45 protein-coding genes and 2 pseudogenes are annotated in these 57,671 nt (G+C 70.9%); 27 read left to right on the top strand and 20 right to left on the bottom strand.

Features of this window, described 5'->3' with window-relative positions; all coding sequences use genetic code 11:
* Positions 1-3,203 precede the first annotated feature (3,203 nt).
* The 4 genes and pseudogenes from LPA41_RS43365 to LPA41_RS32635 form a co-directional block, all read left to right on the top strand.
* A pseudogene (locus LPA41_RS43365) lies at positions 3,204-3,818 on the top strand (biotin/lipoyl-containing protein); the annotation flags it as partial.
* An 86-nt stretch (positions 3,819-3,904) separates the two neighbouring features.
* Complete coding sequence (locus LPA41_RS32645; protein ID WP_229074968.1) at positions 3,905-5,101, top strand: DUF808 domain-containing protein; 1,197 nt, start codon at positions 3,905-3,907, stop codon at positions 5,099-5,101.
* A gap of 201 nt (positions 5,102-5,302) precedes the next feature.
* The gene (locus LPA41_RS32640) at positions 5,303-6,811 is read left to right on the top strand and encodes an AMP-binding protein (RefSeq protein ID WP_229074967.1); all 1,509 of its coding nucleotides are present in this window, start codon (positions 5,303-5,305) and stop codon (positions 6,809-6,811) included.
* Positions 6,796-7,500, top strand: a complete 705-nt coding sequence (locus tag LPA41_RS32635) for a methyltransferase (protein WP_229074966.1) — start codon at positions 6,796-6,798, stop codon at positions 7,498-7,500. Before LPA41_RS32640 ends, LPA41_RS32635 begins: the two co-directional genes overlap by 16 nt.
* Here the strand turns inward: LPA41_RS32635 and LPA41_RS32630 are convergent.
* From LPA41_RS32630 to LPA41_RS32580, 11 genes are read right to left on the bottom strand one after another with little or no spacing between them, the layout of a single operon-like run.
* Positions 7,479-8,795, bottom strand: a complete 1,317-nt coding sequence (locus LPA41_RS32630; protein WP_229074965.1) for a condensation domain-containing protein — start codon at positions 8,793-8,795, stop codon at positions 7,479-7,481. The genes LPA41_RS32635 and LPA41_RS32630 overlap by 22 nt on opposite strands.
* On the bottom strand, positions 8,785-10,533 hold the full coding sequence (locus LPA41_RS32625) for a non-ribosomal peptide synthetase (protein WP_229074964.1): 1,749 nt from the start codon (positions 10,531-10,533) through the stop codon (positions 8,785-8,787). Before LPA41_RS32625 ends, LPA41_RS32630 begins: the two co-directional genes overlap by 11 nt.
* On the bottom strand, positions 10,530-10,796 hold the full coding sequence (locus LPA41_RS32620; RefSeq protein ID WP_229074963.1) for an acyl carrier protein: 267 nt from the start codon (positions 10,794-10,796) through the stop codon (positions 10,530-10,532). Before LPA41_RS32620 ends, LPA41_RS32625 begins: the two co-directional genes overlap by 4 nt.
* A 2-nt stretch (positions 10,797-10,798) precedes the next feature.
* Positions 10,799-12,196, bottom strand: coding sequence for a condensation domain-containing protein (locus LPA41_RS32615; RefSeq protein ID WP_229074962.1), 1,398 nt, complete (start codon positions 12,194-12,196; stop codon positions 10,799-10,801).
* A complete protein-coding gene (locus tag LPA41_RS32610; RefSeq protein ID WP_229074961.1) occupies positions 12,175-13,512 on the bottom strand; it encodes an acyltransferase domain-containing protein in 1,338 nt (445 codons plus the stop codon). Before LPA41_RS32610 ends, LPA41_RS32615 begins: the two co-directional genes overlap by 22 nt.
* Positions 13,509-14,705, bottom strand: a complete 1,197-nt coding sequence (locus LPA41_RS32605) for a hypothetical protein (RefSeq protein WP_229074960.1) — start codon at positions 14,703-14,705, stop codon at positions 13,509-13,511. The genes LPA41_RS32610 and LPA41_RS32605 overlap by 4 nt, the downstream gene beginning before the upstream one ends.
* A complete protein-coding gene (locus tag LPA41_RS32600; protein ID WP_229074959.1) occupies positions 14,702-15,880 on the bottom strand; it encodes an acyl-CoA dehydrogenase family protein in 1,179 nt (392 codons plus the stop codon). The genes LPA41_RS32605 and LPA41_RS32600 overlap by 4 nt, the downstream gene beginning before the upstream one ends.
* A complete protein-coding gene (locus LPA41_RS32595) occupies positions 15,870-16,133 on the bottom strand; it encodes a phosphopantetheine-binding protein (protein WP_229074958.1) in 264 nt (87 codons plus the stop codon). Before LPA41_RS32595 ends, LPA41_RS32600 begins: the two co-directional genes overlap by 11 nt.
* Entirely contained in the window at positions 16,126-16,995 is an 870-nt protein-coding gene (locus tag LPA41_RS32590; protein ID WP_229074957.1) for a 3-hydroxyacyl-CoA dehydrogenase family protein, read from the bottom strand. Before LPA41_RS32590 ends, LPA41_RS32595 begins: the two co-directional genes overlap by 8 nt.
* Positions 16,995-17,735: a thioesterase II family protein gene (locus LPA41_RS32585; RefSeq protein WP_229074956.1), complete on the bottom strand. Its 741-nt coding sequence runs from the start codon at positions 17,733-17,735 to the stop codon at positions 16,995-16,997. Before LPA41_RS32585 ends, LPA41_RS32590 begins: the two co-directional genes overlap by 1 nt.
* Positions 17,732-20,221 carry a beta-ketoacyl synthase N-terminal-like domain-containing protein gene (locus LPA41_RS32580; RefSeq protein WP_229074955.1) on the bottom strand — a complete coding sequence of 830 codons (2,490 nt, stop codon included), beginning with the start codon at positions 20,219-20,221 and terminating at the stop codon, positions 17,732-17,734. The genes LPA41_RS32585 and LPA41_RS32580 overlap by 4 nt, the downstream gene beginning before the upstream one ends.
* Before the next feature lie 613 nt (positions 20,222-20,834).
* Here LPA41_RS32580 and LPA41_RS32575 point away from each other — a divergent pair.
* Together LPA41_RS32575 and LPA41_RS32570 are read left to right on the top strand one after the other, a co-directional pair.
* Positions 20,835-21,545, top strand: a complete 711-nt coding sequence (locus LPA41_RS32575; RefSeq protein ID WP_229074954.1) for a response regulator transcription factor — start codon at positions 20,835-20,837, stop codon at positions 21,543-21,545.
* Positions 21,546-21,624: 79 nt separating this feature from the next.
* On the top strand, positions 21,625-22,899 hold the full coding sequence (locus LPA41_RS32570) for an MFS transporter (RefSeq protein ID WP_229074953.1): 1,275 nt from the start codon (positions 21,625-21,627) through the stop codon (positions 22,897-22,899).
* Positions 22,900-23,033: 134 nt separating this feature from the next.
* On the opposite strand, the gene LPA41_RS32565 is transcribed toward LPA41_RS32570, so the two are convergent.
* Complete coding sequence (locus tag LPA41_RS32565) at positions 23,034-23,465, bottom strand: hypothetical protein (RefSeq protein ID WP_229074952.1); 432 nt, start codon at positions 23,463-23,465, stop codon at positions 23,034-23,036.
* Between the two features lie 48 nt (positions 23,466-23,513).
* Between LPA41_RS32565 and LPA41_RS42800 the strand changes: the two genes are divergently transcribed.
* Both LPA41_RS42800 and LPA41_RS32555 read left to right on the top strand, forming a co-directional pair.
* On the top strand, positions 23,514-26,750 hold the full coding sequence (locus LPA41_RS42800; RefSeq protein ID WP_229074951.1) for a CHAT domain-containing protein: 3,237 nt from the start codon (positions 23,514-23,516) through the stop codon (positions 26,748-26,750).
* A gap of 132 nt (positions 26,751-26,882) precedes the next feature.
* On the top strand, positions 26,883-27,269 hold the full coding sequence (locus LPA41_RS32555; protein WP_229074950.1) for a VOC family protein: 387 nt from the start codon (positions 26,883-26,885) through the stop codon (positions 27,267-27,269).
* Between the two features lie 70 nt (positions 27,270-27,339).
* Here LPA41_RS32555 and LPA41_RS32550 read toward each other — a convergent pair whose 3' ends face one another.
* A complete protein-coding gene (locus LPA41_RS32550) occupies positions 27,340-27,828 on the bottom strand; it encodes a YfbM family protein (RefSeq protein ID WP_229074949.1) in 489 nt (162 codons plus the stop codon).
* Between the two features lie 59 nt (positions 27,829-27,887).
* Between LPA41_RS32550 and LPA41_RS43360 the strand changes: the two genes are divergently transcribed.
* From LPA41_RS43360 to LPA41_RS32515, 7 genes and pseudogenes are all read left to right on the top strand, one after another.
* A complete protein-coding gene (locus tag LPA41_RS43360; protein ID WP_374238233.1) occupies positions 27,888-28,286 on the top strand; it encodes a universal stress protein in 399 nt (132 codons plus the stop codon).
* A gap of 129 nt (positions 28,287-28,415) precedes the next feature.
* Positions 28,416-28,466: pseudogene (locus LPA41_RS32540) on the top strand (hypothetical protein); the annotation flags it as partial.
* Positions 28,467-28,542: 76 nt separating this feature from the next.
* Entirely contained in the window at positions 28,543-28,698 is a 156-nt protein-coding gene (locus LPA41_RS32535) for a helix-turn-helix domain-containing protein (protein ID WP_229074948.1), read from the top strand.
* A 428-nt stretch (positions 28,699-29,126) separates the two neighbouring features.
* Positions 29,127-32,414, top strand: a complete 3,288-nt coding sequence (locus tag LPA41_RS32530; protein WP_229074947.1) for an RHS repeat-associated core domain-containing protein — start codon at positions 29,127-29,129, stop codon at positions 32,412-32,414.
* Between the two features lie 40 nt (positions 32,415-32,454).
* Positions 32,455-32,658 (top strand): hypothetical protein, encoded by a 204-nt coding sequence (locus LPA41_RS32525; protein WP_229074946.1) that lies wholly within the window; start codon positions 32,455-32,457, stop codon positions 32,656-32,658.
* Positions 32,659-32,875: 217 nt separating this feature from the next.
* A complete protein-coding gene (locus tag LPA41_RS32520) occupies positions 32,876-33,505 on the top strand; it encodes a YdcF family protein (RefSeq protein WP_229074945.1) in 630 nt (209 codons plus the stop codon).
* Positions 33,506-33,535: 30 nt separating this feature from the next.
* Positions 33,536-34,255: a glycosyltransferase family 2 protein gene (locus LPA41_RS32515; protein ID WP_229074944.1), complete on the top strand. Its 720-nt coding sequence runs from the start codon at positions 33,536-33,538 to the stop codon at positions 34,253-34,255.
* 148 nt (positions 34,256-34,403) lie between these two features.
* Here the strand turns inward: LPA41_RS32515 and LPA41_RS32510 are convergent, their stop codons facing one another.
* Positions 34,404-35,327 (bottom strand): acetyltransferase, encoded by a 924-nt coding sequence (locus tag LPA41_RS32510; protein WP_229074943.1) that lies wholly within the window; start codon positions 35,325-35,327, stop codon positions 34,404-34,406.
* 276 nt (positions 35,328-35,603) lie between these two features.
* Positions 35,604-36,269 carry an AbfB domain-containing protein gene (locus LPA41_RS32505; protein ID WP_229074942.1) on the bottom strand — a complete coding sequence of 222 codons (666 nt, stop codon included), beginning with the start codon at positions 36,267-36,269 and terminating at the stop codon, positions 35,604-35,606.
* Positions 36,270-36,679: 410 nt separating this feature from the next.
* Between LPA41_RS32505 and LPA41_RS32500 the strand changes: the two genes are divergently transcribed.
* The 5 genes from LPA41_RS32500 (at position 36,680) to LPA41_RS32480 (ending at position 45,311) form a co-directional block, all read left to right on the top strand.
* Positions 36,680-37,732 carry a multicopper oxidase domain-containing protein gene (locus tag LPA41_RS32500; RefSeq protein ID WP_229074941.1) on the top strand — a complete coding sequence of 351 codons (1,053 nt, stop codon included), beginning with the start codon at positions 36,680-36,682 and terminating at the stop codon, positions 37,730-37,732.
* Complete coding sequence (locus tag LPA41_RS32495; protein ID WP_229074940.1) at positions 37,729-41,607, top strand: ThuA domain-containing protein; 3,879 nt, start codon at positions 37,729-37,731, stop codon at positions 41,605-41,607. Before LPA41_RS32500 ends, LPA41_RS32495 begins: the two co-directional genes overlap by 4 nt.
* Entirely contained in the window at positions 41,604-43,058 is a 1,455-nt protein-coding gene (locus LPA41_RS32490) for an OmpL47-type beta-barrel domain-containing protein (protein WP_229074939.1), read from the top strand. The genes LPA41_RS32495 and LPA41_RS32490 overlap by 4 nt, the downstream gene beginning before the upstream one ends.
* 10 nt (positions 43,059-43,068) lie before the next feature.
* Complete coding sequence (locus LPA41_RS32485; RefSeq protein ID WP_229074938.1) at positions 43,069-44,031, top strand: hypothetical protein; 963 nt, start codon at positions 43,069-43,071, stop codon at positions 44,029-44,031.
* An 83-nt stretch (positions 44,032-44,114) separates the two neighbouring features.
* Positions 44,115-45,311, top strand: coding sequence for a cysteine desulfurase-like protein (locus tag LPA41_RS32480; RefSeq protein ID WP_229074937.1), 1,197 nt, complete (start codon positions 44,115-44,117; stop codon positions 45,309-45,311).
* A gap of 73 nt (positions 45,312-45,384) precedes the next feature.
* Here the strand turns inward: LPA41_RS32480 and LPA41_RS32475 are convergent, their stop codons facing one another.
* Positions 45,385-47,022: a methyl-accepting chemotaxis protein gene (locus tag LPA41_RS32475; RefSeq protein ID WP_229074936.1), complete on the bottom strand. Its 1,638-nt coding sequence runs from the start codon at positions 47,020-47,022 to the stop codon at positions 45,385-45,387.
* A gap of 235 nt (positions 47,023-47,257) precedes the next feature.
* On the opposite strand from LPA41_RS32475, the gene LPA41_RS32470 reads away from it, so the two are divergent.
* A complete protein-coding gene (locus LPA41_RS32470; RefSeq protein ID WP_229074935.1) occupies positions 47,258-47,731 on the top strand; it encodes a hypothetical protein in 474 nt (157 codons plus the stop codon).
* A 53-nt stretch (positions 47,732-47,784) separates the two neighbouring features.
* Here LPA41_RS32470 and LPA41_RS32465 read toward each other — a convergent pair whose 3' ends face one another.
* Complete coding sequence (locus tag LPA41_RS32465; RefSeq protein ID WP_229074934.1) at positions 47,785-48,927, bottom strand: endonuclease; 1,143 nt, start codon at positions 48,925-48,927, stop codon at positions 47,785-47,787.
* Between the two features lie 245 nt (positions 48,928-49,172).
* Between LPA41_RS32465 and LPA41_RS32460 the strand changes: the two genes are divergently transcribed.
* The 5 genes from LPA41_RS32460 to LPA41_RS32440 all read left to right on the top strand — a co-directional run bounded on the left by LPA41_RS32460 (position 49,173) and on the right by LPA41_RS32440 (position 53,727).
* Positions 49,173-49,520, top strand: coding sequence for a DUF6188 family protein (locus LPA41_RS32460; RefSeq protein ID WP_229074933.1), 348 nt, complete (start codon positions 49,173-49,175; stop codon positions 49,518-49,520).
* Positions 49,521-49,589: 69 nt separating this feature from the next.
* Positions 49,590-49,814, top strand: coding sequence for a hypothetical protein (locus tag LPA41_RS32455; protein WP_229074932.1), 225 nt, complete (start codon positions 49,590-49,592; stop codon positions 49,812-49,814).
* A gap of 84 nt (positions 49,815-49,898) precedes the next feature.
* Complete coding sequence (locus tag LPA41_RS32450) at positions 49,899-51,674, top strand: FAD-dependent monooxygenase (RefSeq protein ID WP_229074931.1); 1,776 nt, start codon at positions 49,899-49,901, stop codon at positions 51,672-51,674.
* On the top strand, positions 51,671-52,756 hold the full coding sequence (locus tag LPA41_RS32445) for a maleylacetate reductase (RefSeq protein ID WP_229074930.1): 1,086 nt from the start codon (positions 51,671-51,673) through the stop codon (positions 52,754-52,756). The genes LPA41_RS32450 and LPA41_RS32445 overlap by 4 nt, the downstream gene beginning before the upstream one ends.
* Complete coding sequence (locus LPA41_RS32440; RefSeq protein WP_229074929.1) at positions 52,753-53,727, top strand: intradiol ring-cleavage dioxygenase; 975 nt, start codon at positions 52,753-52,755, stop codon at positions 53,725-53,727. Before LPA41_RS32445 ends, LPA41_RS32440 begins: the two co-directional genes overlap by 4 nt.
* Positions 53,728-53,738: 11 nt before the next feature.
* Here the strand turns inward: LPA41_RS32440 and LPA41_RS32435 are convergent, their stop codons facing one another.
* Together LPA41_RS32435 and LPA41_RS32430 are read right to left on the bottom strand one after the other, a co-directional pair.
* Positions 53,739-54,506 carry a calcium-binding protein gene (locus LPA41_RS32435; protein ID WP_229074928.1) on the bottom strand — a complete coding sequence of 256 codons (768 nt, stop codon included), beginning with the start codon at positions 54,504-54,506 and terminating at the stop codon, positions 53,739-53,741.
* Between the two features lie 856 nt (positions 54,507-55,362).
* Positions 55,363-55,830, bottom strand: a complete 468-nt coding sequence (locus tag LPA41_RS32430; RefSeq protein WP_229074927.1) for a hypothetical protein — start codon at positions 55,828-55,830, stop codon at positions 55,363-55,365.
* Positions 55,831-56,459: 629 nt separating this feature from the next.
* On the opposite strand from LPA41_RS32430, the gene LPA41_RS32425 reads away from it, so the two are divergent.
* Positions 56,460-56,711, top strand: coding sequence for a hypothetical protein (locus tag LPA41_RS32425; RefSeq protein ID WP_229074926.1), 252 nt, complete (start codon positions 56,460-56,462; stop codon positions 56,709-56,711).
* 419 nt (positions 56,712-57,130) lie between these two features.
* Here the strand turns inward: LPA41_RS32425 and LPA41_RS32420 are convergent, their stop codons facing one another.
* Positions 57,131-57,478 (bottom strand): hypothetical protein, encoded by a 348-nt coding sequence (locus LPA41_RS32420; RefSeq protein ID WP_229074925.1) that lies wholly within the window; start codon positions 57,476-57,478, stop codon positions 57,131-57,133.
* Positions 57,479-57,671: the final 193 nt, after the last annotated feature.

Genomic DNA, 57,671 nt, shown 5'->3' with positions numbered 1-57,671 from the left:
GCGACGCGCCGGCGCAGGCACGTGCGGTGGCCGCGTCGTTCGGGCGGCTGGGATATGAGTGCACGCTGCTCGATCCGGCCCCGCCGGCGGCCGCGCTCGGGGCGGCGGTGCGGCAGGCCATCGCGGAGTGCGGGCCGTCGGACGTGCTGGTCGTGCACGTGCTCAGCCACGGCACCCTGGTCCGGGACCGGTTCCTGCAGGTGGTGGGCGCGGACGGCGCGCACGACGAGTCCACCGAGGTGGAACGGTGGATCCGCTGGGTGACCGACGCCGGTGACCGGGCGCCGACGACCCTGTTCCTGCTCGACCTGTGCTTCGCTGGTGGCGCGGCCCGGCTGAACTGGCTGCAGGAACTCGGCGACGAGCAGCCACGGGTCTGGGTGATCTCGGCGTGCGCGCCGGCGCAGCGGGCGTTCGGCGGCCGGTTCAGCGAGGCCGTCACCCGGGTCAACACGGCGCTGGCCGGCGGCGAGCTGGACATCGACTCGTCGTACCGGCACGCGCCGATCACCACGGTGGCGCAGCGGATCCGGCGCACGGTGGCCTGGGCCGCGGCCGCCGGAGGCAGGCTCGGCCAGCAGGTCACGGCGACCCGCATCGACATCAGCGCGGTCCCCGACGACCTGCCGTTCTTTCCGAACACCGCATACACCGGCAGCGTACGGCGCCGGACCGGCACCCGGATCGACACGGCGCTGCGGCCGTTCCTCGACGACCTGGACGAGGCGCTGGACGCGGTGCACTTCCTCAGCCGGGCCTCCGGGCACAGCTCCCTCGACGACGGGGCCACCACCGGCTGCTTCACCGGTCGCGCCCGCGAGCTGCAGATCCTGTCGCCGTGGGTGAACCTGCAGGACGAGGTGGGGTTGCGGGTGGTGACCGGCAGCCCCGGTGCCGGCAAGTCGGCGCTGATCGGGGTGCTGGTCTGCGCCGCGCACCCGAAGCTGCGGGCGGCGACGAGCGCCATCTGGGAGAAGATCAGCCAGTGGCCGTACCAGAACGAGGTCTTCGCGGCCGTGCACGCCCGCCGCCGCGGCCTGGAGCAGGTGGTCGCCTCGATCGCGCACCAGCTCACCGGTGACCCGGCGGCGGCGATGAGCGCGCCCGAACTGGTACGCCTGATCGCCGCCTACCCGAACCCGCCGGTGATCGTCGTCGACGCCCTGGACGAGGCGATCGACGGCGAACGGATCATGACGGAGTTGCTGCTGCCCCTGCACGGCACCCGATGCAAGGGCCGGCCGGTGCGGCTGCTGGTCGGGATGCGCCCGTGGGAGCAGTTCCAGCCGCTGATCGAGGCGGCCGGCGCCGGTCTGGTCGACCTGGACGACGTGCGACCGCGTCAGCTGCAGGACGACCTCACCACCTACGTGTTCGACCTGCTGCGCACGGATCGGCGGTGGAATCAGGGGCACTCCGGCGGTGCCGCCTACACGATCGCCCACACCGTGGCGAAACGGCTCACCGAGAACGTGGACCGGGACTGGGGTGCCTTCCTGGTGGCCGGGCTGTTCGCCGGGCACGTCCTGAGCACCCAGGCCGAACCGCTCACCGACAACGCGCAGGCCGAAGCCCTCGGCCGCACGGTCCCGCGGTCGCTGCCCGGCCTGCTGGAACTCGACCTGCGTACCCGTGGCCTCGGCGACGACGTCCGCGCGGTCCTGCACGCCTTGGCCCACGCCAAGGGCGAGGGGATGCCGGCGGAGACTCTGCGGTACGTGGCCGGCGGCGGGGGCGGGCTGTTCGAGGCCCTGGACGCGGTCCGGTTCTATCTGCGGCACGGCGCGGACCCGGCCGAAGGCACCACCCTCTACCGGCTGTTCCACCAGGGACTCGCCGATCACCTGCTGCCGGCCCTGGACGCCGGCGCCGTCCTGGACCGCCTGCTGTCCTCGCTGGCGTCACCGGCGGAACCCGAGGTGCGGCGCTGGGACGTGGCGTCGCCCTACCTGCTGCGGAACGCCGCCGACCACGCCCACCAGGCCCAGCGGATCGAGGAGGTGCTGACCGACCCCGGCTACCTGATGACGGCCGAGCCGGCCGTGGTGGGCGGCGCCCTCGACGCCGCGCCGGAACCTGTTGCGCGCACGATCGGCGCCGCCTACCGGGAAACCGCCGGGATCGCCGACCCGGCACAGCGGCGGTTCCTGTTCGCGCTGCTGGCGGTGCGGGCGGGCCGGCACGACCTGGCCGCCCGGATCGGCACCCTGCCCGGCCAGGACCCGCTGCCGTGGCGTCCGGTGCGGGTCAGTGACGCGAGCGGCGACCACCGGGTGACGGCTGTCGGGTTCGGCATGTGGCAGGGCCGCCGGGCGGTGATCGTGGGGTCGGCGGGAGGAACGGTCCGGGCGTACGACTTCCGCACCGGCGCGGTCCGGTTCCGGGCCCGGCTGCGGCACACGCACCCGGTCGCGGCCGTCGTCGTCGGCAGCGCCTTCGGCACGACGGTGCTGGCGTCCGTGGACGAGGACGGCCGGCTGCACCTGCACGACGCGACCACCGGCCACCCGGTCGCCGACCCGATCCTGGCGCGCCGGCAGACCCGGGGGCTGAGCCTGGTGGAGATCGCCGGGCGGCCGGCGGTCCTGCTGCTCCCGGACGCCGGCGCCCCGGTGCTGCTGGACCTGCGCAGCGGCCGGCGCTGGGGTGTGCTGGACGAGCCGGTGCTGCCCGTGCAAGCGCTGCTGATCGGCCACCGGGTGTACTGGGCGGGCCGGCTCATCGCCGACGATCATCAGGCGGCGTTCGTGTCCGGGCACGGCATCGTCCGTACGCTGCCACACCCCGACCCGGTGAGCGCGGTGACCGTGGGCGCGCGCGACGGGGTGCCGCTGCTCGTCACCGGCACCGAGGCCGGCGAGATCCGGTCCTGGGATCTGCTCACCGGCGCGCGGTACGGGACGGTGCGGCTGCCCGGTCCGGTGCGCGGCCTGCTCCTGGGGGACGGCGGTGAACTGGTGGCGACCACCGGCGAGCACCTGGTCGCGCTGCTGCCGGCGGACCCCGGGGAGAGCGTGCCGGCGGCGGGTGCGGGTGCGGGGGAGAGCGTGCGAGCGGGTGCCGGGACGGAGACGCTCGCGCGGCGGTACGTGGCGCTGGCCGGTGAGGTGCGCCAGGACGAGGTCCAGCCACTGCTGTGGGGCAAGGCTGCGGCGCCGGTGCCCGTACCCGTGCCGTCGTCCTCTTTCACCATTGCCGTGACGATGCCGCAGCTGGGTCAGGCGATGACCGAGGGGGTGGTCACCCGCTGGCTCAAGCAGGAGGGTGACACCGTCGAGATCGACGAGCCGCTGCTGGAGGTGTCCACCGACAAGGTGGACACCGAGCTCCCGGCACCGGCTGGCGGTGTCCTGATCAAAATCACCGTGGCCGAGGACGAGGCAGCCCCGGTCGGCGCCGAGCTCGCGGTCGTCGAGATGCGCCAGCCCGTACCCGGCGTGCCCGAACCGGCCGAGGAACCGCCTGCCGCACCGCCTGCCGCACCGCCTGCCGCACCGTCTGCCGCATTGCTCGCCGCATCGCCGGATGCGTCGCAGGCCGCATCGCCGGATGCGTCGCCGGCCTCGCCCGGTGAGGAGATCGTCGTGCTGATGCCGGGGCTGGGGGAGTCGGTGCTGGAGGGGACGGTGACGCGCTGGCTCAAACGCGTCGGTGAGACCGTGGACCTCGAGGAGCCGCTGGTGGAGGTCTCCACCGACAAGGTCGACACGGAGGTGCCGTCCCCGGCCGCCGGCGTGCTGACCAGGATCCTCGTGCCGGAGGATGAGCACGCCGAGATCGGTTCGGGACTGGCTGTCATCGTCACGGGTGGCGGCGCGTGAACGTGTGAGGGTGGTCATGCGTGGGTAGGCGTCCTGGGCGAGAATGAGCCTGAAAAGCACGCAGATATTGGAGAGGACCTTCCTTGAGCGCTGGACTCGCAGCACTGCTGGACGATGTGGCGGTCCTGGCCCGCGCGGCCGCCGCATCCGTCGATGACGTCGGCGTCGCTGCTGCCAAGGCCGGGGCCAAGGCCGCCGGGGTGGTCATCGACGACGCCGCCGTTACGCCGCAATACGTCCGCGGGCTCGCCGCCGAGCGCGAGCTGCCCATCGTCAAGCGCATCGCCCTGGGTTCGCTGCGCAACAAATTCCTGATCATTCTGCCGGTCATCCTGCTGCTCAGCGAGTTCCTGCCGGTGCTGCTGACGCCGCTGCTGATGATCGGTGGCGCTTACCTCTGCTACGAGGGCGCCGAGAAGGTGTGGGCCAAGATCGCCCACCACGACGCGCACCAGAGCGAGCAGGCGGCGCCGGACGAGAAGACCCTGATCGGCGGCGCGATCCGCACCGACCTGATCCTCTCCGCCGAGATCATGGTGATCTCGCTGAACGAGGTCGCCGACGAGACGTTCTGGAACCGCCTGATCATCCTGGCGATCGTCGCGGTCGTGATGACGGTGCTGGTCTACGGCGCGGTCGGCGCGATCGTGAAGATGGACGACGTCGGCCTGCGCCTGTCCGAGGGCGACAGTGCGGGCGCCGCCAAGTTCGGCCGCGGCCTGGTCAAGGCGATGCCGAAGGTGCTGACCGCGCTCACCGTGATCGGTACCGCCGCGATGCTCTGGGTCGGCGGGCACATCCTGCTGATCGGCACCGACGAGCTGGGCTTCCACCCGATCTACGAGTTCGTGCACCACATGGAGGAGGCGGCGCACGACGCGACCGGCGCCCTCGGCGGTGTGGTCGGCTGGCTGGTCAACACGGTGGCGAGCGCGATCATCGGCCTGGTGGTGGGTGCGCTGATCGTGGTCTTCATGACCTTCACGTTCCACCGTCGCAAGTCGCACGACACGGCGGCGGAGGGCCACGGCGCGGGTGCGGGCCACGGCGCGGGTGCGGCGGCGACCGAGGGGCACGCGGCGGGCGGCACGGCGACCGAGGCCACACCACTGGCCGTGCCGGAGACGGTGACCCCGGTCAAGCCTACGGCCGACCCGGCGACCGCGGCCGAGCCCGCGGCCGGGCCGACGATCGCGAGTGGGCCCGCAGCCGGGCCGACGACCGGGAGCGAGCCGGCGACGGGTGGCGACAAGCCGGAGGCCGGGACGCCGAAGCACTGATCACCGGAAGAAGCCCGGGCCGTGGCAGAGCGGCCCGGGCTTATCCGTGCCCGGGGTCGGCGCAGATCTCGGCCGAGGGGGACGGACGCATCCAGGACACCGCCGGGGCACCATCCTTGGTGTGGGCAGTTGACGACTTTCGTACTCTGTCGGGGGGGATCGAGGGCTTGTTACCGTCGGTTCCATGACCGGTGGCGTGTCTTGAGTGCCAGCCTGTACGAGTTGTTCGCCTCGACCGCGGAGCGCCTTCCCGAGGCCATCGCAGTCGAGCTTCCCACCGGCGCCGTCAGCTACCGCGAGTTGTCGATGGCCTGCGAAGCCGTCGCGGAATGCGTCGCGGCGGCCCACGGCGACGTTCGCCGGGTCGGCCTGCTGGCCACGCGGAGCCTCGTCGCGTACGCCGGCTATCTCGCCGTCCTGCGGCTCGGCGCCGCCGTCGTGCCCCTATCCGTCGCCGACCCCGCGAGACGCCACCGTGAGATCCAGGTAGCCGCCGGCCTGGACCTGGTGATCGCCGACGCCACCGCCCGGCACCGCGACGTCGCCGAAGTGGTCCTGACCGACGACGCGGTGCGGTCGATGCGACCGGCCGGAACCCTGCCGCCGTACCGCGCGGTCCCGGACAGCGAAGCCTACGTGCTGTTCACCTCCGGCACGACCGGCCGGCCGAAGGGCATCCCGATCCGGCACCGCAACGTGGTGGCGTTCATCGAGCGCAACATCGCCCGGTTCGAGGTCGGCCCGGACTGCCGGATGTCGCACAGCTTCGACCTGACGTTCGACCCCTCGGTCTTCGACCTGTTCGTCACCTGGGGCGGCGGTGGCGTCCTGGTGGTGCCCAGCCCGGTCCAGGCTTTCAGCCCACTGGACTACATCACGCAACGGCGCCTCACCCACTGGTTCTCCGTGCCGTCCGTCATCGCGGTGAGCCGGCAGCTCGGCCGGTTCCCCGAGTCCACGACGGTCCCGCTGCGCTACAGCGTGTTCGGCGGGGAGCAGGTGACCTACGACCAGGTGCGGGCCTGGCACCGGCTGGCACCGCAATCACGCATCGACAACATCTACGGACCCACGGAGCTCTCCGTGGCGTGCGCCCAGTACCGGCTGCCGGCAGACCCGAAGGACTGGCCACCGACGGGAAACGGCACCGTGCCCATCGGCTACCCTCACGACGACCTCGATCACGTGATCCTCGAGGACACCGGCGAGCTCTGCGTGCGGGGCCCGCAACGCTTCGACGGCTATCTGGACGAGGCGGAGAACCGCGACCGGTTCCTGGGGCACACCGGTCCGGGGCGGCCCGCGCCGGAGCACTATTTCCGGACCGGGGACCGGGTACGCCGCGAGTCCGGCGAACTGGTGCACCTCGGCCGGCTCGACGACCAGGTCAAGGTACGCGGGTTCCGGACCGAGCTGGCCGAGGTGGAGCTGGCCGTGCGGCAGGTCCCGGGAGTGCGCGAGGCCGTCGTGGCCACCACCACCCGTAACGGCGTCACCGAACTGGTCGCCGGTTACACCGGCACCGCGATGACGTCCCGCGAGTTGCAGGGCGCACTGCGGGGACTGCTGCCCGTACCGGCGATTCCCCGCGTCTTCCTGCATCTCGACGTGCTGCCGCTGAATTCCCGAGGAAAAGCCGACCGCGACGCGCTTCGCCGGCTCGCCGCCGAAGCCCCGTACCGTCAGGAGGACGCTTGTTCAACGACCTGAGCTATGAGCTGAGCCGCCGGGAGCTGACCCGTTTCAGAGAGGGCCCTCCGCGGGAGACCTTCACCGCCTTCGACCGGGAATGGGCACTGCTTCCCGAGGTGTGGCCCGGCAGCGCACCCGCCACGAAGCTGTTCACGGCGTGGCTGCCGTACGCCGAGGCCGCCTCCTTCCTCGAGGTCGGCTGCGGAGCCGGCGTGACGGCAGTCATCGCCGTGCAGTCCGGCTGCTCCCGGGTCTGCGCCCTCGACATCAACCCGGCCGCAGTCGCGACAACGAACCTGAACGCGGCCCGGCACGGCGTGGACAAGCAGGTGACGGTGCTCGTCAGCGACCTGTTCGACGCCTTGGCCGAGACCGACCGGTTCGACATCATCTTCTGGAACTCACCGTTCGTCGAGGCCCCGGCCGACTTCCGGTACGAGAGCGGCATCGAGTACGCCGGCCTGGACGCCGGCTACGCCATGCACCAGCGGTTCTTCGCCGAGGCGGGCCGGCACCTGACCGCCGGTGGCCGGGTCTTCCTGGGCTTCAGCGACACCCTCGGGAACCCGGCCCGGCTCCGCGAGGTCGCCGCCCTGGGCGGCTTCACCGGCTCGCCCTACCGCCGTGAAGTGCTGCACCTGACGGTCGAGGAAGCCGTCGGGGAGATGAACATCGACTACGTGCTCTACGAGTTCCGCCGGCTCTGAGACAGGCTGTGCAGCGGGTGCTCGGTCCCGGCGGCGAGAATATCCTGGAACTGCGCCGCCAGGGCGCGGGCGGTGGACTCCTCGAACAGGTCGGTGCTGTATTCCAGCCGTCCCGAGTAGCCGTCGGCTCCCGCGGTGAGGCCCAGCGTCATGTCCGCCTTGGCCGTCGACGTCTCACCGAAGGTCGTCTCCACCGCGCAACCCGGCAGTTCGAGGCCGGCGGGTGCGTCCGCCTGACAGGACAGCACCAGTTGGAAGACCGGATGCATCCCGGGCCGTCGCACCGGACTCAGCGCCTCGACCACCCGCTCGAACGGCGCGCTGCGGTGCGCGATGGCGGCCCGGCTCTCCTCCCGCGCCCGGCACACGAGATCCCGGAAACAGCTGGCGTCCGTCACCGCCAGCCGCACGGCGACCGGGTTGACGAACATGCCGATCAGATGGTGGTGGGCTTCCCGTTCCCGCGCGGTCACCGGCAGGCCGACCACCACGTCCTGGGCGCCGTTGCGGGCGTGGATCAGGATCGCGTACGCGGCGAGCAGCACCGCGAACGGCGTCGCCCGGCACTCGGCGGCCAGGCTGCTCACCCGGTCGGCCACCGGCTTCGCGACGGTGAAGGACACCCGCCCGCCGGACCCGGTGCGGGGACCGCGGGGACGGTCGGGCGGGATCGTCGCCGGCGCCGGGACATCGGCGAGGCGCCGGCACCAGTACTCCAGGTCGGCCCGCACGACCGGACTGTCCTGACGGGCGGCCTCCCACTCGGCGAAGTCCGAGTACTGCTCCGTCAGGACCCGCAGCGGCGATGCGGACCCGGTCACCCGAGACCGGTAGATCGCGGACAACTCGCTGTTCAGCAGGTGGATCGACCACCCGTCGCAGGCGATGTGATGCAGGGTCAGGCACAGCCAGTGCCGGCGCGCGGCCGTGCGCAGCAGCAACGACCGCAGAACCGGACCGGTGCCCAGGTCGAACGGCCGCCGCGCCTCGGCTGCGGCCAGGCGCGCCGCCTCCGCCTCCGGACTCCGGTCGGCGGTGACGTCGATGACCGGCACCCGTATCGGCTCCGGGTCCCGCACGACCTGCCGGACGGTGCGGCCGTCGCGGCGGTACACCGTCCGCAGCACCTCGTGCCTGCCGGCCACCTCACCGATCGACTGCTCCAGGGAGGCAATGTCCAGATCGCCGTCGATGCGATAGACCAGGGGAACGGCAAAGGTGGAACGACCCGGATGCAGCCGGTCCAGGATCCACAAGCCCTTCTGGGGGTACGAGACCGGATGGTCACCGCCCATCGGAGACCTCGGCGGCCAACCGTTCGACCGTCGGCTCGTCCAGATATGCGCCGAGCCCCACAGAGGTGTCGAACTGGTCGTTGACCCGCGACAGCAGCCGCATCGCCAGCAGGGAGTGCCCCCCGAGCGCGAAGAAGTCATCGGTGATCCCGACCGACCCCAGCCCGAGCATCTCCGCGGTGATCGCCGCCAGCTCCTTCTCCAGCTCGGTGCGCGGCTGCGCGGCCGTGTCCGCCGCGAATTGGTCCGGCACCTCCGGGAGCCTCGCCTTGTCGATCTTCCCGTTGGTGGTGAGCGGCAGCTGCTCGGAGAGGACGAACAGCGCCGGGACCATCCATTCCGGAAGCCGGGCGGCCAGGAACTGGCGCAACTCGGCCGGCGCCAGCTCCGGCGACGCGGGGACGACATGGGCGACCAGCCGCCGGTCGCCCCCGGAGCGCTCGGCGACCACGGCGACCTGCTGGACCTGCGAGTGGGAGCTGAGCGCTGCCTCCACCTCGCCCGGCTCCACGCGGTACCCCCGGATCTTGACCTGGTCGTCGATACGTCCCAGGTACTGCAGCATGCCGTCCGGGCCGCCGCGGACCAGGTCCCCGGTCCGGTACATCCGGGCGTCGCCGGCCTCGTCGAACGGGTCGGCGGTGAACCGGTCCCGGGTCTGTTCGGGCTGGCCCATATACCCCCGGGCCACTCCCGGGCCACCGATGAACAGCTCGCCGGACTCACCTGCCGCCACCGGCTTGCGGTCCGCGTCGAGCACGTAGCACGAGGTGTTGGCGATCGGGCTGCCGATCGTGATCGATCTGGCGTCGGCGTCCACCGCCTCGACGACGGCGTACGTCGCAAAGGTCGTGGTCTCCGTCGGGCCGTACACGTTCAGCAGGCGGGCCGGTCGGTGCTCCGGGTCCTCGACCAGCCGGCGGGCGTGGGCCACGTTGAGCACGTCGCCGCCGACCAGCAGGTTCCGCAGGCCGGTGAAGGTGTCCGGGCGGTCCGCCATCACCTCGGCGAACAGGGCCGTCGCCAGGACCATCGTCGTGACGCGGTGCTGGGCCAGGGCCTGTTTGAGCTGGCCGGGGCCGAGCACGGCGGCAGTGGGGATGATGCACAGGGTGCCGCCGTTGAGCAGCGCGCCCCACACCTCGAACGTGAACGCGTCGAACGACGGGTCCGCCACCTGGGCGATCCTCTCGTCCGGTCCGAGATCCACGTAGTCGGTCTCGCGGACCAGGCGCAGCACCGACCGGTGCTCCACCATGACGCCCTTGGGCCGCCCGGTGGAGCCCGAGGTGAACAGCACATAGGCGAGCGACCGCGAACCGGCCGCGGCGTCCACGGCGACGGGCGTGCTGGGCCCGGCCGCTGCCAGGTCGATCAGCTCCTGCGTGACCAGCAGCGACACCTCGGCCTCGACGGCCATCGTCCGCCGGCGCTCGACCGGGTACGCCTTGTTGATCGGCACGTACGCGCCGCCCGCTTTCAGCACCGCCAGCATCGCCGCGATCATCTCGTGGCCGCGGTCGAGGAGGACGCCGACCCGAACCTCCGGGCCGGCACCCCGCTCCCGTAGCAGATTCGCCAGCCGGTTGGTCCGCTCGTCCAGTTCCCGGTAGGTCAGTGCCTGGTCTCCGTCGATCAGCGCGAGCGCGTCCGGACGGGTGCGGACCTGTTCGGCGAAGAGCGCAGGTATCGTGGCCTCGCCCGGGAACGGGGTGGTGGCACCGCGCAGGATGGTCATGTCGTTTCTCCCGTCGTCGCTCTGGAGGGCTGTCCCGCGAGAAGTCGCACCTGGGCCAGCACGGTCGGGTGCTCGAAGAGGTCGGTGGCCGCCAGGTCCGCGCCGGTCAGCTCGACGAGCCGTTCCCAGAGCAGCAACAGCAGCAACGAGTTGCCGCCGGCGTCGAAGAAGCCCTGATCCAGGGGTACGGCCGCACTGTCGATGCCCAGGACCTCGGCCCAGGCGTCACGCACCGAGACGGTCAGGCTGGTTGCGTCGCCCACGGTCAGACCGCCTTTCGCATCAGCGCCGACACCGGCACGCCGGGATCGGCCACGACCGCGGCGAGCAGCCGTTCGTAACGTCCGGACATCCGGGTGATGGTCGCGGCGTCGAAGAGATCCGCGTCGTACTCCCAGACGAGTTCCACTTCCCCGCTCGCTGTCACACCCGGCTGCCCGACGACCTGTTCCGCCTGAGGGATCGCGACCACGCCCACGTCGAACTTGGCGGAGTGGTTGGACAGGCCGACCGTCACCTCGGCCCGCAGGTCCGGCATCGGCACGGTCCGCAGCGGCGAGTCGTGGAAGGAGAACCCGACGTCGCTCAGCGGCTGACGCCCCGGTTGCCGTTGCGGGCGCAGCGCGGCGACCACCTGGTCGAACGGGACGTCCTGGTGTTCCAGCGCGCCGAACGTGGTGGCCCGTACCCGTTTCAGCAGTTCGGTGAAGTCCGGATCGCCGTGCAGGTCGGCCCGCAGCGCCACGGTGTTGACGATCATGCCGAGGAGCCCGTGGGTCGCCGGATCACTGCGCCCGGCGACACCCGAGGCGACACAGAAGTGATCTTTTCCGGACCAGTGCTGCAGGAGTACGGAGAAGGCCGCCAGCATCACCACGAACAGCGACACCCGCTCACGCCGCGCCAGGGTGCGCAGACCGTCGGCCAGCTCTGCCGCGAGGACGAACCGGGGTGCCGCACCCGCGAAACGCCGTTTGGTGGCGCGCGGGTGATCGGCCGGCAGGTCGACCAGGTGGGCCACTCCGTCGAGCTGCCGGCGCCAGTAGTCGAGTTGCCGCTGGGCGCCGGGCCCGCGCACCCAGTTCTGCTGCCAGGCAGCGAAGTCGGCGAACTGGATCTCGGGTTCGCTCAGCGGCGACGGCTGCCCGCCGGTGTACGCCTGGTACAGCACACTCAGCTCCTCCAGGAAGATGTTGAACGCCCAGCCGTCGTGGATCAGGTGGTGTTCCAGGTGCAGGAGCAGATGCCGGTCGTCGGCCACGCGCAGCAGCCGCCACCGCACCAGCGGCAACTCCTCCACCGGAACGTCGATCGCGACCGCGTCCGCCAGCGTCCGGCGTGCGGCGTCCTCCGGATCGGGCGCGTCGCGCAGGTCGGTCACGGGCAGGTCCACCATGAACGGCGGGTGCACGATCTGCCTCGGCCCGGTGCGACCGTCGGCGAACGTCGTGCGGTAGATCTCGTGGCGGCGCACGATCTCGGTCAGGGCCCGCCGCAGGGCGCCGGTGTTCAGTTTCCCGGTCAGCGCGATCGTCGCCTGGAACTGGTAGGCGCGGATGCCCGGATGCAGCTTCAGCAGGAACCACAGCCGTTCCTGCGAGCACGACAACGGTACGGGCTCGGCGCGGTGGTCGGCTCGCGTCACACGTGGCCGGCTGTCCATCCGGCACCTCCCTGGGGTTCGGCGACCATGGCGGGCAGGTCGACATCGACTCCGGACGCCCACAGCTGCCCGGCGGCGGCCAGCAGGACCTCACTCTCGGTGCGGCTCTCGAACTGGCCGGGGAGGGTCTGCACGATCGGGGTCCGCGCCGTCGCCGGCCGGCCGGGATGCTGCTGCACGAGCCGGGCCAGACTCTGTCCCGGGCCGAGTTCGACCATCAGCGGATCCGGCAGCCGCCACAGCTCGGACACCGCGTCGGCGAAGCGGATCGTTTCGCAGAGATGCCGGGCCCAGTACGACGGGTCGGTCGCCTCCTCGTCGCGCAGCCGTGTCCCGGTCACCGTCGACACGATCGGTATGGCGGGCGGGCTCAACGGCACCGCGTCCAGGAGCGTCCGCAGCGGCTGCACCAGCGGGGACATCATCGCCGAATGGAACGCGTGCGAGGTCGGCAGGCGCTGGCAGGCCCACCCCGCGGCGGTCAGGTCGAGCGCCAGCTCCTCGACCGTCGCGGCCGACCCGGACAGCACGCACTGATCCGGTCCGTTGACCGCCGCCACCGACACCCCGCCCCGCAGGCGCGGCCGCACGGCGTCGTCTCCGGCGTTGACGACGAGCATCGCCCCGCGCGGTAGTTCGTCGATCAGGCGGGCCCGGCGGGCGACCACCCGTAAGGCGTCCTCGACCGGCAGCACCCCCGCGACGCACGCGGCGACGTATTCCCCGAGGCTGTATCCGGCCAGGGCGACGGGCGGCGTGCTCAGCTCGATCAGGGCTTGGGCCAGCGCGTACTGCAGAGCGAACATGAGGGGCTGGGCAGCGGCCGTCTGGTGGATCGGTTGTGCTGTCCCGCGCCGGTCGAAGAGGGCGGTCAGATCCAGGCCGGGGCCGGGCGGGTCCGCGGTGAACAGCATCGGCCGCAGGTCCAGGTCCTCCTCGGCGGCGAGCAGGTCCAGGCAGCGGTCGAGCTCCCGGCGCAGCACCGGCAACGACCGGTGGAGCTGCCCGCCGAGACCCGGGTACTGGTCGCCGACCCCGGACAACAGGAACACCGTGCCGGCCGGTCGATCCGGGCCGGCGGTGAAGACCCGCCGCGGGTCGCGTCTGCGCAGCCAGCGTGCCGCGTCCACGGGGGTGCTGGCGGCCACCGCGCGCCGGGCCGGCCGCCCGGCGGGACCGGTGTCCGGCACGACGGGCAACCCGGCGAACGCGGTGTCGTCCAGAGTCGTCAGCCAGGCGCAGAGCTCGTCGGTGTCACGTTCGAGGTCTGCGGACGACGCCGCCGACAGGGTCAGCAGGCGGGCGGCGGCGCTCATGTCCGTACCTCCGCTCGGAGCGCCGCCGGCCAACCGGCCGGCTCGACGCCGTGGCGGCAGAGGAACGCGTAGGTCAACCGCTCCAGCCCGAAGCCCGCGCAACTGGTGAAGGCCGGCTCGTCCGCTGCGCAGCGGATGCCGAATGCGGACGCGAAGTGCTGGTCGTGGAAGTTGAACGAGCCGACAGCCACGTCCCGGGAGTCGTCCAGCGGCAGCCGCAGCTCGTACTTGGCCTCGAGCAGGCGCTGGGACCAGGTACTGTCGGCGCCGGCCAGGAAGAACGGGTCGTTGGCGACCTCGCACCGGCCACCCAGCCCGAGCGAGTCCAGCAGGGTGTACGTACTGTCCATCAGCCGGGTCCGGGCGTCGAGGACGAAGTCCCGCGAGCCCAGGAACACGACCTCGCGGATGGTGAAGTCCCACAGCCGTTCCAGCGAGCGGCGGTACCGGCTCTCGAACCGGAACGACTTGCCGCGGGCGGTCACCGTGGTCGACGGGGACGGCAGTTGCCGCTCCGTGAACTGCTGGTAGGTGTGGAAGCACATGGTCGGTGGCAGGCAGTAGTCGATGTCGCCGCCGTGCGTGCGCCACGCCTGGGACAGGCTGCCGTCCGTGCCGATCGCGTCGAGGAACCCGGTGTAGGCGTCGGTGTCGTCGTGCAGCCGCGACACGAACATCACCAGCTGCGGGAACGAGCCGAGGTAGCCGGTGCGGCGCAGGACGTCCGAGCCGATCAAGGTCGGGTAGCGCACGTCCTGGGCCGTGAACTGCTCCTTCACCAGCGCCAGCAGCCGCGCGTCCAGGACGTCCATCAGCGACAGGAACGGCTCGCCGACCGCGATCTGACCCTCGCCGGTCTCGAACGCGACGCCCCGAGCCACCAGGTCGTCGAACACGTCGCGGACCGTGCCCGAGCCGTCGTTGCGCCAGATCACCCGCGGCGGCAGGTGCCGCTGGCCCGCCACATCGGTGGCGATCACCTGGTTGAGCTTGCGGGTGAGCTCCGCGGTGTGGCCGGGATCCGCCGCGGTGCTGGTGGTCACGTCCACCGCCGTGATGTGTCCCTGCGAGTGGACCAGCGAGAAACCGGTGATGACGTCGGAGACGAAGTAGACCCGCTTGGCCACTTCCTCGGCGAGATCCTCGGGCACCGGCGTCGCCAGCGCGATCCGGGTCGGCGCGATCCGGGTCATCGCGGACCTCTGTGGTGCAGCGCCCCGGAGACACCCAGCAGCTCGGCCAGGACACCGCGCTGCACCGCGTTCGTACCGCCGTAGATGGGGCCGCCGAGCGCGTCGCGCAACTCCCGTTCGATGCCGTCCTCCGTCAGGTACCCGCGGGCACCGTGGATGGTCATCGCACTGGACGCCGTCTGCACCAGGCTGTCACTGACGAAGATCTTCGCCATCGTGGTCTCCAGCAGCGCCAGACGGCCCTCCCGCTTCAGCCAGCCCACCCGGTAGAGCAGCATCCGGGCCAGTTCCAGCCGGATCTTCATGTCCGCCAGCTGATGCGATACCGCCTGGAAACCGCCGATCGCCTGCCCGAACTGGTGCCGGGACGTGGCATGCCGGACCGAGGCCTCCAGCAGCCGTTCCATGGCACCCACCTGCGGAGCGAACATGAACGCACGCTCCCAGTCGATGGTCGCGGCGAAGACGCGGTAGCCACTGCCCTCGCGGCCCAGCAGGTTGGCGGCCGGAACGGGGGTGCCGTCGAAGGTCACCACACCCATCGGTGCGGTGCGCAGCCCCATCTTGGGCCGCTCACGCCGCACGGCCACGCCGGGCATGTCACTGGTGACGACGAACGCGGACAGGTGGTCCTGCCCGGCAGCCCGGTCGCCGGTGCGGGCCATGACGATGAAGACGTCGGCGACCGGACCGTTGCTGACGAAGCACTTGCTGCCGTCCAGCCGGTAACCGTCGCCGTCGCGTTTCGCGGTGGTGGCGACCGCCAGGACGTCCGACCCGGCCTGCTCCTCGGACAGCGCGTGCGCACCGATGAGGGATCCGGTGGCGAGCGGCCGCAGGTAACGCTCCTTCTGCTCCGCCGTGCCGTGCAGCATCAGGTAGATCGCGCAACCCCAGAGATGGTTGTTGACGGCGAACACCAGCCCGTTGTCGCGGCACCCGTAACCCAGCGCCTCCAGCGCGACGACGGTGGTCAGCGGGTCGAAACCGGATCCGCCGTACGCCTGGGGGATCGGCCAGCCGAGGACCCCGAAGTCCGCGCAGCGGCGCCAGTCCTGCGACGGGAAGCGCCCAGCCTGGTCATCGGCGGCGACGTCGTGCCCGAGCTCGGCGCGGGCGAAGGCGATCACCTCCGTACGCAATCGGCGTTGTTCGGGCGAGAGCTCAAGATCCATCTGGCACCGCCGCGCCGGCCTGCTTGCCCGCCACGAAGTCCCCGATCGAGTCGATCGTCGCGAACGTGGTCAGTACGAGTTCCTGACTCTCCACCCGCAGGCCGAACGTCTGCTCCAGCCACAGGACCAGCTGGACCGCGAAGAGGGAGTTCACCAGGCCGCTGGCGAACAGGTCGTCATCGTCGTCCACCACGCTGCCGGGTGTCTGCGTCAACACGAAGGCCCGGATGCGGTCCCGCAAGTCGTCACTCATGGTCGTGATTCCCCGATCCGTACGGATAGAAGCCCTGATTCGTCTTGCGCCCGCACCGGCCGGCCTCCACCATCCGGCGCAGCAGCGGATTCGGTACGTACTTGAGTTCGCCGAACTCGCCGTGCAGCACTTCGAGCGAGAGCAGCACGGTGTCCAGCCCGATGAGGTCGGCCGTCTCCAGTGGCCCCATCGCATGGGCGAAACATTCCTTGAACAGGCGGTCGACATCGGTGGGCGAGGAGATCCCCTCGTGCACCAGCGCGATCGCCTCGTTGATCGTGATCATCAGGACCCGGTTGGTCACGAAGCCCGGCGAGTCACCCACCAGGACGTGCTTGCGGCCGGCCTGCTCCAGCAGAGCCAGGGTCCGATCGACGGTCTCCTGCGACGTGCGATGACCGCGAATCACCTCGACCGTGGGCTTGAGGTGCGCCGGGTTCATGAAGTGCGTTCCGATCACGCGCCCCGGCCGGTGGGTCGCGCCCGCGACCCGGGTGATGGGCATGGCCGAGGTGTTGACCCCGAACAGCGTCTCCGCGGGACACACCGCGTCGAGTTGCGCGTACAGCGGCTGCTTGACCTCCCACCGCTCGGTGACGTTCTCGACGACGAACTCCACATCGCCCAGCAAGGCCAGGTCCGTGGTGAACGTGACCCGCCCCAGAACCTCCTCCGCGGGCGGCGGCGCGGAGCCGGGCCGCACCAGCACCGCCAGCCGGGCCGCCGACCTGATGCTGTCCCGCGCGGCGTCGAGCGCCGGCTTGCTGACGTCCACCAGGACGACCTCGTGCCCGGAGGTGGCGAAGAGCTGCGTCACACCCCGGCCCATGGTTCCCGCACCCACGACACCTATCCGGCGCATCAATGATCTCCCCTCGTCAGCACGGTGTCCCGCAGGATCCGCAGGATCTCGTGCTGCTGCTGTCGGAAGTAGAAGTGACCGCCGGGCAGCACCGCGGTGCTGACCGGCCGGTGGGTGTGCTGCTGCCAGGACGGAGCCCTCACCGACGGGGGCTCCTGGTCGCCGGAGAGCACGGTGATCCAGGCGTCGAGCGCCGGCTCCGGCCGGTACCGGTAGTTCTCCAGCACCGCGAAATCGCCCCGCAGGCTGATGACCGCGTGTTTCTTGAACGCCGGATCGGCGGACAGATCTGCCGCCGGCAGGTCCCACAGCCGCACCGCCCGGCCGAACAGGTCGTCGTCGCCCAGCGTGGACAGTGACTCGGCGGTCACCTCCGGCGGCAGCGGCGGCGCGGGGCATGACGAGACGATCAGCCCTGCCGGCGGCGCGAGGCCGCGCCGGCGCAGCTCCCGCGCCGTCTCGAAGGCGACCAGCGCGCCGAGGCTGTGCCCGAAGAAGACCGACCGTTCGGCGAAGGTGACTGCCGAGACCAGAGCCTCCACCAGGGGCTCCATCCGGGTGTACGCGGGTTCACCCGCCCGGCTGGTCCGCCCCGGCAGGTGGACACCCCACACCTGGAATTCGGGCAGGTGATCGGACCAGCGGACGAACTCGCCCGGGGAGCCGCCGGCGTGCGGGAAGAAGTACAGCGACGTCGTCGCCTGCGGGCGCCGGAGCCGGCGGACCGTCCATCGGGTCATCGCGGGCCCCCCGGCGCCAGGTGTTCCTCCACGGCCGCCGTCATCGCCGCCGCACTGGGCGCCGCGAAGAGCATCCGGGGAGCGAACCCGACCGGGAAGTAGCCGTTCAGCCGGGTCACGAACCGCATGGCGAGCAGCGAGTCACCCCCGAGGTCGAAGAAGCTGTCGTCGGGGTCGACCTCCGCCAGGCCGAGGATCTCCTCGAACAGTCCGCTGACCACGGACAGCACGCGGGCCGCGGGATCCGGGCCGGGTTCCGGCCCGGAGACGGCCGGCCGGGCGGTTTCGCGTGGCTCCAGGATGTGGCGTCCGCCTTCGAACGGGTACGCCGGTGCGGCGACCCGGACGGGGGAGTGCCCCGCATGCATCGCGGACCAGGTGATCTGCGCTCCGGAGAGCCACAGCCGGCCGATCGCGTCGAGCACGGACCGCTCGTCAGCCGGACACGTGCCCGCCGTGATCTCGAGGGTGATGTCGTCCCCGGCGGGCTGTGCGGGCGGCGTGGTGTCCGCCGGGGTCACCTGCTGCAGGATCCCGGTCCAGTGCTCGTGGTCGGCGGCGTCGCCCGGCCTGCTGGTCTCGCCGCCGCCGGCGGCCTGCCGCACCAGGTCTGCCGCCTCGGCAGCGGGGATGAGCCCGGTCAGAGCCCCGGCCACCATCGCCCCGATGCCCGTCCCGACGACCCGGGCCGGTTCGGCACCCCAGCGCCGCCACAGCTGAGCCGTCGCGTAGTGCCCGACGAAGGTGAGCAGGACCGGGGAGCCGGTGTCGTCCTCGAACGCCGCCCGGGCCCGGCATTCGTCGACGGCCTGCCGGAAAGCCGGATGCGCCCGGTACAGCGCCATCCAGACAGCGCGTCCGGCCGGCGGGTCCACGACGGCCGGCAGCCGGAACGTCAGCGGGCGGGACCGGACGGGTCCCGTCGCGAGAAGCAGCCCCGGTCGCTCACCGGTCAGCACGGCCACCGCGTCGTCGTGCCCGGTGACCACGGCCATGGCCCGATGGCTGTGCTCCGTGCGCCCGGCCTGCAGGGTCCAGGACAGGTGATCGAGCGGCGTCGTCGGAGCCGCCCGGAGATGGTCGGCGAGCCGGCGGGTCATCGCCGCGAGCGCGGCCGGGGTCTTCGCCGACAGCACGAGGACCTGCGCGGCCGACGACGGCGGTCCGCTCGGCGCAACCGGGGGCGGCTCTTCCAGGACGACGTGCGCATTGGTCCCGCCGACGCTGAACGCACTGACCCCCGCGCGCCGCGGCCCCGTCTCCGGCTGCCACTTCTGCTGGTCCGCCACCACCCGGAACGGCGTCCGGTCGAAGTCGATCTGCGGGTTCGGCACGCTGAAATGCAGGCTCGCCGGCAGGACGCCGTGCTTGACCGCCAGAACGGTCTTGATCAGACCGGCAATGCCGGCCGCCGCGTCCGCGTGCCCGATGTTGGTCTTCACCGATCCGATCCCGCAGCGCCCGGCCGTCCCGCCGTCGGCTGCGAACGCGCTGGTCAGCGCGGCGATCTCGATCGGGTCACCGAGCCGGGTGCCGGTGCCGTGCGCCTCGACGTACGTGCAGGACTCCGGCGTGATCCCGGCGGCGCGCTGAGCTTTGCGGATCACCGCTGCCTGCCCCTTCACGCTGGGTGCGGTGAAGCTCAGCCGGTTGGCGCCGTCGTTGTTGACGGCCGAGCCGCGCAGGACCGCGTCGATGCGGTCCCCGTCGGCCACGGCGTCGGCGAGCCGCCGCAGCACCACGAGCCCCACACCGTCCGCTCCCACCGGGCCGCGGGCGGACGCGTCGAAGGCCCGGCAGTAGCCGTCCGGCGCCTGCAGGCCCACGTCGTCGACCACCGCGATGCCGGCCGGGACACGGACCGTGACGCCGCCGGCCAACGCCAGGTCGCAGTCGCCCGCGAGCAGGCCCTGGACCGCGAGGTGGACGGCCAGCAGGGAAGTGGCACAGCCGGCCTGTACCGTGACGGCCGGGCCGCGCAGCCCCAGCTTGTGGGCAACCTGGCTGCACAGGAAGTCAGGTCCGTTGCCGACCCGGATCTCCCATTCCGACAACGACGGCAGGACGCCCAGATACGAGCGCAGGACCTGGGCGTACGCGTTCTCGCCGCCTCCGGCGTACACCCCGACGGTCCCCGGGTGGCGGACCGGGTCGTGTCCGGCGTTCTCCAGGGCCTCCACCGCACACTGCAGGAACAGCCGCTGCTGGGGGTTGATGACACGCGCCACCGCGGGCGGGATGCCGAAGTACTCCGCGTCGAAGACCTCGGGATCGTCCAGCAGGCCGCGGGCGGCGACTGCTTCCCCGTCACCGACGCGGGTGATCGAGTCCTTTCCGTCGAGCAGGTTCTGCCAGAACTCGTCGATGTGGCGAGCGCCGGGAAAGCGACCGGCCATGCCGATGACAGCGATGTGGCCAACGGCGCCGGGGTCCGGCGATGATGCCGTGCCGTCCGGGGTGGACCGAGCCGGAATGGTGTCGGGCATGTCGAGCTCCTCCACGCTGAGTGGTTTCAGGTTCTCGTGGTGTTCTCGGCGCGAAACGGGCTCTGAGGTGCACACACGGCTTTCTCTGCCTCGGTGAATGCGATTCTTCGAGACTACGAGATGCGCGCCGTGCCGCCAATGGGCCCAACGTTTTGACTGGGAACAACTTTCGATGATTCCCTCGCCATCCATCGTTTACTGCGGCTTATCGAAGCCTATTTATTACGTTTACTGAAATCGCTTAACTGGGCAGTAGAAATAAGATGGAATGCTGTTCCAGCGGCAGGCGGCGGGAAGGGGCGGCCGGGCGTGCGGTAGGGCTTACATGCCCCCTGTCGTGCGGAAACGGTCCGGTCGGCCGGGGCGTCGTGACGGCCTGACGTCGGTTGCGGTGACGGTGCTTGATCGCTTAGTATCGATCGGAGTCGGCCGGCGATATTCTCTGATTGCCTTTCTGTAATGTTTCAGTGCCACCGTCTTTCGGTGCATTGTCGCAATATTGAAGGGTGGGCTGCCAATGGGGGTAGCCGAATGCGATCTGGCTGATTGTGGTCAGTCCGGTCCGGCCCGGGACGTCCCTTATCGACACCGTGCGGCGCCCACAAGGAGAACCATGAACAACGGGGAAAAGCAGGACCTGAAGATTTTGATCGCCGCACCGGAAGGTTTCACCCGGGCCGGCCTGAAGCACTACCTGCAGGCGTGGCCGGGCGGCGCGCAGGTCTGGGAGGCCGTCGACAGCGAAGAGGCGATCACGCTGACCGCCAGCCTGCGGCCCGAGGTGCTCATCTGCGACGTGGACCTCACCCCGGACGGCGGCGTCGAAGTCGTCACCCACCTGCGCGACACCCTGCACGACGAGGCTCCCATCGTGCTGCTGCTCGGGCGGCACCTGACGAACGACCAGTTGATGGCCGCGCTCGCCACCCGGGCGGGTGGCATCGTCGACAAGTCCGCCCCTCCGGAGGTGTTGTTCACCGCAATGAGCGAAGCTCGTCAAGGCCACGTCTTCGTCTCCTCGCCGTTCATCACTCAGCTGTTCAAGAACTTCATCCTGCTGCCCGCCGCGTCCGGCGACGCGGCCGCGAAGATCGCCGCCGCCCTCACCAAGCGGGAATTCGCCGTCCTGTGTCTCATCGCCCAAGGGCTGTCCAACGTCGAGATCGCTGGACGGCTCAACCTGGCCGAGGCCACAGTCAAGTCGTATTCCTCACACGTGTTCGAGAAGCTGGGTGTCCGGGGCCGCGTCCAGGCGGCCCTGATGGCCGTCTCGGCGGGAATCGCCTCGGCGTCCCTGGGACATCCGGTACTCGCCAGCCCGTGAGGCGTGCAGCGACGGTTGCCGATGAGATTTGTGGTCATGTGGGCGGGAAACGACTGTCCGGGTTTGCAATACTCTGCGGATGACCAAACGGCGAGGGTTGCTGTACCACCATGATTTCCGGCAACTGCTCTTCGCCGAGTCGGTCAGCCACATAGGCAGCCAGATCAGTGTCCTCGCTCTGCCGCTGATCGCGGTCGGCGTGCTGCACGCGCCGCCGTTCCAGGTCGGGCTCCTGATGACCTTCCAATACCTGGCCTTCCTGGTGGTCGGCCTGCCGGCCGGCGCTCTGGTGGACCGGATGCGCCGCCGGCGGGTGCTGCTGGCGGCCGACCTCGGGCGCGCGGTCGTCCTGGGGTCGGTCCCGGCAGCCTGGGCGCTGGACATGCTCTCGATGCCACAGCTGTACGCCGTCGCTCTGCTGAGCGGCGTGCTCACGGTCTTCTTCGACGTCGCCTACCAGAGCTACCTGCCGTACCTGGTGAAGTCCGACGAGCTGGTGGAAGGCAACTCCAAACTGGAGGCCGTCCACAACGTGGCGATGATCGGCGGGCCGGCACTGGGCGGCCTGCTGGTCCGACTGGTCGGCGCGCCGCTCGCGGCGCTGTTCGACGCGGTCAGCTTCCTCGTGTCCGCGCTCTTCGTCAGCCGGATCCGTTCCGTGGAGGAGGTGGCCCCCCACCAGCCCCGCACCCGGATCGGTCCGGAGATCGTGCAGGGCCTCCGCTTCGTGCTCGCCAACCCGGTCCTGCGCGCCATCGCGTTCTCCACCGCCTGGCTCAACTTCTTCAGCGCGATCCTGGAGTCGATGGTGCTGCTGCTGCTGGCGCGGACCCTGGGCCTGTCGGCGGGCACCATCGGGTTGCTGATGGCAGTGGCCGGGCTGGGCGCCCTGGCCGGGGCCCTCAGCGCGGAGCGGGTCACCGGCCGCCTCGGCCAGAACCGGGTGATCTGGCTGTCGGTCCTGGTGACAGCACCCTTCGGCCTGTTGCTGCCGTTCGCCCGCGAGGGCTGGCTGCTGTGGGCGGCGATCATCGGCTGGTCGGTGACCTTCTTCGGCGCCACCGTCTACAACATCGCCCAGGTCAGCCTCCGGCAGGCGCTCACCCCGGCGCATCTGCTCGGCAGGATGAACGCGACCATGCGGTTCATGGTCTGGGGCACCCTGCCGCTGGGCGGTCTCGTCGGTGGCCTTCTCGGCCAGTTCTTCGGGGTGCGCACGGCGATGCTGGTCGGCGCGGTCGGGTTCCTGTTCGGCTTCCTGCCGGTGCTGCTGTCCCCGCTGCGCCACCGGGCCCCGGTGACGGGCGAGCGGGCGGACGATCAGGCCGACGAAGCGCCGAACGTCATCCGGTAGTCGCAGCCGGCGACGACGTCAGGCTCGCCCAGCGGGGTGAAGGCCGGCATCGGCGCGCCCGCCACCGGGGGATCCGGTAGCGGTACGGGAGACTGCGCGTGGCGAGGCAGGGGGTCGAACATGCGGCGGCGGCGTCAGCCCGGCTCGACCTCGATCGCCGTCGCGGGGGGATCGGTCACCACCCGGACGGTCCACTGTGAGTCGTCCGGTTCGTACCGCACCAGCAGCCAGTCGTCGCGGCCGGCGGCAGGGACGCGGACCGCGGCCAGCCGGGCGGCTTCGGTTCGGGGGAGGGTCGCGGGGAGTTCGACGGCGATCCGGGTGCGCGGATCGGCGAGCACGATCGGCGTGGGCGGCGGTTCGGCGGCGGGTGCGGCGCGGCGGCGTACCAGCAAGTCCTTGATCTTCGCGTAGACGTCCTCGCCGGCCTTGGTGGCCACGCCCTGGACGAAGGGGGCCAGCGCCGAGCCGGTGATCACGGCGAGCAGCAGTTCGCCCGCCCCGCGCTCGCTGCCCGAACCGGGTTCCGGGAAGGGGCGTGCTGACGGGTTGCCGACGGAATCCATGCGGGTGATTCTGTCAGAGAGATCGATGTCTCTGCGACAATCACCGTCGTGCCGGGTACACCTGACAGGGCCGCGACCTTCAACGCATCGGTGGAACGCCTGGAACGTGAGGTGAGCCGCCTGCTCGACGCGTACGGGGACGACGTCCCGCCGGACGTCCTGAACCGGATCGTCGAGGCGCTCGCTCCGGCGGCCGCGTCACCGGACCTCTACCCGGAGGTCGCCGCGCAGGTGTGGTCGACGCTCGGGTTCACGCTGAAGTACCGGTTCATGCTGGATCTCCGAGGCACGGGCGGCACCCAGGACCTCGACCTCGCGATCAAGTTCTACCGCGGTGCGCTCGGTCTGCTGCCGCCACCGGGACCGTACTCGTTGTGGGGAAACCTGGCGCAGGCGTACCTGGCCCGGTGCGTGAAACGCCCGGACGACGCCGCGGCGGCCCGGGATGCCGTGTTCGCCCACGCCCGGGCCCTGGACGTGCTCACGCTTGACGACCCGGCCTTCGGTCCCGCGCTGAACGCGGCGGCCTTCCTGCTGCGGGCCGCATTCGTTCAGCTGAAGGGCGATCTCGGCCTGATCGGCCTGGCCGACTCGTTCCGGCGGGCGCGCGACGAGGCACCGGCGGGCAGTGCGGTGCAGCGGGCGTGCGCCCTGGCCCACGCCGAGACCCTGCTGGTCCTGCGGCGACGCGGCGAGCCGGTGCCGCCGGTGGTGGAGGTGTCCGCCTGGCTGGAAGTGTTCGCCACCGAGGAACCCGGGGACGATCGGGGCCGTGACGCGCTCTACTTCCTCGGCAAGGAATTGCTCGTGCGCTATGGAACCGGCGGTTCCGCCGCGGACCTGGACCTTGCCGTCGTCGCTCTGAGCAAGGCCACGGAGAAGGCGTCGGCGGACGCCGACTTCACCGGGATGCTCGGCCATGCGCTGCGATTGCGGGCCGAACGGGACCGGCCGGACCCGGGGGATGACCTCGACGTCGGGGTGGCGGCGATGCGCGCCACCCTGCGGACCGCGGCGCCGGGCGAGGAATGGGAGGCGGCCGCGGCGCAGCTGGCCGGAATGCTGCTCCAGCGGTTCCGGGCCACCCGCCAGCGGGAAGACCTCGACGAGGCGATCGTTCTCAGTCAGCGTGTGCGAGACGGCAAAGGGCTGAAGGTCGCCGCGGACGCTCCCGCGGCACAGCACCTCGCCGTCAGCACCGCGATCCGGGCCCTGACTCTGCGGGCCGACCTGGACGACAGCTCCGCCGACGCCACCATCGCCTTCATGCTGCGCCACTACAACCCGGACGCGGACACCGCCGCCGACCCGGCACGGCCGGTGGGTGACCTGAAGCGCGTGCTCCACGAGGGGTACACCGTCCTGGCCGCGAAGCGTAAGGCACACACCCACCCCGACTCCCAGCTGGCCGACGAGGCCGACCAGGAGATCGCCTGGCTCCAGCAGGCGCTGCGGGGCGAGATCTCCGACGCGCAGCGCCGGAAATACCGGAAGGACCTGATCGACGCGCTGACCGGGCGGCATATCGCCGTACCCGACGCGGGGGTCCTGGACGAGATCATCACGCATCAGTCGGCACTGCTCGGCGAGATGTCCGCCGAGCTGGGCGTGCACCGGGCCGCGCACCGGCTGGGACTGGCGCTGGCGCTGTACCAGCGCTTCGAAGCCGACAATTCCCGGGAGGCCGACTTCGACGCCGCGGTGGAACAGGCCCGGCCCGTCGCCGGCGACCCGGCGGTGACCACCGAGGTCCGCTTCCGGGCGGCGATCCTGCTGGGCGACTTCGGCGGGCGGGTCGAGCGCTGGGCGGTCGCCGACGAAGGCTTCCGGCGGGCCGTCGCGCTGCTGCCGCGGCTCGTCGGCCGCCAGCTCAGCCCCGACGACCACCTCCGGGAACTCTCCCGCTGGTCGGACCTCGCCTCCGACGCGGCGAGCGCCGCGGTGCGCGCCGGCGCCCCCGGCCGCGCCCTGGAACTGCTGGAACAGGGCCGCGGCCTGCTCATCGGCCGGGCCCTGGACGCGCGCGCCGACTTCGACGAGATCCTGGCCGCCGACCCCCGGCAGGGCCCGCAACTCGTCGCCGACCTGCGCCGGATCGGCGACGAACTGGCGGTGTCCGCCCCCGGCCACGGCACGACACACGCGGGCGACCACAGCGACGTCGACCGGCGACAGGCCTTGGTCAGAGAATGGGACAGTACGGTCGACCGCATCCGCCGCCTCCCCGGCTGCGCCGACTTCCTGGCACCGGCGACCCTGGCACAGCTGCTCCCGGCGGCGGCCGGTGGACCCGTCGTGACGATCAATATCAGTCGTTTCGGCAGCGACGCGCTGGTGCTCACCCCGGCGGGCGTCACCGCGGTGCCCCTGCCCGGGCTCACCCCCGATGCGGTACGGGACCAGGTCGCCACCTTCCACGACGCGCTGCCGTTCGCCGAACTCAGCCCGGCCGACCCGGACATGACCCGCGCCGCCCAGGAACCGCTGAACGCCGTCCTCTCCTGGCTGTGGCACCACGTCACCGGCCCGGTCCTGGACCACCTCGGCCCGCCGCCGCCGCGGATCTGGTGGGTCCCGACCGGTGAACTCGCCGCCCTGCCCCTGCACGCGGCAGGCGTCGACGGCGGCCCGTCCGTGCTGGACGCGACCGTCTCCTCGTACACCCCGACCGTGAAGTCCCTGCTCGCCGCCGCCCGCCGCCCCGCCTCGGGTGAGACCACCCGGGTCCAGTTGGTCGGGATCCGCGCCACCCTGGCCGGCGTCAACGCCGAGATGGACCGGATCCTGGCCCGTTTCCCGCACGCCCGGCACATCTTCGACGACGAGGCCACCCGCGACCGGGTCCGCGACACGCTGCGCGACACCGAGTGGCTGCACGTGGCCTGCCACGCGATCAGCTACCCCAACCACCCGGCGGACAGCGCCCTGCACCTGCACGACGGCCCGCTCACCGTCCGCCGGCTGCTCGCCGGCCGGGCCCCGCACGGCCGGCTCGCCTACCTCTCCGCCTGCCAGACCGTCCTGACCAGCGCCTCCGCGTCCGCGGAGGTGATCCACCTGGGCACGGCGTTGCACGCGGCCGGCTTCCAGCACGTCGTCGGGACGCTGTGGAGCATCCCCGACGGCACGGCCGCCGAGACCGCCCGCCTGTTCTACGAGGCGATCGGCGACCGCCCGGACGCGTCCCGCAGCCCGGTCGCTTTGCACCGGGCCGGCCAGGAACTGCGCCGCCGCTACCCGGGGATGCCGGCGCGGTGGGCCGCGTACGCCCACTTCGGCCCGTAGCTGTCTGGGCGGCCCTGCCCACCGGATCCGTGTTGATCTGCTGGCGATGCGAAATCGCGGTTTCAGGCCCATGATCACCGCGATTTCGTAGCGCTGGCAGATCAACATGTCGTATCGGCGTATGTTGATTCCGTGCGTATTTCGGGGGTGGCGCCGCTGCTGGTGGTGCGGGACATCGCGACGAGTGTGGACTTCTACCGGCGGCTCGGGTTCGAGCCGCTGGTGACGTGGTCCGGTTATGCCAAGCTCACCAACGGCCCGGGTGTCCTGCATCTGGCCGTGCCGGGTGATCCGCCACCGGACCGGCCGTCGGTGGCGTTGATCGCGCCCGGCGATGCGGACGCGGTGGTGGCCGCACTGGTGATGCAGGTGGTGGACTGCCGCAAGGCGTGCGCGGAGCTCGTCGACGCCGGTGTGGTGTTGCTGGGCCCACCGGTTGTGCCGGTGTGGGGTGGTGAGGTGCGGGCGTTCCTGCGGGACCCCGACGGGCACCTGATAGAGATCAACGAAGCGGGCTGAGCGGGCCCCAGCTGCGGCGCCCCCATCGTCGTCACCGCATCCGCTACCGGAGCGACCTCGCACGCCCGGTCTAGGCGGCGGTGAAGATTACCGGCCGTCCGGCGGCCGCCGCCCGGGCGTAGAACTCTCGGACATCGACGAAGTTCGTCCAGGTGTAGTCGAAGTCCGCGGCGTCCCGAGCGCCGTCATAGTCAGGATCGTCGATGGCGTCGAACCGGCGACGAAACCAGGCCGGGTCCACGGCTTGAAGGGCCTCGGACACGTCACGGACCTGCGACGCGGCCAGGTGGACGACGTAGTACTCGTCGTGCAGGTGGCGTCCGCCGAGCACGGCGTGGGACAACGGGTACTCGCCGCTGTCCGGATCCAGTGTGCCCTCCGCCAGGCAACGGTGAATGGCGTCCCATGCCCTGTCGGTGTCGACCCTGAGCGTGGCGTCGCTCCACGATTCCTCGAGGTCCTCAAGGATGTCGGCCACCTCGTCGTTGTCGTCGGCGGCGAGGAGCGATTGTTCCTGCTCCGGTGTGATCGCGAAGTAGACACCCAACACGACGGGCATCTTACGTTCCGACCGGTCCTGAGCCGTCCACGCGAAGCCATGGGCGCGCGTCCGCGCGGGTGCACCTTGCCGGTCGTCGGCAATGTAAGCCCGCTGCGCTGTCCGGGATCGCACGCTGCGTTCGCGGCGGCTGCCCGGCAGACTGGAGCCATCAGCGGGTCGGCTCGCTCGCCGCCGAGCAGCGATCCCGGTTACCGGAGGGGCCTCGCCAGCGCCCGCAGCTATGCACGTCACGCACCCTGCCGGATCGGCTGCGGGTGGACCGCGGGCCTTTTGCCATCAGGCTCGATGGATCCGATGGCAGAGCGCCGGCGACACCCCTGGCTGAACTGCTCGTCGTCGGGTCCCGTGGCCTCGGTGGGTTCGGCGGACTGGTCATGGGATCGACGAGCCGGGGCCTGATCGAGCACGCGCCGTGCCCGGTGATGGTGGTCGGGCCGGCACCCGAGGCGGCCTGACAGCTGCCGCACCCGCTGCGCCCGGCGCACGGGAACCAACTGTTTGAGGAGGGTGAGACGACATGGTCGCCAGGAGAACGCCGGTCCGTGCCGTCGGGCCGGGACGTCACCGACGACCTCGGGCGGTTGATGCACGACCAGCTGCGCCGGTTGCCGCGCGGCCGGCCCTGGCGCATCGCGGTCGGCCGCCCCCATCCCGGCCTCTACGGCATCGCCCGCTCCTACGAGGAAGCCCGAGACCGCGAAGCGTATCCACGTGTCCGTCCGGACGGTGACCTATCGGCTGGAACGCGTCCGCGCCCTCACCGGCTACGACCCGGCCGACCCCGCTCACCGCTTCACTCTGCAGGCCGCCGTGCTCGGGGCGCGCGCCCTCGGCTGGCCCGAACAGCCCCTGCCCGCCGCCGACTGAGCCCACGGCCGGCCCCGAGCCGGACGGCCGTTGAGGCACGCCGTCCCCGGGTGATGAGGCTGATTGACGTCGTTCTGAACTCTGCGACAACGACAGGCGAAGTCTAGGAGGCACAGATCCGCACGGGGAGCCGGTGCCCGGCGACGGCATCTCCCCCAACGACTATTTGCCTTCTAGCAAAGATCTGCCGGGCTCGCATGTCGAGCAGCACCTGATTGCGGGTGGCGAGAAAACGAAGCGGCGGTCCGTTTTGGACAGACGCAGCGTGCCAAGGTCATGTCGCTCAGTGATGGGCGTGTATACGGGGACGGGGAATCAGCAGCTCTTCACGGTCGGCTCGCGCGCTGCGCGGGCCGGCTGATTCACCGTGCCCGGGTACCGCTCGCCGCAGGGCTTCATCTGCTGCGCAGGGTCCCACGGAGGAAGAGTTGGCAGCTCGAAGTATCAGATTGTCCATCGCCGGATTGACCGCGCTGGCCGCGGTGATCGCAGTGCCGCAGCCGGCCGTCGCCGCGCCCCCACCGGCTCCGTCGACCGCTGAGAAGGACCGACCGGCGCAGCCGGCCTCGCCCGGCTCGGGCAAGAAGATCGCGCTCAGCACGTCGTCGGCGAAGGCGAGCCTGCTCGCCGGACCGGTGTCGGTGCCGAAGGGCACCGGGCCCGCGCGCAACGCGACGTTCACGTCGTTCGCCCTGTCCGACCGGGTGAGTCTGGACGTCAACGTCGGCTCGGGCAACCTGCTGGTCCGTACCACCGACATGACACTGCCGGGGCTGGAGGACGACCTCGTCCTGGGCGCCGCGTACAACAGCCTGTTCGTCGGCTCGGACATCCAGTCCGGATCCTTGGGGCACGGCTGGCGCACCCGCTCCGGCATCGACGTCAAGCTGATCAAAGCGGACGACAACTCGGTCACCTACGTCGCGTCCGACGGTGTGGTCGGCCGGTTCGTCAAGACGAGCACGGGCTACACCTCGCCGAGCGAGTTCAAGGCCACCCTGGTCGCCGACGGCGCCGGATGGAAGCTGACCGAGCACTCGAGCGGGCGAGAGCAGTACTTCACCTCCGCGGGTCTGCTGGACCGCACCCTGGACCGCAACGACAACGTCACCGACTACACCTACGATACGGCCGGGCAACTGACCTCGATCAAGTCCGATCGCGGCTCGGCGGACGCCCGCACCGTGCAGGTCTACTACCACGCCAACGGCAAGATCGAAACGATCAAGCAGTTCGTCAACGGCAGCGCCGCCCGGGGTATCGGCTACTTCTACGACGCCGCCGGCGACCTGGCCGGCATCGCCACCGGCACCGGCCGCTGGACCGGGTTCAGCTACGACGCGCAGCACCGGCTCACCGCGATCACCAGCGGTGTCCTGGACAGCGCCGGCGACACCGGCGCCACCACCCGGCTGACCTACGACTCGGCGCACCGGGTGACCTCGGTGACCCGCGCCTACGACTCCGGCGGCTCCACCGGTGCGACCACCCGCTTCGCCTACCCCTCGGCGACCGAGACTCTGGTTGCCGACGCGAACCAGGATCTCACCCAGCCGGTCGCCGGCGTGCCCCGCACCACGTACACCATCAACAGCGACAAGCGGGTCACCAAGGCCGTCGACCCGGCCGGCAAGGAACGCAAGAAGACCTACACCCCCTTGCACGACGTGGCCTCGGCCACCGACGCCCTCAACAACACCTCGTCGAACACCTTCGGCGCGAACAGCGGGCAATCGCTGACCACCTCGTCGTCGGCGACCGGGTCGAAGACCACCTGGGCGTACGCGAACGCGCCGACCTCGGCGAACCCGACCGCCAACTACCAGCCGTCCTCGTCGACCGACACGCAGGGCAACGCCAGCGCGTTCACCTACAACGGCGCCGGCAACAAGCTGTCGTCCAAGGACGCGCTCGCTGCCGAGGCCAAGGTCGAGTACAACAGCGACGGCACCGTGAAGAAGTCCACCGACCCGGGCAACGGCACCAACGGCACCACGTACGTCTACAACGGTGACAAGCAGCTCACGAAGCTGACGCCGCCGACGGGCAACAGCCTCGGCGCGCGTGACTTCACCTACGACTCGTTCGGCCGGATCCGCACCGCCAGCGACGGCGCCGGGCGGGTCGCCACCTACGAGTACGACCTCGATGACCGCATCGTCGGCACCTGGTACTCCGACTCCACGACTCCGGTCACCTACAGCCACGACGGCGCCGGCAACATCACCCAGCGCCAAGCCGCGGACGGCGCGCGCACCTTCACCTTCGACCGCCTGAACCGGCCGGTCGGCCGCTACGACCACCAGTGGTACGGCTACGACCCGGTCGGCAACCTGATCCACCTCGTCGACGAGCGGGGCAACACGTACTACGAGTACAACTCCCGCAACCTGCTCACCAAGGCCACCGCGGGCAGTGCCGTCTACACCTTCGTCAACGACGACGAGGGACGCCGCACCCACACCCGGCTCAGCGTCACCAAGTCGACCCCCACCCCGCAGTACGTCGCCGAGACGCAGAACGCCTTCGACAAGTCGGGCCGGCTCACCCGGACCACGACGAAGCGCTGGCAGAAGGTCAACGGCACGGACACCGCGTCCACGGTCTACGACGTGTCCTATTGCTACGCCAAACGGGTCGGCACCGCGGCCTGCTCCACCGTGTCGGCCGACGACACCGGGCTGCGCCAGTGGCAGACCGACCACCACCGCGCCGGTGCGGTCACCGTCTACACCCACGACAAGGGCAACCGCCTGACCAAGGCGGCCAACTTCAACGGCAAGACGTACGACTACACCTACGACAGCAACGGCAACCGCAAGACCTCCACGGTGGACGGGGTCAGCGCTCAGGCGTTGACGTTCAACTCGGCCAACCAGATCTCCAGCAGCGGCTACACCTACGACGCCGCCGGCAACCAGACCAACGGCTCGGCGACCCGGTCCGCGACGTACAACGCGGCCGGGCACACCACCAGCAACCAGAACGCCTCCGGCGCCACGACGAGCTACCACTACGCCGGACCGGACCAGGTGGAGCTGTCGTGGACCGACGGCGCACACGGTGAGGGCTGGTGGTGGGGTCTCAACGCCGAGTACGGCCAGCCGGTCGTGCAGTCGTACACCACGAGCAACTGGACCAAGTGGCACTACATCGAGCGTGACGACCGCCAGAACCCGCTCGGCACCCGTGTGCACGAGAGCGGCGGCGAGCGCCACTTCTTCTACGTCCTCGACGGGATCGGCTCGGTGGTCGGCCTCGTCGACGACAACGGCGCGCTGGCGGGCACCCGCTCCTACGACCCGTACGGCAAGGTCACGGCCACGGTCGCCAACGCCGCGGAGATGAACGAGACCGTGCTCGGTTACGCCGGCGGCCTGGCCAACGGTGACCTGACCAAGTTCGGCAAGCGCTGGTACGACGCCAACACTGGTCGCTTCACCCAGCAGGACGCGCTCACGTTCCTCGCCGACCCGGCGCAGGGCAACCGGTACGCCTACGCCGCCGGAAACCCTTGCGACTACACCGATCCGACGGGCCTGAAAACGGGTAACAACCTCGCGGACGCCTGCATCGAGGGAGCTGCGGGCGGTCTCGTCGCCGGTGCCATCGGCGGCGCGTTCGCCGGGCCCAAGGGCATCGCCGTCGGAGCCGCTCTCGGCGCCATCGGCGGGTGCGCCGGAAAGGGCATCGAGCAGGCTATGGAAGATTCCTGATTCTGTGCCGCATTGACCGATCGAGACCGAAGGTGCGCTCATGACGACCAGAACCACACCCAACACGTCCTTGCTGGTGACCCTTTCCGTCGTCGCGTTCGTGGTCGCCGGCGGGCTGCTGGCGGCGCTGTCCGCGGATGTCTTCGGTGAGGGCAGCAGCGGACTGGTGCAGTCAGTGATGATCGGATTGTTCATCGGAGGAGCTGTTCTGCTGGTCATGACGCTTCTGCGCCGCCGGCGCTGATCCGCCGTACACGGTGATCGGGTGGGTGCTGCCGCGGCGGCCCCACCCGATCGTCTGCGTACTCGCGCAGGTGCTGCCCCTGGCTCGCCGTCCGATCGCGGCCGGTCACGGCGGGAAGCAGCACCCGGTCCTGATCATGGAGTTCGGGCGCCCGGCGTAGGCTCGTGGGTCTGCCCTCGCCGGCGGTGGCGACGGGACGGCCGGCAAGGGTGGTGTGATGGCGTCAGCAGCGGTCCTGCTGGTGTTCGGCCGCGGCGTCCACCGGGCCCGGCACGGCTGGGACCTCACCGGGGAGAGCCTGGAGCGGGTGCGGGCCGCGCAGCGGTACGTCGTCGAGCACGCCACCGGCCCGGACCGCCCACGGGTGATCTTCACCGGCGGGTGGGCCGAGGCCGCCGACGGGGCCGAGCGGCCACCGGACGGCGAGCGCGAGGGTGACCTGATGCTCCGGGCCGCGGTGGCCGACGGGTTCGACGCCCGCGCCGATCTGCACGCCGAGACGCGCTCGCGCAGCACCCTGGAGAACCTGCTGCACACCGTGCAGGACGGGCTGCTGGCCGGGTACGAGTTCGACGCCCGGCACCCGCTGGGCCTGGTCACGCACGGCTGGCACCTGCCCCGGGTGCGGTTCCTCGCCGGGAAGGTCCTCGGGCTGCGCGGCCCGGCGCTGCTGGACATCCCGGCCCGCGGCGGTGAGCCGCACGACGAACGGCTGGTGCTGCTCGCCGCCCGGCTCGGTTTCCTCGGCACCCGGCGGCCCGAGGTGCTGCTGCGCCGGGAACGACGACTTGTCACTCTTCTGCGTGATGCGGGGCGGACGGGGTACGGGCGACGCCCGGTGGGGTAACAGCCCTCGCATCGTCGCAGGCTCAGGGAGATGACGTTGAAGAGTGTCGTGCTGCTACCCGTACACCGGCCCGGAGATCAGTTCGTGGTGTTGCTCGACGACCTGATGCGGGTGGTCGATGATGCGGCGAGCGTGGTGGTGGTCGACGACGGGAGTGGTCCGGCCGCCGACGCGCTGCTGGCGAAAGTCCGTGAACGCGGCTGCACGGTGCTGAGGCACCCGGTCAACCGGGGCAAGGGCGCCGCGCTCAAGACCGGTTTCCGGTACGTGCTCGCGACGCACCCCGGCCGCGATGTGCTCACCGTGGACGGTGACGGCCAGCACGGGATCACCGACATCCGCGCGCTGGACGGGCGCGCCGGGCAGGGGCGGATGGTGCTGGGCGTACGCCGGTTCGATCGCATGCCGCCGCGCAGCAGGCTCGGCAACTTCGTCGTCCAGTGGCTGTTCCAGGCGGTCACCGGCCGATCGGTTTCGGACACCCAGACCGGATTGCGGTGCTATCCCGCGGCGCTGCTGGAGCGGTTCGCCGCGGTGCCGGGGGAGCGGTTCGACTACGAGATGAACGTTCTGCTGGCGGCCGTGGGCAATGGCTGCGGTTTCGACGAGGTGCCGATCGAGACGACGTACCTCGACGGCAACAGCGGCTCCAACTTCCGAGGGCTGGCCGACTCCACGCGGGTGCTCGGCTCCCTGGTACGCCACGCCGTGACGGCGCCGGGCATCGGCAGCGGGACCGCGGCGCGCTGACGGCCGCGCCGGGCTTCGGTGAGGTGAGCGGGCCGCACGGGGTTTTGGTGAGGTGAGCGGGACGCGCCGGGCTTCGGTGAGGTAAGCGGGCCGCGCCGGCGGCCGCACCGGGTCTGGAGAACCGGTGCGGCCACCGGCCGGCGTGCGGTCAGCCGGCCGGGACGAACGTGATCCGGGAGCGCACCGGCCGGAAACCGGCCCGTTCCAGCGCGGCCACCACCCCGATGCGGTACGCGTCCACGTCGGCCACCACCTCGGCGGCGCCACCGGCGTGCAGCACCGCGACGACGTCGGCGAGCAGTGCGTCCAGCGCGTCCGGGTCGGTCAGGCCGAGGTAGGCGACCATCGGGTAGCAGACGTCGCCCGCGGCCGCCGCGAGCCCGACCGGTTCCCCGTCGCGCAGGGCGATCCGCCAGGTCTGCGGTGGGCCGGGAACCCACGACAGCGGGTCGGTGGCCAGGTCCACGCCGGCCACCGCCCGGGCCGTCTCCGACCCGGTCAGGATCTGCGGTGCGGCGTTCCGGGCGACAAGCGAGGTGATCTCCGTGCGGTCGGTGGCGGGGCGGACGGCATACCGCCCCGGTGGCATCGGGACATCCGTGCCGGCCGGATCTCCGTGCCGGTGCACCGCGCTGCTCACCTTCGGCGTACCGGTCCAGCGGAACCGCAACCGCTCACCCTGCTCGACCAGCCCGGCCAGCCGCGCCGCCGCCATCGGTGGCCGGGCCGCCGGGTTCTGCCGCCAGTCCGGTGGCATCGCGGCGTGGTAGAGCGTCGGACCGCCGAACGCGGTGTGCGCGGCCCGCAGCAGCTCGGCGCCCACGTCGGGCTCGTCGCTCAGGTCGAACCACTCCAGCCAGGGCCGGCCGGCCGCACCCGGCGGCAGCACCCAGGCGGCCCGGGCGACGACCCGGCCGCCACGCAGGGCGACCCAGGTGTGCTCCGGCCGGTAGCCACCACCGGCGAGGCCGTCGGCGTAACTGTTCTTCGGCACGTCGGGCAGCGGGTCGGGCATCGAGGTGAACAGGCTTTCCTCACCCGCGACGAGCGGGCGGACGACCAGATCGGTCATGGCGTGATCCTTCGGCAGCGAAGCGCCCGGTCAGACCCGCGAAGACGCCGGTGTGCGGGAAGGGCGCAGAACATCGGACATGGTGTTCTGACCTCCTTCCAGCTCGTCGGCGTGCCCACAACGTACTCGATCGTCTCCGGGGCAGACAATCCGCAGGACAAAGGACGCGGCGTTGTTGATCTGCTGGCGCTACGAAATCGCTGTGATCATGGGGGTGAAACCGCGATTTCGGACCGCCAGCAGATCAACAACGGTGTGGACCCGGCGCCGGCCGGTTCAGGTGCCGGGCTGGACCGCGAAGGTGGACTCGGCGTCGTCGCCGCTCGGCTTGTCGATGTAGAGCGAGTCGTCGTCGCGGCGGTGCACCAGGTGCTCGGGGTAGTTCTTCGAGCGCAGCCGGAACGTTCCCGCGTCGGCGCCGGGTCCCGGGCAGAAGGTGGCGTCGGCGCGGAAGAGGTCCGAGTCCTCGGAGGCGTCGAAGCGCAGCCGGTAGTCGAAGTGGCGCAGGTACCGGTCGTCGCCGGTGCGGAACGAGAAGCAGGTGTCGTCGGCCAGTCCGGCGACCGCGGTCAGGGTCGCCGGGTCGATGGGGGACATCGTGGCGACGTCGTCGCGCACGCTCAGATGGGTTTCCGGTTCGCCGGCGGGGGAGAGCAGCCACGACCCGGCGGCGAGTTGCGCCGGTGCCGGGGCGGTGCTCACCGCAGAGGCGGCGGGCGCGGTCACCACCGGTGACGTGGGCGCGGTGGCCGCGGCCGCTGCCGGTTTGTCGGCGCTGCCGCCGGTGGTGTTCCAGGCCAGGTAGCCGACGCCGAGCACGGCGACGACCCCGGCACTGACGGCGGCGATCAGGGTGCGGGGGAGCCGGGCCGGTACGCCGTCGCTGACGTCGACGCCGCCACGCCCGTACACGGTGCCACCGGGGCGGGCCGGGTCGGTCATCGATGCGCTCCTTCCGCTGCGGCCGCCGCCGTCGGCGGCCCGGAGGATCTTAGCCAGTGCGGAACGGGGCCGTTCATCGTGCTGGAAGCCCGCTTTTACGTGGTGGTCTGCGTCAATGTGTATCGGCTGAAAATGGGCGCGCTCCCACGATGGCTTTCCTTTAAGAAGCCTTTACTTCCATTGATGAGAGTCATAGATTCGTCACATCGGACCGAAGTTTTGATTTTTCCGACAAAAGTTGGTGACACGCACAACGCCTGCCGGTAACAGTCGGCCCGGCGTGGCAGGGCCGTGGACGAGAACCGGCGCCTGCCGAAACGCGCATGCGTTCACGGCATGCATCCATCGCAGGCACCGAAGTCTCACGACACCAGGCGTCCCGGCGTGGCCGGGAGCGCCGGAGGACGCGCATGGACGACAACGTTGTCAACGGGGACCGGCAGCAGGTCCGCAGGAGGTCGCTGCTCGCCGCGACCGGAGTGCTCGGGCTGACCGGGGGCGCGGTCGCCCTCAGCAGGGGTGAACCGGCGCGGGCAGCGGCGGGCGTCACCAAGAAGCTCACCATCTATGCCGAGGCGCTGCCGGGCGGGCTGATCGGTTACGGGCTGACCCGCGGCGGCGCGACAGTGCCGGGGCCGGTGCTCGAGATGTACGAGGGGGACACGCTCGAGATCACGCTGGTCAACACGACCACCCAGCGGCTGTCGATCCACCCGCACGGCGTCGACTACAGCACCGACTCGGACGGCTCGCCGTTCAACGACAGCTTCAACGAACCCGGCCAGACCCGGACGTACGTCTGGCGTTCGCACGAGATGACGGCGGCCGCGGGGCGCCGGTTCATGCCGGGCAGTGCCGGTTACTGGCACTACCACGACCACGCCCTCGGGACCGAGCACGGCACCGGCGGGCTCGCGAAAGGACTGTACGGGGCACTGATCGTCCGGCGGCGCGGCGACCTGCTGCCGGACAAACAGTTCACCGTCGTGTTCAACGACATGCTCGTCAACAACAGGAGCGCGCCCAACACCCCGATGTTCGAGGCGAATCTCGGACAGCGCGTGGAATGGATCGCGATCGGTCACGGCAACCTGTTCCACACCTTTCACCTGCACGCGCACCGGTGGGCCGACAACCGCACCGGAATGCTCGAAGGGCCGTCCGACCCCAGCCAGGTCATCGACAACAAGGACCTCAACCCGGGCAGCTCGTTCGGCTTCCAGGTGCTCGCCGGCGAGGCCGTCGGGCCGGGCGCGTGGATGTACCACTGCCACGTCCAGATGCACTCGGACACCGGGATGGCCGGGATCTTCCTGGTCCGCAACGCCGACGGAAGCATGCCGGCCGGCGCCCAGGAGGCGATCGACCGGTTCCACGGCCACCAGCACCCCGCCACCGGCGACACCGCCGGGCCGGGCGCGACCGCGGCACAACCGCACGCACACGAAGGGACCGGCTCATGAGACCCCGGCGCATCACGGCAGCCGTACTGGCCGCGCTTCTGACCCTCGGCGCGGCACCGCCCCGCGAGGCCACCGCCACCGCCCCCGCCGCGGCGGCGGCCGACCCCGGCGTCCTGGTCTTCTCCGGTGCGGCCGCCGCCCAGCAGGACCCGGTCACGCGCGCCGCAGCCACGATCGAAGATCTCGCCGCCGCGCAGGGCCTGACGACCACCACCAGCACCGACCCGGCCGTCTTCACCGCGAGCAGCCTGGCCGCGTACCGTGCCGTGGTCTTCCTCTCCGCCGACGGCGTCACCCTGACCGCGACCCAGGAAGCGGCGCTGAAAGCGCACGTCAACGCCGGCGGCGGGTTCCTCGGCATCGGCGACGCGGGGCGCGCCCAGCTGGACTCGACGTGGTTCACCGGCCTGATCGGCACCCGCCCGGCCGGCGCGATCCCGGCGGCGCACCCGGTCGCGACGGTCACCGCGAGCGGCGAGAACCCGCCGAACGAGACGCGGGCCAAGCTCGCCGACGGCGACAGCGCCACCAAGTGGCTGGTGCGCACGTCCACCGCGTGGGCCGGCTACGAGCTCGCGGCACCCGCGCGGATCACCGGGTACGCGTTGACGTCCGCGAACGACTTCCCCGGACGCGACCCGAAGGACTGGACGCTGCAGGGTTCCGCCGACGGGCAGACCTGGACCGACCTGGACCGCCGCACCGGGCAGACGTTCGCGGACCGGTTCCAGGTCCGGCGCTTCGACATCGCGAACCCGGCCGAGGTCAAGTTCTACCGGCTGAGCATCACCGCGAACGCCGGCGAACCGCTGATCCAGCTCGCCGACCTGCGGCTGTTCATCGCGACCACGGAGACGCCGGCACCGCCGGCGGTGAAGCGGGGCGTCGTCGACATCCTCGACCGGGAGCACCCGGCCACCAAGGGCCTGCCGCGGACCGTGGCGCGCGAGGACCGCTGGTACGGCTGGGACCCGAACCCGATCGGCACCGTGCACACCCTGGCGCAGGTCGAAGGCCAGACCAGCCCGTTCCACCCGGTGTCGTGGTGCCGTGACTACGACGGCGGCCGCTCCTTCTACACCGGCATGGGACACACCGAGGCGGCGTACGGCGAGGACGCGTTCCGCAAGCACCTGGCCGGCGCGCTCGGCTGGACCAGCGGCATCGTGCGCGGCGACTGCAAGGCCACGATCGCCGCGAACTACAGGGTGGAGCGGCTGACCGCGGCGAACAAGACCGGTGAGCTCGACCAGATCGGCGAACCGCACGGGCTGACGATCGCGCCCGACGGCACGGTGTTCTACGTCGGCAAGGCGGCCTGCCCGAGCGGGCCGGTGGTCAGCTGGGACAACCCGGACGTCGGTCTGGGCTGCGGCACCATCCACGCCTGGGACCCGGGCAGCAAGCAGGTCAAACTGCTCACCACGCTGCCGGTGATGGGCAACCGGGGCAGCGGCGACGAACTCGTGAAGAACGAGGAGGGTCTGCTCGGCATCGTCCCGGACCCGAAGTTCGCCGACAACGGCTGGCTCTACGTCTACTGGATGCCGCACGCGTCCATCGACCGGACCAAACGGATCGGCCAGCGTACGGTGTCCCGCTTCACCTACGACCACGCGGCGCGCACGATCGACCAGGGCACCCGCAAGGACCTGCTGCAGTGGCCGGTGCAGATCCACAGCTGCTGCCACGCGGGCGGCGGCATGGCCTTCGACGCCAAGGGCAACCTGTACGTCGGCTCGGGCGACAGCAACTCCTCGCAGGGGTCGAGCGGTTACTCCGGCAACAACTGGACCGCCGAGTACGCCGGTCTGTCGTTCCAGGACGCGCGGCGCACCTCCGGCAACACCAACGACCTCAACGGCAAGATCATCAGGATTCACCCGGAGCCGGACGGCACGTACACCGTCCCGCCGGGCAACCTGTTCCCGCCGGGCACCGCGAAGACCCGGCCGGAGATCTACGTGATGGGCGTGCGCAACATCTCCCGCCTGCAGATCGACCCCGAGACGCAGTGGCTCACCGCCGGCTGGGTGGGACCGGACGCGTCGGCGCCGAACCCGGAGCTCGGGCCGGCCAAGTACGAGACCGCCACCATCATCACGGAGGCCGGCAACCACGGCTGGCCGTACTGCATGGGCAACCGGCAGCCGTACCGCGACCGCAGCAACACCGACGCCTCGGTGCTCACCGGCTGGTACGACTGCGACAACCCGAAGAACGAGTCGCCCCGCAACACCGGCCTGGTCGACCTGCCGCCGATCAAGGACAACATGATCTGGTACGCGCCGGACGGCGGCGGCCCGGTCTTCCCGAAGCGGCCCGGCAGCGACATCCCGACGTACAACGCCGCCGACGCCACCTACACCCAGCCGTACCTGCGCGGCGGCGGGCAGGCCGTGATGTCCGGCCCGACCTACCACCGGGAGCTGGCGGACCCGGCCAGCACCGTCGCCTGGCCGTCGTACTGGAACGACAAGTGGTTCCTCGGTGACCAGTCGAACGCGGCGAACCGGGTCGCGGTCACGGTCGGTGAGCCGGGCAAGCCGCCGGTCTTCGCCGAGTCGCTGCGCACGATCATCCCGGCCGGCGGCGGCGCGACGCAGCTGCAGTCCTGGATGGACGCGAAGTTCGGGCCGGACGGGGCGCTCTACCTGCTCGACTACGCGGGCGGCTTCTTCAGCCTGCACCCGAACCAGAAACTGATCCGGATCACCTACCAGGGCGGGGCGGCGACACCGGTCCCGGCCGCCAGTGCGGTGGCGGTGCAGGACAAGCCGCTCACGGTCGCCTTCAACGGCTCGCGCTCGGGCGGGGTGAAGTGGCAGTGGAACTTCGGTGACGGCGCGACGTCGACCGAGGCCGACCCGCGGCACACCTACGCCAAGGTCGGCGAATACCAGGCCACGCTGACGGTCACCTACGCCGACGGGACGACCGCGGTGGTCCGGGCCACCGTCACGGCCGGCTGCGTGGTGGCGGATCCGGCGGGCACCGTACGCCTGGACGCCTCCGACACCGGCGTCGCCAACCGGGTCGTCGGGCAGGGCTGCACCGTCGACGACCTGATCGACGACGAGAGCACGTGGTCCACCCACGACGCGTTCGTCCGGCACGTCGACCTGGTCGCGGGCCGGTTGCAGAAGGACGGCGTGCTCAACGGCCGGGAGGCGGGCGCGCTGACCAGGGTCGCCGCGGCCTCGCCGATCGGCCGGCCCGGGCACACCGGTTACGTGTCGCTGTTCAACGGCACACCGGAGTCGCTGCGGGACTGGGTGCAGGCGCCGAGCGGGCAGTTCACCCTGCAGCCGGACGGGTCCCTGCGACCCAGCGGCGGCCTGGGCATGCTTTACCACACCAAGCCCGTCAAGGACTTCTCGCTGACCCTGCAGTTCCGCGACGTCGCACCGGGCACCACCCGGGGCAACAGCGGGGTCTTCACCCGCTTCCCGGACCCGCGGATCCCGCTGGACCAGCGGCCCGAGGGGTGCAGCACCACCGGCTCGGCCAGATCCTCGCAGGCCTGGGTGGCGATCTACTGCGGCCACGAGATCCAGATCTACGACGGCGAGACCGGGGAACCGCAGAAGACGGGTTCGGTCTACAACTTCGACCCGAACCCGCTGAGCGCGGCCGGTGTGACGGGCAAGAACGTCTGGAACACGTACGAGATCAAGGTGGTCGGCCAGCGCTACACGATCATCCGCAACGGCACCGTCATCAACGAGTTCGACAACACCCCCGGCAAGCAGTCCTCGCGGGCCGGGGACCCGCCCACCGACCTGCGGCAGTTCACCGAGGGCCTGATCGGCCTGCAGAACCACGGCGACGCCGACCTGGTCGAGTTCCGCGACATCCGGGTGCGTGCGCTGTGAGAAGACTGCTGCTGATCCTGGCCGCCCTGCTGCTGCTGGCGCCCGCCGCGCCGGCGGCCGCGGCCCAGACCCTGACCTGGACCGCCGACAACGACGTGACCCGCTTCAAGTCGGCGCCGGCCACGGCCGCCGCCGGTGCCACCACCATCGTGTTCGAGAACAGTGAGGCGACCGGCAACACCACCGGCATGCCGCACACGCTGACCTTCGACACCTCCACGCCGGGCTACAACCACGACGTCACGCTGAACATCCTGGCCAACCCGTTCGACGCGACCGGCGGCCGGCACGAGGCCACCGTCACGCTCACCCCGGGCAAGTACCGCTACTTCTGCGCCATCCCCGGGCACGGCACGATGGTCGGCGAGTTCACGGTGACCGGTGGGGGAGGCGAACCGGACACCACCGCGCCGACGGTGAGCGCTCAGGCCGCCGGCACGCGGAACGACCAGGGGGCGTACGTCGGGACCGCGACGGTCACGGTGACCTCCTCCGAACCGGGCACCATCGAGTACGCCCTCGACAGCGGCGCCTTCCAGCCGTACACCGGGCCGGTCGCGGTGACCGCCGCGGGCGAGCACACGATGCGGTACCGGGCCACGGACGCGGCGGGCAACACCTCGGCGGTGGGTTCGCTGGCCTTCACGGTGGTCGAGTCCGGGCCGGCGGAGGACACCACGCCGCCGACGGCGCGGATCCAGCTCGCCGGCACGCGGAACAGCGCCGGGGCGTACGTGGGGACGGTCACCGCGACCGTCAGCGCCACCGACACCGGGTCCGGGGTGGCAGGCATCGAGTACCAGCTCGACGGCGGGACCTGGACGGCGTACACGTCCCCGGTGGTGATCAGCACGCCCGGCGCGCACATGCTGCACTACCGGGCGAGCGACAACGCCGGCAACACGTCCGCCGAGCAGATGTCGCACTTCACCGTGGTCGCGGCGCCCGAGCCGGACACCACGCCCCCGGTCACCGCGGCCCAGGTGGCCGGCGACGGCACCGCCACGGTGACGGTCACCGTGACCTCCTCCGAGCCGGGCGTCATCGAGTACGCCCTGGACAGCGGCGCCTGGACCCGCTACTCCGCTCCCGTCGTGGTCACCGCCGCGGGCGCGCACAGCGTGAAGTACCGGGCCACCGACGCCACCGGCAACGTGGCACCGGAGAAGTCGGTGACGTTCACGGTGGCCGGCTCCGGCGAGGACGCGTGCCCGGGATCGGACATCCGCGACACGGTGATCATCGACGGGTTCGACACCGGCGTCCCCAACGACGACACCGGCAACGGCTGCACGGTCAACGACCTGGTCGCCGAGAACGCCGACTACGCCGACCACGCCGCGTTCGTCCGGCACGTCGAAGCCGTCACCGCCGCGCTCGTCACCCGCGGCGCACTCACCAAACGGCAGCAGGGCGCGATCGTCCGCGCGGCCGCCCGATCCTCTCACTAGGGAGTACGCCATGCTGAAACGAACCGCCGTCCTGGCCACCCTCTCCTTCGCCGGCCTGTTCGTCGCCGCCCCGGCCGCCAACGCCGCGCTCGTCACCCACTGCGTCGGCACCGGCGGCGCGGTGACCGTGCCCAACGACCTGTACGTCCCGGCCGGCGAGTCCTGCGCGCTCACCGGCACGATCGTCACCGGCAACGTCAGCGTCGCCGCCGGCGGCAACCTGGTCGTCAGTGGCGGCAGGTTCGCCGGCGACGTCCGGATCGCCGGCAACGGGTACTTCGACGCCTCGAGCACCGAGGTCGCCGGCCCGGTCGTGCTGGCCGCCGGGGGCTACGGGGTGTTCCTGAAGGACGCCACCAGCGGGGCGGTCACCGTCCGTGCCAAGGGCTCCACCACCGTCGACAGCTTCCTGTACGCCGAGGACAGCACCATCACCGGCACGGTCAACGCCCAGGCCGGGGAGGTGCAGGTGGACCGCACCTCGGTCGAGGGCAACCTGACCAGCACCGGCACCTACTACACCGACGTGCACGACTCCTTCGTCGACGGCACGCTGTCGGTGCTCAACAGCGCCACCGGCAGCGTCGTCTGCGGCAGCTCGGTGCGCGGCAAGGCGACCTTCGCCGGCAACCTGGGCGGCGTGCAGCTCGGCCCGAACGGCGCGCTCGACTCGTGCGCGTCCGGTGGCTTCTGGGGTCGCGACGTCAGCGTCACCAGCACCACCGGCGGCGTCACCATCGACGACAACATCATCGACGGCGCGCTGACCGCCACCGGCAACACACCGGTCGCCAAGATCGCCGACACCAACCGGGTGCGCCGCGGCGTCGTCACCGACCCGGCTCCGGCCGCGTCCGCCGCCCGGTCCGCGGCCCGCTTGCAGGTCACCCGCGACGACGACACCGCCAAGGCCGGGGCCCGCCGCGCCGAGGCCGTGCAGGAAGCCCGGGTCGCCGGTCCCGCCGACCTGTGAGCCGCACCGGGCCGGCATCCCCGCCAGGATGCCGGCCCGGTGCCCGGTGATCGCCGGCGGAACCCGGCGGGCAGACTGTCCGCATGGTGATCGACTCCGCGGCTCTGCGCGCCCACTTCCCGGCCCTCGACGACGGCGTCGCGTACTTCGACGGGCCCGGCGGCACCCAGACACCCCGCCCGGTCGCCGAGGCCATCGCGGGGGCGATGCTGCGGCCGCTGTCCATCCGCGGCACGAGCACCGCCTCCGAACGCCACGCCGAAGACCTCGTCGCGCAGTTCCGCGCCGCCTACGCCGACCTGCTCAACGTGCCCGCGCAGGGCGTGGTGCACGGCCGCAGCGCCACCCAGCTGACGTACGACTTCTCCCGGCACCTGGCCAAGGCGTGGCAGCCCGGCGACGAGATCGTGCTCAGCCGCCTCGAACACGACAGCAACGTGCGGCCGTGGATCCAGGCGGCCGAGCGGGCCGGGGTGACAGTCCGCTGGATCGACCTCGACGGCGTGTCGCTCGACCTCGGCTCCTACGAACGGGCGCTGTCGCCGCGCACCCGGCTCGTCGCGGTCACCGCCGCCTCCAACGTGCTGGGCACGGTGCCGCCGGTGCGCCGGATCGCCGACCTGGCACACCAGGCGGGCGCGCTGGTCTACGTCGACGGGGTGCACTTCGCGGCACACCGGCTCGTGGACGTGCCGGCGCTGGGCGCGGACTTCTTCGTCTGCTCGCCGTACAAGTTCTTCGGCCCGCACTGCGGGGTGCTCGCCGCGGCACCCGAGTTGCTGGAAGGCTTGCGGCCGGACAAGCTGCTGCCGTCGAGCGACGCCGTGCCGGAACGGTTCGAGTTCGGCACCCTGCCGTACGAGATGCTCGCCGGCGCCACCGCGGCCGTCGACTTCCTCGCCGCGATCGCGCCGGGCGCCGGCACCGCCCGCCGGGAGCGGCTGGCCCGGTCGTTCGCGGCGGTGCACGAGCACGAGAGCGGCCTGCTGGCCCGGCTGGAGCAGGGGCTGGGCGCGTTGGGGGAGACGGTGACGGTGCACTCGCGCGCCGCCGACCGGACCCCGACGACGCTGCTGAGCCTGGCGGGCCGCAACGCCCAGGACGCCCGGATGCACCTGGCCGGGCGGGACGTCTTGGCGCCGGCGGGGTCGTTCTACGCGTACGAGCCGTTCACCGCGTTGAAGCTGCCCGACCCGGCGCTGCGGGTCGGCCTCGCCGCCTACAACACCGCCGACGAGGTGGACCGGTTCCTGACCGGCCTCGCCGACTTCCTGCGCTGACCCGCGCGGGCCCGCCGCTCGGTGGGCGGAGCGTCCCTCAGCGCCTCGGTTCTGAAGTCAGTGGCTGCCGGTGTCAGATCCGGAAGCCGGCCACCAGCGACTGAAGATCACCGGACATCCGGGCCAGCTCCACGGTGGCCCGCTGTGACTCGGTGACGCCTTCCGTGGTGCGTCGCGCCGCCGCGGCCAGAACGGTGATGCTCCCCGCGATGTCACCGACACCGCTGGCGGCCTCACTGACACCGCGGTTCATCTCACTGGTCGTCGCGGTCTGTTCCTCGACCGCGGAGGCGATCGTGGTCTGGTAGTCGCTGATCCGGCCGATCACGTCGGAGATACCGGCGATCGCGGCGATGGCGGTCGCGGTGTCGGCCTGGATGGCGGCGACCCGGGCCCCGATGTCGCTGGTGGCTCGCGCCGTCTCCTGGGCGAGATCCTTGACCTCGCTGGCCACGACGGCGAAGCCCTTGCCGGCGTCGCCGGCCCTGGCTGCCTCGATCGTGGCGTTCAACGCCAGCAGGTTCGTCTGCTCGGCAATCGAGGTGATCATCTTGATGACGTTGCCGATCTCCGCGGACGACTCGCTGAGTTTGGTGACGGTCTGGTTGGTGGCCTCCGCCGCGGCGACCGCTTCACCGGCGACCTCGGCGGCCCGGTTCGCGTTCTCGGCGATCTCGCGGATCGACGCGCCCATCTCCTCCGACCCGGCCGAGACGGTGTGCACGTTGCGCGTCACGTCGGAGGCCGCGTCCGACACCGCCACGGCCTGGGTGCTGGTCTCGGAGGCACTGCCGGAGATCTGCGTACTCGTCCGCGCCAGCCCGTCGGCCGCCGCGGCGACCTCCTGAGCGGTCTGCCGGACGCCGGCGAGCATGGCGCCCAGGGACTTCTGCGCCCGCCCCAGGGACTGCGCCATCATGCCGATCTCGTCCGTGCCGGCCACGGCCGCGGGGACACCGAGGTCGCCGTCGGCCATCGCGTCGAGCGACGCCTTCACCTGCTGCACGGACCGGCGGATCGCCCGGGCCACGACGAAGGCGAGCGTCAGCGCGACGACCAGGCCAACCCCGAGGGCGATGACGAGCGTGCGGGTGCCGGCCGAGGCGTCCCGGGCGGCGTCCTCGGCGAGCCGGGTCGCGTGCTGCGTCAGCTCCACCTCGAGGGCGTCCAGGTCCTTCACGAAGACGGCGATCAGCGGGACGCTGACCTCGTTCAGAACCCTCTCGAAATCGGTGCCGCCGCGGTTGCCGAGCGCGGCCGGGACGATCTGCTCGTCCCGGGCCTTCACCCACGCCGCGTAGTGGGTCAGGAAAGGCTGCCAGTTCTGCATCCGAGCGCCTTCGGTGGCCGCGAACTGGTCGATCACCTTCTGGATCCCGGTGTCGTTGTCGGCCAGCTTCGTGACCCACTCGTCCTTGGCCTTCGGCGACCGCACGCCGGCCATGTTGCCGACGATCTGCCGGATGACCACCTGCTTGATGTGGATCTGCCCACGCAGGTAGACCGGTCCGCTCTGCCACTCGGCGAGGCGGGTGTTCTGCGCGGCGAGCTCGCGCATCGATGACACCGCCAGCAGGCCGGATCCGGCCGCCACGACGGCGAGCAGAGCAACAATCGACAGGATCTTGGTCTGCACGCGAAGGTTGGCGATGAGGGTGAACGCGAGGCCCTTGGCGGGCGGGGCGGTGGGGTCGGCCGGCACGGGATCCATTCCTCCGTCAGTCTCGCGGACGCTGCCCGACTCCTCGGGGGACAGCCTGGTCCAGCTGTACCGAGGTGACTCAGTCTGATCGGCCGCCACAGCCGGGAACTTAGGCGCCGGACGACGGCCGAAGCCGAGATCTGATCGAGGGCTTTCCGCGTCAACTGGCATGCAAGGTCCGGTGGCGACCGGTCTGAATCGACTAGTGTCGATTCTTATGTTTCGGATTCCCTGAGGAGGACCGATGGCTTACGGACGCAAGTCCGCGATGTCCCGCTGGCTGACGGGTGTTGTGAGCGCTGTAGTCCTGGCCTTCGCCGGTGTGGCGGCAGGGGCATCGCCGGCTGCGGCGGCCACTGAGCGCTGCGGGAACGTGAACGCCGATCCTTCGGAGTATGTCGGCGGCACGATCGCCCGGGTGTGCATCTACTGGGAGGGTGGCCCTTCCGGCCCCTCCTACACGACCACGCAGGTCAAGGTCTGGAATCCCGCCGGTCAGGGGGTCACGGGGGTGTGGTCGGTCATCAGGTACAACGACGGACTGTCTCCTGACTACACCGAAGGCGGGGTGGCCGATGGCAATACCTACATAAAGACGGAGCGCCACGTCGGAGCCGCCACCACAGCGTTCGAGATCGCATCGAGCCAGTTGTACTACACCTACTGCGCCTACGTGATTCCGACCGGGATCGAAACGCGTCTCGGTGGGTGCCGTTGAATCGGGTGGCCGTGCGCGACCCGCTGAACATCACCGTCTTCGACTGAGAACGGTCAGCCGAAGACGGCGGGCACCCACTCCGGGTGGTCGATGAACGGGTTGCGGTTGCGCTGGTACGACGTGTAGATGACCTGGTTGCGGTTGCGCTCGGCGGCGTCCGGCGGGTCGGCGGCGTGCCACTGCTTGAGCACCGACAGCCGGCCCAGGTACGGCCGGGAGCCGTTGTTCACCGCGTCGTTGACCTCGAGGTCGGCGAAGCCGTCGGTGCCCTGGTAGCGCACCGCCATGTAGAAGATCATGCGGGCCACGTCGTCCTTGACGGCGCTGCGCGGTTCCCACGAGTCGGCGTCGGTGTAGTTGCCGGCGGCACCGGCGACCGCGCTGCCGCCGTTGTCGAAGTCCTTGTTGCCGCGGGTGGCGTTGACGGTGACGTCCTCGGCGCGCAGGTGGTGCAGGTCGGTGCCGGGTCCGGCGCTGGTGCCGATGTCGCCGTGCGACTGCGCCCAGACGTGCTCGCGGTTCCAGTTGCCGCCCGCCCCGCCGTTCAGCGACTTGGACCGGCTGATCCCGGAGTAGAGCAGTCGCACGTTCGCCGCGTTCGACGGATCCTGGTCGGTCACCTTGAGGGCGTTCCAGACGGCGTCGTACGACAGCTTCGTCACGCCCGTCGAGATGATCGTGTGCAGGGCGTTCTTCAGGGCGGCACCGGACTTGCCGGTCGCGGCCGCGTAATAGGAATCCGGCGTGGCGGTGGGGCCACCTGTGGGACCGGCGTTCATCGCGGTGGGCGACTTCAGGCCGGCATGCGAGAAGTACGCGCTGAGCGTGCCGGTCACGGTGATCGCCCGGCCCACCAGGCCCGGGTTGGTGAGCAGCCCGAACGACGCCCGGTACGGGCTGCTGACCTGCACGTACAGCATGTCATTGGTGTTGGTTTCGGTCCGGCTGTCGGCGATCGCCAGCGCGGTGTCCCCGGTGAAGCCGCCGAACAGCACGGTCGTCGCCGTGGTGGGCTGGCCGACGACGTAACCGGTGACCGTACCCGTGCCGCCCTGGCCGTTTATCGCCTGCGCGACGGTCAGCGTTGCCGCCGCCGATGCCGGCGGGGTGACCAGGGAGATCAGCAGGGCGAGCAGGCTCGCCAGGGCGGCCGTGGGAAGGACGAGGAGGCGGCGGTGCCGGGTCGGACCGGGCATGGAGGTCTCCGTTCGCCGGGGGCCGGGGCTCTCCGATCAGTGTGCGCGACGGAGATCGCGGACGCGGCATATCGGTTCGGTCATCGCCCGAGACCGGATTGATGCCGTTCTTAAGGTGCCGTTATGGCGGGGCGGACTACGGTCCTGCCGCAACAGGTGTTTCGACTCGTTGAACGGGGTTCGTTATGGGTTCGGGCGTGGCCGCAGGGTGGCGGCCCCGGCAAGCGCGGCCGCTTGACCTGCTGGTGGGTAAGACAGTGGAGTACGTCCGGCTCGGCTACGCGGTCGTGCTGGGCTTCACCGGCGACTGCCAGGTGGTGATCGAATCGGATGCCCGCCTGGACGGGCCGGCCGGGCGGGCCGACATCGAGCCCGGCGAGAACCCGTCGGACGCGGTGGCCACGCTGATCGGGGAGGCGGTGCGCTCGGCGAGCGTGCGCGCCACCGGCGAGCTGGAGCTGTGCTTCGAGGGCGGGCAGCATCTGCTGGTCGAGGTGCTGCCGGATGTGGAGTCGTGGGCGGTGACCGGGCCCGCCGGCGTTCTGATCGTGTGCATGGCCGGTGGCGAACTGGCCGTCTGGGGCGACGCCTGACGGCCGGATCGCGGGGTGAGCGGCGACTCACCGGGTGTCGTGCCGGGCGGTGACGGGTATGCGCCGCTCATGGCTGACGACACACTGATCCGTATCCGGGAGACCGCGGGCGCCTACGCCGAGGCGGTCCGGCGCACCCAGCGATTCTTCGAGCGTCTCGACGACACCACCGATCCGTCGGTGCTCGTCGAGTACGCGACCCTCGTGCGGGAGGAGGAGGCGGCCCTCGCCGACCGGGTCGACGCGTTGACCGCGGCCGGTCTGCGGGCCGCCAGCTTCGACGCCGGGGAATAGACCCACGCAGGGCTTGCCGAAACGGTGCCGGTCCCGGTCACAATGAGCACGCAGTGATCGGGACCGATGCGTGTGGAGGCGGCTGTGCCGGATTTCAGTGACGACCCGAAGGTGACCACCGATGTGCTGATCGTCGGTTCGGGTCCGGCCGGGGCGGGCGCGGCGCTGCTGCTGTCCACGCTGGGCATCCCCAACATCATGATCACGAAGTACCGGTGGACGGCGAACACGCCGCGCGCGCACATCACCAACCAGCGGGCGATGGAGGTGTTCCGCGACGCCGGCATCGAGGAGCAGGTGCAGGCCGACGCGACGCCGCACGAGCTGATGGGCGACACCGTGTTCTGCACGTCCATCGCCGGCGAGGAGATCGGCCGGATCCTGACCTGGGGCACCCATCCGGGCCGGTTCGGCGACTACCGGCTGGCGTCGCCGTGCCTGCCCGTCGACATCCCGCAGAACTACCTGGAACCGATCCTGGTGCGCAACGCCGCCGAACGCGGCACGCAGGCCCGGTTCTCCACCGAGTACCTCGGGCACCGTCAGGACGCGGGCGGCGTCGACGTGCGGGTCCGTGACCGGGTCACCGGCGAGGACTACACGATCCGCGCGAAGTACCTGATCGGCGCCGACGGTGCGCGTTCCCAGGTGGCCGCCGACATCGGGCTGCCGATGGAGGGTGCGATGGACATCGCCGGGTCGATGAACATCACCTTCAAGGCGGACATCTCGGCGTACGTCGGCCACCGGCCGTCGGTGCTCTACTGGGTGATCCAGCCCGGTTCCAACGTCGGCGGCATCGGCGCCGGCCTGGTGCGGATGGTGCGGCCGTGGAACGAGTGGCTGATCGTCTGGGGTTACGACATCAGCGCGCCGCCGCCGGTCGTCGACGAGGCCGCGGCCGTCGCGATCGTGCGCAGCCTGCTCGGCATCCCCGACATCGACGTCGAGATCACCGGGACGTCGTTGTGGGGCAACAACGAGATGTACGCCACCCGCCTGCAGTCCGGGCGGGTGTTCTGTGCCGGCGACGCGATCCACCGGCATCCGCCGAGCAACGGTCTCGGGTCGAACACCTCGATCCAGGACGCGTACAACCTGGCGTGGAAGCTGGCGGCGGTGCTGCGCGGTCAGGCGGCGCCGGCGCTGCTGGACACGTACACCACCGAACGGGCCCCGGTCGCGAAGCAGATCGTCACCCGGGCCAACCGGTCCAGCCGCGAGTTCGTGCAGTTCTTCGAGGTGCTGGGGCTGCTCGACGCCGCCGACGAGGCGCAGATGGCGGCCCGGATCGAGGAACGCAAGGCCAACACCGCGGCCGGCGCGGCCAAGCGGGAGGCGCTGGTGGCGGCGATGGAGCTCAAGCATTACGAGTTCAACGCGCACGGCGTGGAGCTGGGCCAGCACTACGAGTCCGCGGCGGTGGTGCCCGACGGCAGCGCCCGGCCCGCGCCGGCCCGGGACCCCGAGCTGTACTTCGAGCCGTCCACGGTGCCCGGCTCCCGGCTGCCGCACGTCTGGGTCGGTGACGCCCGGCACCGCGTCTCCACGCTGGACCTGGCGCCGTTCGACAGGTTCACCCTGTTCACCGGCATCGCGGGGGAGGCGTGGGTGGCGGCCGCCGAGAAGGTCGCCGCCGAACTCGGGGTGCCGCTGACGGCCGTGGTGATCGGTCCCGGTCGCGCGGTCACCGACCTGTACTACGACTGGGCCCGGGTCCGGGAGATCTCCGAACAGGGTGCGCTGCTGGTCCGGCCGGACAAGCACATCGGCTGGCGGTCGATGGATCTGCCGGCGGACCCGTACCGCGGCCTGCGCGATGCCTTGGCGGCCGTCCTCGGCCGTAGCGTGGGTGTATGAGTCTGCGCTTCACCCACGAGACGCTGCCGCAGCGGGTGGTGTTCGCCGCCGGCCGGGCCGCCGCGGTGCTCGCCGACGAGACGGCCCGTCTCGGTGCCCGGCCGCTGCTGATCGGTTCCGACCGGGCACCGGTCACCCTTCCCGGTGCCGCCCGGTTCACCGAGGTCGCCGAGCACGTACCGGCCGAGGTGGCCGCCCGGGCCCGCGCGGCGGCCGCGACCCACGACGCGGACGTGCTGGTCAGCGTGGGTGGCGGGTCGGCGACCGGGCTGGCCAAGGTGGTCGCGCTGAGCACCGGGCTGCCGATCGTCGCGGTGCCCACCACCTACGCGGGTTCGGAGGCCACCCCGGTGTGGGGGATGACCGAGAACGGTCACAAGACCACCGGGGTCGACGCCCGGGTGCTGCCCCGCACGGTCGTCTACGACGCCGCGCTGACCCTGTCGCTGCCGGCCGGGCTGAGTGTCGCGTCCGGGCTCAACGCGCTGGCGCACTGCGTCGACGCGATGTGGGCGCCGCGCGCCGACCCGATCAACCAGGGCCTCGCGCTTGACGGCATCCGGGCGCTGCGGGACGGCCTGCCCCGGATCGTGGCCGAACCCGGCGGGCTCGACGGCCGCGAACAGACCCTGCTCGGTGCCTATCTGGCCGGGGCCGCGTTCGCGTCGGCCGGTTCCGGGCTGCACCACAAGATCTGTCACGTCCTCGGCGGCATGGCCGGGCTGCCGCACGCGCAGACCCACGCGGTGCTGCTGCCGTACGTGCTGGCTTTCAACGAGAAAGCGGCCGGTGAGCGGCTGGCCCAGGCTTTCGGCGCGGCCTCGGCGATGGACGGGCTTCTCCGGCTGTACGCGGTGACGCGCCCACCGCGAGCGCTGCGCGACCTGGGTCTGCGGGAGGCCGACATCCCGGCGGTCGTCGACGCGGTGCTGCCGGTCGTGCCGCCGGGCAACCCGGTGCCCGTCACGGCCGCCGATCTGAGCGCCCTGCTCCACCGGGCCTGGGCAGGGAACGACCCGGCGGTTCCGCTGGGCAAGGGGCGCATCGGCGATTCCGCCGGGCCGGGGGAGGACCCGCGATGAACGGTGAACAGCAGGCCCGCGAGCAGGGGCTGACCGACCGTGTCGTGGCGTCCTTCGACGACGCCGCCGACCCGCGCCTGAAGGAGGTGATGCGGTCGCTGACCCGGCACCTGCACGCCTTCGTGCGCGACGTGCGCCTGACCGAACAGGAATGGCGGCAGGCGATCGACTTCCTCACCGCGACCGGGCACATCACCGACGACCGGCGGCAGGAGTTCGTCCTGCTCAGCGACGTGCTCGGGGCGTCGATGCAGGTCGTCACGGTGAACAACGAGGCCTACGCGAACGCCACCGAGGCCACCGTCTTCGGGCCGTTCTTCGTCGACGGGTCACCGCTGATCGAGGCCGGCGGCGACATCGCTGCCGGGGCGCCGGGCGAGCCGTGCCTGGTCGAGGGGACCGTCACCGACACCGCCGGGAACTCGGTCCCCGGTGCCCGCATCGAGGTGTGGGAGGCCGACGCGGACGGTTTCTACGACGTGCAGTACGGCGACGACCGGACGGCGGCGCGGGGCCACCTGGTGAGCGACGACGACGGCGGGTACCGGTTCTGGGCGGTGACGCCGACGCCGTACCCGATCCCGCACGACGGCCCGGTCGGAAAGCTGCTGGAAGCGGCCGGGCGGTCCCCGATGCGGGCCTCGCACCTGCATTTCCTGGTGCGGGCGCCGGGGCTGCGGACCCTTGTCACGCACATCTTCGTCCGCGGCGACGAACTGCTCGCCCGCGACAGCGTCTTCGGGGTGCGGGACTCGCTGATCCTGGACTTTCACCCGCGGGCCGCCGGCGAGGTGCCGCCGGACGGGCGCGACCTGGGCGGGCGCGCCTGGTCGCGGGTCCGCTTCGACATCGTGCTGGCGCCCGACCCCGGCAGCGTGCCGGCGCCAGACCCCGGCAGCGTGCTGGCGCCGGACCCCGGCATCGTGCCGGCGCCCGCCCCCGGTGAGTCACCGGACGGCGGGCGCCGATAGGAACTCCCGGGTCAGCTCTCGCAGCCGCGCCGGGTGTCGCCGCGCTCGGCGGAGCACCGGTCACCGGCCCGGGTGGTGTTCGACCCGCCGTTGAGCAGGTCGGCCGCCTGCTTGCCCCAGTCCTCGCCGGACAGCATGTCGTCACCCGAGCCGCCGTACAGCTTGTCGCGGCCCTGGTCACCGATGAGCGCGTCCCGGCCGGCACCGCCGTACAGCCGGTCGTTGCCGGTGTCGCCGAACAGCCGGTCACCGCCGCCGTCACCGCGCACCGTGTCGTCGCCGGAGTTGCCCACCAGGTAGTCGGGGCCACCCCGTCCGTTCAGGGTGTCACGACCCGACTGCCCGTACAGGAAATCACCACCGGAACCACCGGTGATCGTGTCGTTGCCCGTCCCGGCGTAGGCAACCAGGCTGAGCCGGGTCTTGTTGACGATGGTGTCGTTGCGGTCGTAGGTGTGGATCCGGAGCTTCTCCGTGTACTCCCCGACCCCGCAGTAGACCTTCGTCGAGTCGCCCTTGATCGCCGAGCACCCCTTGCCCGGCTTGATGCGGTGCTTGTCGTCAACGATGACGCCGTACTTGGCGTTGCTGACGACGACCTTGTTGGCCTTGCCAGTGGTCGCCTTGAACTGCACCGCCTGCACATCGCCGTCCCACACGACCCGGACCGTACCGACGGACGCGGCCTGCGCGCCCGGCACAGCAAACGCCCCGACGCCGACCGTGGTCAGCGCGATCAGCCCGAGCCGGGCCATCCACCTCGTTCGCACAGCAGACATTTCAATCTCCCCCATGGATGGTGTACGTGCCGCCCAACCTAAAGAGAAACCGGTGAATTCGATGTGAAGTCCGAGCGGTCCATCCCCAGCGCGGACGGTGAGCCCCGGATCCAGGTCGTCAGCCGGACATCAGCACTGTGAGCACCCGCCCGTTGCCGGGGTCGGCCATGCGGCCCGTTTCTGGAGGCCGGTCCATCGATCTACCACTGATCGAGTCTCATGCCCTGACGGATGAGATGGCCAATCGGGACCCGGTGACCGGGAGCGCCTTGGAGCCATGGGCCGCCGGCTGTGTCGACGGCACATTGCTGGATCGGGTTGGTGACCTGCGGCTTGTACTGGGGGCGTCAGGGCCGTACGAGCGGTAGCTGTACTCGGACACTGTGACCGTGCGGCAGTCCAACCCCTCGCCCCCGGTCCCGGCTCCACATGGCGCCGAACGCGCCGCCCATGGCGAGATGTTGATCTGCTCGCGCTACGAAATCGCTGTGATCAAGGGGTCAAAACCGCGATTTCGCAGCGCTAGCAGATCAACACCGCCCCGCGGGCCCAGCGCAGCCGACCGCGGCCACTTGTCCGGGGATCGCACCAGAGCCGAGGGCAAGCCGCTGTGAGTGGCACTCAGCGCGTCGAGGGAGCCGTCGCGTTGCCAAGCCAGCAGCTGGGGCCGATTGCTTGACGCGCCCCATAGGGTGGTCCGCGCGCTTGGCCGGTCGAACTGCGGCCAGTTCACTCGTTCCGCGGCTCCGCTCGCCGTCCTCACCTCGATGGCGAGTCGGTCTGCCGCCGAGCACTCGTGGTGGCCAGGCGGCGAGCCGTCGCGCACGCTGGTGCCGAGATCAATGCGGCCCTCGCATCACGCCGGTGCGCTGTTGATGAAGGCCTCCGGCCGGCACAGTACGGTGATTCGATATGACAGGCCGACGTTGGACCAGATCTGGCCCCGCAGCGTGAGGCAGATGCCGACCCGGTCTTCGTGCTCCGGGTGTTCGAAGAAATCCGCACGTGGGTCCGCGATCGCACCGATCAGCCCTTGTGTGCCCTGCGCGGTGCCCGGCACCTGGAGCAGGCCGACGGCAATCTGGATCTCGGCGTCGTCGAGCTCGCGGACGGTGTACCAGTGGGTGTCAGGCAGAAACAACTGCGAGTCGACAACGCGCCGCTGGTAGTTCGGTCCCATCATCCCGGATGCCGGGTCGGGGATGTCACCGATCCAGGCCGTCCCTGCGAAGTCGGTGCGCAGCCGCTGAGCGTCGGAGAGGAACTCCGTCACGAGCGTGTCGAGACGAGGCTGGGCGGCAAGGTGCACGGATGCGTCGGTCATGATCGCACTCTAATCCGGGCCGGTGACACCCAACGCGGCCACGGTGGCCGTCCGGGTCGGGCACACCGCGGCCCGCCGGCTCAAGCACCTCGCCGCCACCGTCGGGATCCGGATGCTGTGATACGCCCGTTGATACACCGCCCGCGACACCGGCCAGCCCGCCGAGATCGTCGAAACCCTCGCCGGACACTCCCTGCGCGCCGGGTTCGCCCCGCCGCCGCGTCGGCCCGAGTCCCCGAGAGGTCATCGGCCGGGTACTCGGCCACGGCGCCAGCATGACCGGCCGCTACGTGCGCCCCGCCTTCGACGGCACGGCCCAGCGCACCATCTACGAGAGGGCCCGCAGCCTGGCCCCGACCCGAGCATGCCGGTGTCACCGAGCGCTCCGGCCGACGACGTCACCCCTCCCGGGGACCACGGTGCCGCACAGACCTGATCACGACCCGGCGAGGCCCGGGTCCCCGCATGTCCGGAGACTCCGTCCCTGCCCTGATGCTGCGCCCTCTGCCGCGCCGTGCCGCGAACCGGCAGCTGTGCACCACCCTGAACCGGGGAACCTGAACCACGTCGGCTGGCGGCAACTATCGGGCGCGTCAACCGGACGAGCGCCTGGATGGCAAGATTCATCCATGAGCATGAGCCCGATGGGCAGCAAGCGCAGCGCCGGTTCGACTCAGCTGTGGTTGGCAGCAGGAGAGGCTTTCGTGCTGGCCATCTTTGGTCTCCTGGCCGCGCAGTATCTGGAGGCCTACGGGCACAACCAGGAAGTGCTCTTCGCCGCGCAAGTGATGATATGGGCCGGCTCGGCCGCCGCCATCATATTGACTATCGCGGCCATCGTGTCCTCGATCGCAGCAACAGTCCGCCGGCTGATTCGTTAGCGGCCGCCGCGCGCTCGAGCCACGAGCAGTTCGAGGGCGGCCAGGTAGGAGCTGAAGGCCCTCGCGACCGGCGCCGGTGAAACGCACGGAGGTCTGGCGGCGCAACGGCGCGTTCCTTGCGGACCTCGACGTAGCCGACCTGCCTGGACAGCGCGAGTCGCTGATGCCGAATGGTGTCGCGCAGGAACGACCGGATGTGCAGGTCGGCCCACCTGATGGCGTCTTGAGCCCACGCTGCGGCGCGGCTCGGTTGGCCTGCCAGGATCGCGTCGAGGTTCCCCTTCACGAATGCCGGATCGGCCAGTGTTCGGTCCAGTGCCGCCTCTCGCACCCCGCTAGCCGCCGCCTTTCCACGGCGGTACACCGTTAGCCGGACGCGAAGGCCCTGGCCGCGACGTTCACCGGCCATCCGGGGTCGCTTAAGCCAGAAGGATCAACGCCGCCCTTGCCAACTCCCTGACGCGATCCCATTCCGCCCGATCGAAAAGGGCATCGGCACGCCACAGATGAGCGTGGGCCTCCCCGCTCATCCGGTTGAGCTGATCGTCGAGCTGTGTCAAAGCTGGCACCGCTGTGGCTTCCACCCAGCCGCGCTCGATGAAGATTGGCGTCAGTCGGAGACCGTCGGCGAACTCCAGCGCGAGTTCATCAGCCGAAGGAGTGGCGCCCAGCTTCTGAAGCCACGCCACCTGCGTATTGGCCTCAAGGGCAAGCACGGCAACACTACGCACGAACTCGACAACGCATCGCGGGCCCGGCTCGTCCACGAGACCAGCCTAGTATTGCGTCAGTCAGTGCGACGTCCTCAACTGGCGCGAACCGCGCGTTACGGAGGTGTCAGCGCTTTCTGAAATCTGACCCTCTGCGGGTTCGGGAAAGTTGACCCCACGGACCTGCGGTTATGAGCGGTTGGCGCGTGTTTCTCTGGCGAGGAGTTCTCGCCGGTGACGGGTTCGGTAG

The sequence above is a fragment of the Actinoplanes sp. DH11 genome (assembly GCF_020873875.1).
In the GTDB taxonomy this organism is placed as follows: domain Bacteria; phylum Actinomycetota; class Actinomycetes; order Mycobacteriales; family Micromonosporaceae; genus Actinoplanes.
The sequence above is the reverse complement of the archived record's forward strand: the minus strand, read 5'-3'. Positions and strand labels throughout refer to the sequence as shown.

Excerpts from the sequence above, each read along its gene's own strand:
- LPA41_RS32630 (WP_229074965.1), bottom strand. The coding sequence starts at position 8,795 with ATGGGCGGTGACCATCCGGTCTCGTACCCCCAGAAGGGCTTGTGGATC.
- LPA41_RS32625 (WP_229074964.1), bottom strand. The coding sequence starts at position 10,533 with ATGACCATCCTGCGCGGTGCCACCACCCCGTTCCCGGGCGAGGCCACG.
- LPA41_RS32615 (WP_229074962.1), bottom strand. The coding sequence starts at position 12,196 with ATGGACAGCCGGCCACGTGTGACGCGAGCCGACCACCGCGCCGAGCCC.
- LPA41_RS32610 (WP_229074961.1), bottom strand. The coding sequence starts at position 13,512 with ATGAGCGCCGCCGCCCGCCTGCTGACCCTGTCGGCGGCGTCGTCCGCA.
- LPA41_RS32605 (WP_229074960.1), bottom strand. The coding sequence starts at position 14,705 with ATGACCCGGATCGCGCCGACCCGGATCGCGCTGGCGACGCCGGTGCCC.
- LPA41_RS32600 (WP_229074959.1), bottom strand. The coding sequence starts at position 15,880 with ATGGATCTTGAGCTCTCGCCCGAACAACGCCGATTGCGTACGGAGGTG.
- LPA41_RS32595 (WP_229074958.1), bottom strand. The coding sequence starts at position 16,133 with ATGAGTGACGACTTGCGGGACCGCATCCGGGCCTTCGTGTTGACGCAG.
- LPA41_RS32590 (WP_229074957.1), bottom strand. The coding sequence starts at position 16,995 with ATGCGCCGGATAGGTGTCGTGGGTGCGGGAACCATGGGCCGGGGTGTG.
- LPA41_RS32585 (WP_229074956.1), bottom strand. The coding sequence starts at position 17,735 with ATGACCCGATGGACGGTCCGCCGGCTCCGGCGCCCGCAGGCGACGACG.
- LPA41_RS32580 (WP_229074955.1), bottom strand. The coding sequence starts at position 20,221 with ATGCCCGACACCATTCCGGCTCGGTCCACCCCGGACGGCACGGCATCA.
- LPA41_RS32575 (WP_229074954.1), top strand. The coding sequence starts at position 20,835 with ATGAACAACGGGGAAAAGCAGGACCTGAAGATTTTGATCGCCGCACCG.
- LPA41_RS32570 (WP_229074953.1), top strand. The coding sequence starts at position 21,625 with ATGACCAAACGGCGAGGGTTGCTGTACCACCATGATTTCCGGCAACTG.
- LPA41_RS32565 (WP_229074952.1), bottom strand. The coding sequence starts at position 23,465 with ATGGATTCCGTCGGCAACCCGTCAGCACGCCCCTTCCCGGAACCCGGT.
- LPA41_RS32550 (WP_229074949.1), bottom strand. The coding sequence starts at position 27,828 with ATGCCCGTCGTGTTGGGTGTCTACTTCGCGATCACACCGGAGCAGGAA.
- LPA41_RS32525 (WP_229074946.1), top strand. The coding sequence starts at position 32,455 with ATGACGACCAGAACCACACCCAACACGTCCTTGCTGGTGACCCTTTCC.
- LPA41_RS32520 (WP_229074945.1), top strand. The coding sequence starts at position 32,876 with ATGGCGTCAGCAGCGGTCCTGCTGGTGTTCGGCCGCGGCGTCCACCGG.
- LPA41_RS32515 (WP_229074944.1), top strand. The coding sequence starts at position 33,536 with ATGACGTTGAAGAGTGTCGTGCTGCTACCCGTACACCGGCCCGGAGAT.
- LPA41_RS32510 (WP_229074943.1), bottom strand. The coding sequence starts at position 35,327 with ATGACCGATCTGGTCGTCCGCCCGCTCGTCGCGGGTGAGGAAAGCCTG.
- LPA41_RS32505 (WP_229074942.1), bottom strand. The coding sequence starts at position 36,269 with ATGACCGACCCGGCCCGCCCCGGTGGCACCGTGTACGGGCGTGGCGGC.
- LPA41_RS32500 (WP_229074941.1), top strand. The coding sequence starts at position 36,680 with ATGGACGACAACGTTGTCAACGGGGACCGGCAGCAGGTCCGCAGGAGG.
- LPA41_RS32495 (WP_229074940.1), top strand. The coding sequence starts at position 37,729 with ATGAGACCCCGGCGCATCACGGCAGCCGTACTGGCCGCGCTTCTGACC.
- LPA41_RS32485 (WP_229074938.1), top strand. The coding sequence starts at position 43,069 with ATGCTGAAACGAACCGCCGTCCTGGCCACCCTCTCCTTCGCCGGCCTG.
- LPA41_RS32480 (WP_229074937.1), top strand. The coding sequence starts at position 44,115 with ATGGTGATCGACTCCGCGGCTCTGCGCGCCCACTTCCCGGCCCTCGAC.
- LPA41_RS32475 (WP_229074936.1), bottom strand. The coding sequence starts at position 47,022 with ATGGATCCCGTGCCGGCCGACCCCACCGCCCCGCCCGCCAAGGGCCTC.
- LPA41_RS32470 (WP_229074935.1), top strand. The coding sequence starts at position 47,258 with ATGGCTTACGGACGCAAGTCCGCGATGTCCCGCTGGCTGACGGGTGTT.
- LPA41_RS32465 (WP_229074934.1), bottom strand. The coding sequence starts at position 48,927 with ATGCCCGGTCCGACCCGGCACCGCCGCCTCCTCGTCCTTCCCACGGCC.
- LPA41_RS32455 (WP_229074932.1), top strand. The coding sequence starts at position 49,590 with ATGGCTGACGACACACTGATCCGTATCCGGGAGACCGCGGGCGCCTAC.
- LPA41_RS32445 (WP_229074930.1), top strand. The coding sequence starts at position 51,671 with ATGAGTCTGCGCTTCACCCACGAGACGCTGCCGCAGCGGGTGGTGTTC.
- LPA41_RS32440 (WP_229074929.1), top strand. The coding sequence starts at position 52,753 with ATGAACGGTGAACAGCAGGCCCGCGAGCAGGGGCTGACCGACCGTGTC.
- LPA41_RS32435 (WP_229074928.1), bottom strand. The coding sequence starts at position 54,506 with ATGTCTGCTGTGCGAACGAGGTGGATGGCCCGGCTCGGGCTGATCGCG.
- LPA41_RS32430 (WP_229074927.1), bottom strand. The coding sequence starts at position 55,830 with ATGACCGACGCATCCGTGCACCTTGCCGCCCAGCCTCGTCTCGACACG.
- LPA41_RS32425 (WP_229074926.1), top strand. The coding sequence starts at position 56,460 with ATGAGCATGAGCCCGATGGGCAGCAAGCGCAGCGCCGGTTCGACTCAG.